At 40.5% G+C, this 57,671-nt stretch carries 46 protein-coding genes, 1 other RNA gene and 1 pseudogene (2 of these 48 cut by a window edge); 14 read left to right on the forward strand and 34 right to left on the reverse strand.

The window, feature by feature from the left end:
- Positions 1 to 619, reverse strand: partial view of an OsmC domain/YcaO domain-containing protein gene (locus tag LMH66_RS11070; protein ID WP_229370081.1) — the 5' end (the start) only. It extends 1,565 nt beyond the left edge of the window; 619 of the gene's 2,184 nt are visible here — the first part of the coding sequence; it begins with the start codon at positions 617 to 619; the stop codon falls past the left edge of the window.
- Positions 620 to 771: 152 nt separating this feature from the next.
- Positions 772 to 984 (reverse strand): annotated as a pseudogene (locus LMH66_RS20570) (hypothetical protein).
- A gap of 277 nt (positions 985 to 1,261) precedes the next feature.
- Between LMH66_RS20570 and LMH66_RS11080 the strand changes: the two are divergent.
- The gene (locus LMH66_RS11080) at positions 1,262 to 2,086 is read left to right on the forward strand and encodes a M90 family metallopeptidase (RefSeq protein WP_229370082.1); all 825 of its coding nucleotides are present in this window, start codon (positions 1,262 to 1,264) and stop codon (positions 2,084 to 2,086) included.
- 46 nt (positions 2,087 to 2,132) lie between these two features.
- Complete coding sequence (locus LMH66_RS11085) at positions 2,133 to 2,609, forward strand: nuclear transport factor 2 family protein (RefSeq protein ID WP_229370084.1); 477 nt, start codon at positions 2,133 to 2,135, stop codon at positions 2,607 to 2,609.
- A 207-nt stretch (positions 2,610 to 2,816) separates the two neighbouring features.
- Here LMH66_RS11085 and LMH66_RS11090 read toward each other — a convergent pair whose 3' ends face one another.
- The 7 genes from LMH66_RS11090 to LMH66_RS11120 all read right to left on the reverse strand — a co-directional run bounded on the left by LMH66_RS11090 (position 2,817) and on the right by LMH66_RS11120 (position 13,079).
- Positions 2,817 to 3,725: an alpha/beta hydrolase gene (locus LMH66_RS11090; protein ID WP_229370085.1), complete on the reverse strand. Its 909-nt coding sequence runs from the start codon at positions 3,723 to 3,725 to the stop codon at positions 2,817 to 2,819.
- A gap of 176 nt (positions 3,726 to 3,901) precedes the next feature.
- Complete coding sequence (locus LMH66_RS11095) at positions 3,902 to 5,377, reverse strand: HDOD domain-containing protein (protein WP_420709418.1); 1,476 nt, start codon at positions 5,375 to 5,377, stop codon at positions 3,902 to 3,904.
- Positions 5,378 to 5,654: 277 nt separating this feature from the next.
- Entirely contained in the window at positions 5,655 to 6,980 is a 1,326-nt protein-coding gene (gene aceA, locus LMH66_RS11100; RefSeq protein WP_102528875.1) for an isocitrate lyase, read from the reverse strand.
- A gap of 120 nt (positions 6,981 to 7,100) precedes the next feature.
- Positions 7,101 to 8,756 (reverse strand): malate synthase A, encoded by a 1,656-nt coding sequence (gene aceB / locus LMH66_RS11105; RefSeq protein ID WP_229370088.1) that lies wholly within the window; start codon positions 8,754 to 8,756, stop codon positions 7,101 to 7,103.
- Between the two features lie 1,514 nt (positions 8,757 to 10,270).
- Complete coding sequence (locus LMH66_RS11110) at positions 10,271 to 11,989, reverse strand: GGDEF domain-containing protein (RefSeq protein WP_229370089.1); 1,719 nt, start codon at positions 11,987 to 11,989, stop codon at positions 10,271 to 10,273.
- 9 nt (positions 11,990 to 11,998) lie between these two features.
- On the reverse strand, positions 11,999 to 12,205 hold the full coding sequence (locus LMH66_RS11115; RefSeq protein WP_153913335.1) for a hypothetical protein: 207 nt from the start codon (positions 12,203 to 12,205) through the stop codon (positions 11,999 to 12,001).
- Positions 12,206 to 12,233: 28 nt separating this feature from the next.
- Positions 12,234 to 13,079, reverse strand: a complete 846-nt coding sequence (locus LMH66_RS11120) for an SAM-dependent methyltransferase (protein ID WP_229370090.1) — start codon at positions 13,077 to 13,079, stop codon at positions 12,234 to 12,236.
- 345 nt (positions 13,080 to 13,424) lie between these two features.
- Between LMH66_RS11120 and LMH66_RS11125 the strand changes: the two genes are divergently transcribed.
- Positions 13,425 to 13,958, forward strand: coding sequence for an outer membrane protein assembly factor BamE (locus LMH66_RS11125; RefSeq protein WP_229370091.1), 534 nt, complete (start codon positions 13,425 to 13,427; stop codon positions 13,956 to 13,958).
- 115 nt (positions 13,959 to 14,073) lie between these two features.
- Here LMH66_RS11125 and LMH66_RS11130 read toward each other — a convergent pair whose 3' ends face one another.
- Complete coding sequence (locus tag LMH66_RS11130; RefSeq protein WP_229370092.1) at positions 14,074 to 14,406, reverse strand: RnfH family protein; 333 nt, start codon at positions 14,404 to 14,406, stop codon at positions 14,074 to 14,076.
- Positions 14,396 to 14,833 carry a type II toxin-antitoxin system RatA family toxin gene (locus tag LMH66_RS11135; protein WP_102526513.1) on the reverse strand — a complete coding sequence of 146 codons (438 nt, stop codon included), beginning with the start codon at positions 14,831 to 14,833 and terminating at the stop codon, positions 14,396 to 14,398. The genes LMH66_RS11130 and LMH66_RS11135 overlap by 11 nt, the downstream gene beginning before the upstream one ends.
- Before the next feature lie 201 nt (positions 14,834 to 15,034).
- Between LMH66_RS11135 and smpB the strand changes: the two genes are divergently transcribed.
- The 4 genes from smpB (at position 15,035) to LMH66_RS11155 (ending at position 16,874) form a co-directional block, all read left to right on the forward strand.
- Complete coding sequence (gene smpB, locus LMH66_RS11140) at positions 15,035 to 15,532, forward strand: SsrA-binding protein SmpB (RefSeq protein ID WP_102526487.1); 498 nt, start codon at positions 15,035 to 15,037, stop codon at positions 15,530 to 15,532.
- A 72-nt stretch (positions 15,533 to 15,604) separates the two neighbouring features.
- Positions 15,605 to 15,959: a transfer-messenger RNA gene (gene ssrA / locus LMH66_RS11145) on the forward strand.
- 213 nt (positions 15,960 to 16,172) lie between these two features.
- Positions 16,173 to 16,352, forward strand: coding sequence for an integrase (locus LMH66_RS11150; protein ID WP_229370093.1), 180 nt, complete (start codon positions 16,173 to 16,175; stop codon positions 16,350 to 16,352).
- Positions 16,353 to 16,874 carry a hypothetical protein gene (locus LMH66_RS11155; protein WP_229370094.1) on the forward strand — a complete coding sequence of 174 codons (522 nt, stop codon included), beginning with the start codon at positions 16,353 to 16,355 and terminating at the stop codon, positions 16,872 to 16,874. It abuts the gene before it with no gap.
- Positions 16,875 to 17,113: 239 nt separating this feature from the next.
- Here the strand turns inward: LMH66_RS11155 and LMH66_RS11160 are convergent, their stop codons facing one another.
- Positions 17,114 to 17,455 carry a zinc ribbon domain-containing protein YjdM gene (locus LMH66_RS11160; RefSeq protein ID WP_102526514.1) on the reverse strand — a complete coding sequence of 114 codons (342 nt, stop codon included), beginning with the start codon at positions 17,453 to 17,455 and terminating at the stop codon, positions 17,114 to 17,116.
- Between the two features lie 374 nt (positions 17,456 to 17,829).
- Here LMH66_RS11160 and LMH66_RS11165 point away from each other — a divergent pair, with 374 nt between their 5' ends.
- Both LMH66_RS11165 and LMH66_RS11170 read left to right on the forward strand, forming a co-directional pair.
- Positions 17,830 to 18,378, forward strand: a complete 549-nt coding sequence (locus LMH66_RS11165; protein WP_229370095.1) for a glycogen-binding domain-containing protein — start codon at positions 17,830 to 17,832, stop codon at positions 18,376 to 18,378.
- 2 nt (positions 18,379 to 18,380) lie between these two features.
- A complete protein-coding gene (locus LMH66_RS11170) occupies positions 18,381 to 20,531 on the forward strand; it encodes an EAL domain-containing protein (RefSeq protein WP_229370096.1) in 2,151 nt (716 codons plus the stop codon).
- 170 nt (positions 20,532 to 20,701) lie between these two features.
- On the opposite strand, the gene LMH66_RS11175 is transcribed toward LMH66_RS11170, so the two are convergent.
- Both LMH66_RS11175 and LMH66_RS11180 read right to left on the reverse strand, forming a co-directional pair.
- On the reverse strand, positions 20,702 to 21,751 hold the full coding sequence (locus LMH66_RS11175; RefSeq protein ID WP_229370098.1) for an alkene reductase: 1,050 nt from the start codon (positions 21,749 to 21,751) through the stop codon (positions 20,702 to 20,704).
- 156 nt (positions 21,752 to 21,907) lie between these two features.
- The gene (locus tag LMH66_RS11180; RefSeq protein ID WP_102526490.1) at positions 21,908 to 22,165 is read right to left on the reverse strand and encodes a TIGR02922 family protein; all 258 of its coding nucleotides are present in this window, start codon (positions 22,163 to 22,165) and stop codon (positions 21,908 to 21,910) included.
- A gap of 263 nt (positions 22,166 to 22,428) precedes the next feature.
- Between LMH66_RS11180 and LMH66_RS11185 the strand changes: the two genes are divergently transcribed.
- Positions 22,429 to 23,151, forward strand: coding sequence for a YebC/PmpR family DNA-binding transcriptional regulator (locus LMH66_RS11185; RefSeq protein ID WP_102526491.1), 723 nt, complete (start codon positions 22,429 to 22,431; stop codon positions 23,149 to 23,151).
- 74 nt (positions 23,152 to 23,225) lie between these two features.
- Here the strand turns inward: LMH66_RS11185 and hpf are convergent, their stop codons facing one another.
- The 3 genes from hpf to LMH66_RS11200 form a co-directional block, all read right to left on the reverse strand.
- On the reverse strand, positions 23,226 to 23,582 hold the full coding sequence (gene hpf / locus LMH66_RS11190) for a ribosome hibernation-promoting factor, HPF/YfiA family (RefSeq protein ID WP_102526492.1): 357 nt from the start codon (positions 23,580 to 23,582) through the stop codon (positions 23,226 to 23,228).
- Positions 23,583 to 24,102: 520 nt separating this feature from the next.
- A complete protein-coding gene (pulA, locus tag LMH66_RS11195; RefSeq protein WP_229370100.1) occupies positions 24,103 to 28,431 on the reverse strand; it encodes a pullulanase-type alpha-1,6-glucosidase in 4,329 nt (1,442 codons plus the stop codon).
- A 78-nt stretch (positions 28,432 to 28,509) separates the two neighbouring features.
- Entirely contained in the window at positions 28,510 to 31,500 is a 2,991-nt protein-coding gene (locus LMH66_RS11200; protein WP_229370102.1) for a TonB-dependent receptor, read from the reverse strand.
- A gap of 401 nt (positions 31,501 to 31,901) precedes the next feature.
- Here LMH66_RS11200 and LMH66_RS11205 point away from each other — a divergent pair, with 401 nt between their 5' ends.
- Positions 31,902 to 32,345, forward strand: coding sequence for an OsmC family protein (locus LMH66_RS11205; protein WP_229370104.1), 444 nt, complete (start codon positions 31,902 to 31,904; stop codon positions 32,343 to 32,345).
- A gap of 181 nt (positions 32,346 to 32,526) precedes the next feature.
- Here the strand turns inward: LMH66_RS11205 and LMH66_RS11210 are convergent, their stop codons facing one another.
- The 6 genes from LMH66_RS11210 to LMH66_RS11235 form a co-directional block, all read right to left on the reverse strand.
- Positions 32,527 to 32,838 carry a hypothetical protein gene (locus LMH66_RS11210; protein ID WP_102526496.1) on the reverse strand — a complete coding sequence of 104 codons (312 nt, stop codon included), beginning with the start codon at positions 32,836 to 32,838 and terminating at the stop codon, positions 32,527 to 32,529.
- 183 nt (positions 32,839 to 33,021) lie between these two features.
- Positions 33,022 to 36,297 carry a S41 family peptidase gene (locus LMH66_RS11215; RefSeq protein ID WP_229370106.1) on the reverse strand — a complete coding sequence of 1,092 codons (3,276 nt, stop codon included), beginning with the start codon at positions 36,295 to 36,297 and terminating at the stop codon, positions 33,022 to 33,024.
- A gap of 264 nt (positions 36,298 to 36,561) precedes the next feature.
- Entirely contained in the window at positions 36,562 to 37,428 is an 867-nt protein-coding gene (locus LMH66_RS11220) for a hypothetical protein (protein WP_229370107.1), read from the reverse strand.
- Positions 37,421 to 38,008, reverse strand: a complete 588-nt coding sequence (locus tag LMH66_RS11225) for a sigma-70 family RNA polymerase sigma factor (protein ID WP_229370126.1) — start codon at positions 38,006 to 38,008, stop codon at positions 37,421 to 37,423. Before LMH66_RS11225 ends, LMH66_RS11220 begins: the two co-directional genes overlap by 8 nt.
- A 143-nt stretch (positions 38,009 to 38,151) precedes the next feature.
- On the reverse strand, positions 38,152 to 39,411 hold the full coding sequence (locus LMH66_RS11230; RefSeq protein WP_229370109.1) for a YfbK domain-containing protein: 1,260 nt from the start codon (positions 39,409 to 39,411) through the stop codon (positions 38,152 to 38,154).
- 96 nt (positions 39,412 to 39,507) lie between these two features.
- Positions 39,508 to 40,257, reverse strand: coding sequence for a transporter substrate-binding domain-containing protein (locus LMH66_RS11235; RefSeq protein WP_229370110.1), 750 nt, complete (start codon positions 40,255 to 40,257; stop codon positions 39,508 to 39,510).
- A gap of 333 nt (positions 40,258 to 40,590) precedes the next feature.
- Here LMH66_RS11235 and purE point away from each other — a divergent pair, with 333 nt between their 5' ends.
- Entirely contained in the window at positions 40,591 to 41,082 is a 492-nt protein-coding gene (gene purE, locus LMH66_RS11240) for a 5-(carboxyamino)imidazole ribonucleotide mutase (RefSeq protein WP_102526501.1), read from the forward strand.
- On the forward strand, positions 41,082 to 42,203 hold the full coding sequence (gene purK / locus LMH66_RS11245) for a 5-(carboxyamino)imidazole ribonucleotide synthase (RefSeq protein ID WP_102526502.1): 1,122 nt from the start codon (positions 41,082 to 41,084) through the stop codon (positions 42,201 to 42,203). The genes purE and purK overlap by 1 nt, the downstream gene beginning before the upstream one ends.
- A gap of 68 nt (positions 42,204 to 42,271) precedes the next feature.
- On the opposite strand, the gene LMH66_RS11250 is transcribed toward purK, so the two are convergent.
- The 6 genes from LMH66_RS11250 to LMH66_RS11275 form a co-directional block, all read right to left on the reverse strand.
- Positions 42,272 to 43,450: a methyl-accepting chemotaxis protein gene (locus LMH66_RS11250; protein ID WP_229370112.1), complete on the reverse strand. Its 1,179-nt coding sequence runs from the start codon at positions 43,448 to 43,450 to the stop codon at positions 42,272 to 42,274.
- A gap of 224 nt (positions 43,451 to 43,674) precedes the next feature.
- A complete protein-coding gene (locus tag LMH66_RS11255; RefSeq protein WP_102526504.1) occupies positions 43,675 to 44,292 on the reverse strand; it encodes a hypothetical protein in 618 nt (205 codons plus the stop codon).
- Between the two features lie 223 nt (positions 44,293 to 44,515).
- Entirely contained in the window at positions 44,516 to 44,944 is a 429-nt protein-coding gene (locus LMH66_RS11260) for a hypothetical protein (protein ID WP_229370113.1), read from the reverse strand.
- Positions 44,941 to 46,533, reverse strand: coding sequence for a glutamate--cysteine ligase (gene gshA / locus LMH66_RS11265; protein ID WP_229370116.1), 1,593 nt, complete (start codon positions 46,531 to 46,533; stop codon positions 44,941 to 44,943). Before gshA ends, LMH66_RS11260 begins: the two co-directional genes overlap by 4 nt.
- A 251-nt stretch (positions 46,534 to 46,784) precedes the next feature.
- Entirely contained in the window at positions 46,785 to 49,616 is a 2,832-nt protein-coding gene (locus tag LMH66_RS11270) for a M16 family metallopeptidase (protein ID WP_229370120.1), read from the reverse strand.
- A gap of 187 nt (positions 49,617 to 49,803) precedes the next feature.
- Positions 49,804 to 50,226 (reverse strand): YqaA family protein, encoded by a 423-nt coding sequence (locus tag LMH66_RS11275; protein ID WP_102526508.1) that lies wholly within the window; start codon positions 50,224 to 50,226, stop codon positions 49,804 to 49,806.
- Positions 50,227 to 50,589: 363 nt separating this feature from the next.
- Here LMH66_RS11275 and LMH66_RS11280 point away from each other — a divergent pair, with 363 nt between their 5' ends.
- Positions 50,590 to 51,837 (forward strand): dicarboxylate/amino acid:cation symporter, encoded by a 1,248-nt coding sequence (locus tag LMH66_RS11280; protein WP_102526509.1) that lies wholly within the window; start codon positions 50,590 to 50,592, stop codon positions 51,835 to 51,837.
- A 131-nt stretch (positions 51,838 to 51,968) separates the two neighbouring features.
- Here the strand turns inward: LMH66_RS11280 and LMH66_RS11285 are convergent, their stop codons facing one another.
- The 5 genes from LMH66_RS11285 to LMH66_RS11305 all read right to left on the reverse strand — a co-directional run.
- On the reverse strand, positions 51,969 to 53,216 hold the full coding sequence (locus tag LMH66_RS11285) for an alginate export family protein (protein ID WP_102526510.1): 1,248 nt from the start codon (positions 53,214 to 53,216) through the stop codon (positions 51,969 to 51,971).
- Between the two features lie 44 nt (positions 53,217 to 53,260).
- Positions 53,261 to 54,103, reverse strand: coding sequence for an ABC transporter ATP-binding protein (locus LMH66_RS11290; protein ID WP_102526511.1), 843 nt, complete (start codon positions 54,101 to 54,103; stop codon positions 53,261 to 53,263).
- Positions 54,104 to 54,119: 16 nt separating this feature from the next.
- Positions 54,120 to 55,040 (reverse strand): ABC transporter permease, encoded by a 921-nt coding sequence (locus LMH66_RS11295; protein WP_229370128.1) that lies wholly within the window; start codon positions 55,038 to 55,040, stop codon positions 54,120 to 54,122.
- Between the two features lie 140 nt (positions 55,041 to 55,180).
- Complete coding sequence (locus tag LMH66_RS11300) at positions 55,181 to 56,479, reverse strand: CmpA/NrtA family ABC transporter substrate-binding protein (protein WP_229370130.1); 1,299 nt, start codon at positions 56,477 to 56,479, stop codon at positions 55,181 to 55,183.
- A 909-nt stretch (positions 56,480 to 57,388) separates the two neighbouring features.
- Positions 57,389 to 57,671 carry the end of a sodium ion-translocating decarboxylase subunit beta gene (locus tag LMH66_RS11305; protein WP_229370123.1) on the reverse strand. 848 nt of this gene lie beyond the right edge of the window, so the window shows 283 of its 1,131 coding nt (coding positions 849-1,131); its start codon lies off the right edge, out of view; it ends in the stop codon at positions 57,389 to 57,391.

Consider the following 57,671-nt stretch of genomic DNA (forward strand, 5'->3'; position numbering starts at 1 on the left):
TACCATTGGTGAAACACATTGGTGATGCAGCATCACGGATATGTAATGACCACACGTTTGGCACTATGTTACGCCAAGATGAGATTTCAATTTTCATCCCAAGGTCGGCTAGCATGCCTGTCATGTTTTTAATGGTTTCTTCTAGGGGTAAATCTTTACCTAGAATGAAGGTGCTTTCATCACCGTCAGGTTGACCCATTAGCATTGCATTGGCATCTGCATCGAGGTTTTCAACGGTTTCAACTTTAAATTCTGGACTGGTTTGTACAACTTTCTTCACTGTACAACGATCAATTGAGCGTAAGATCCCGGTGCGATCTTTTTCAGAAATATCATCAGGCAGTTCAACCTGAATTTGAAAGATCTGGTTATAACGATCTTCAGGGTCGACAATATTATTTTGCGACAAGCGAATATTGTCAGTAGAAATATCACGCGCCTTACAATACACCTTGATAAAGTACGCCGCACACAGCGCAGATGATGCAAGGAAATAATCAAACGGACTTGGCGCAGTGCCATCACCTTTATAGCGAATAGGCTGATCGGCCGTGACCGTAAAATCGTCAAACTTGGCTTCAAGCCTTAAGTTATCGAGAAAGTTAACTTTGATTTCCATTGAATACACCCACAACTGACTAGCAAAATATAGTTAAAACAGCGCTAACGATCGCGCTTATCTATCGAATTAGGGTGAATTATCGGTGTTTTTAGCGCATTAGTCTTGGGTTAATTAAAATAAAAACCCAACAAAGGAAAATATTGACCTTCTTAGATACTATTTAGCTTAGGGTCTGTTGATCTTTCAAGGTTGTTTTTGCAGCGAGTTGTTGGCTGTTTATACAAGGCAGAGACTTTGTAGTGTAGTTATTCTACATAATAAGTCGATAACGCAGTAAAAATGGCCAACAAACGCTGCCCAAAGGGTTCGACTAAAAGCGTTTTACTCTTTGTTGGATGAATTTTGCTTAGATGACTAGGCATCAACTCATCCGTCTCGATTAAAACGCTTTTATTTCGAACAAAACTTAACCAGCAAAGATCAACAGGCCCTAAGCATTAACCCAATAATTAATTTGAGTAACGCACTAAAAAAATAAAAATCCCTCCCCCCTCTTTGCTGGCATCAACTTTTGTTGATTGCCAGTTTTTTTATGACTAATTTACACTAGCTTTATTAGCTATATCTAAACTTACCCTTGAAAATCATACTTAGTCGCCCAATAACCTATTTAAGCTTATTACTTATTAACGAGGGCATATGTTTGCACTATTGGCTTTGATCATTGTTTCAATTATTGCCATTGGCCTTATTGTGTCCAAGCCAATGCGAACTCAGCGTCATAGAGAAAAAATCACGCTGCAACCATTTCCTAAAGCGTGGCGAAACATACTTAAGCGTCGATTCCCTTATTTCAAAGCGATGCCAACCGATCTTCAACTGCAACTTAAAAAACACATTCAAGTGTTTATTGCAGAAAAGGAATTTGTTGGCTGTGACGGCTTTGAGATTACAGATGAAGTCAAAGTCACCATTGCGGCTCAGGCATGCTTACTACTACTCAATCGTAAAACGAACTTTTACCCAAAACTGAAACAGATTTTAGTATATCCATATGCCTTTATTGTCGAGAAAAGAGGCACTGACTTTGCTGGAGTTGAATCTAATCAACGAAATGTTTTACTCGGTGAATCATGGGGGAATGGGAAAATTATATTATCCTGGAAGAGCACTCTTGATGGTGCCGCAGATCCATTTGATGGTCAAAATGTCGTGATTCATGAATTCGCACATCAACTCGATCAAGAAAATGGCCAAGCGAACGGTGCGCCACCTTTGCGAGACATTACAAATTATTCAACCTGGTCGAAGGTGTTAGGTCAGGAGTTTGAAAACCTACAACACTGTGCAAAACAACAAGTTCCCTCATTGTTTAGCTATTATGGCGCGACTAACCCTGCTGAGTTTTTTGCCGTTATTAGCGAGACCTTCTTTGAAAAACCCCATGAATTTTACCAACGACACAATTTGCTTTATAAAGAGTTAAGCCAATTTTATCAGCTTGACCCCATCAACTGGCACTAGTGCCATACTGAGTTAATTTAGTATAAAAATACAACAAGGAATTTCCATGCATAAAGCGCTTCTTACCTTTCTATTAACCAGCAGTTTATGGCTAATGTCATCACTTCCAGCAGAAGCCAATGACACGATTTCAGTTGAGTCGAGACAGCAAGCCGATACTTTATTAGATAAACTCCATCAAGATGCCAGTAATGCTAATTGGGATAGCTACTTTTCACTTTATGATGAGAAAGCCGTTTTTCTTGGCACCGATGCGACTGAGCGGTGGGATATGAGCCAGTTTGCAGGTTATGCAAGACCCACTGATGGATGGCACTATGAGGTCAAATCTCGCCAGTTATTACAATTTGACAATACCATCGTATTTGATGAGTTACTGCATAGTGCAAGTTACGGTTTATGCCGCGGTACAGGTGCATTGCAACTCACTGAAAATGGTTGGAAGATTGTGCAATACCACTTAAGCATTGCTATCCCTAATGAGAATGCTAAGGCCGTAGCCAAGCTTATAGGAGCAAGATAATAGGAGTAGATTAATAGTTGCTGGTTCATAAGCCCAGAATACTATTTGTGATGATGGCCATGGCATTAACCCGTTGGCCATCAATATTGGCAGTTTTTTTTGTTAATAGCTTTAGTTTATAGCTTTAGTTTATAGCTTTAGTTTATAGCTTTAGTTTATAGCTTTAGTTTATAGCTTTAGTTAATAGCCTTAGTTTATAGCTTGGGCTTATTCTGCACTATAAAACTGCTTAGCAATGATACGTACTATCTCGTTTTTTAACCATTCAGGCCCATAATCATTCATATCGTTGTGTCTGGCTTTTTCAATCGTGACTACAGAAATATTTGCAGCATCTTCATCAGCGCCAGGAAGCACACCTTCATCTGCAGGATAATCACTTGCTCGTATAGATAACACTTCAATATCAGGACTTCTTGGCAGAGCCACTCTGCGATGATCTAACGTAATAATACGAGCAATATATTGCACCTGTTTATTTGTGCTTTTGTTTGCCCCTGCACCATTTAGCTTTGATTTGTTGCTAACAACACCGTAGTCAGCTAACCAAGCTGAAATATCGCCGCCATTAGAGTGACCCACCAGGGTGATTTGATTAAAGTCATAGTTTGCATAATGATGAGCTTCAGCATAAAGCTCATCACCGCTAAAGTACTCGTGAATGAAATCCAAAGTATTTGCGCCGCGCTGCCAATTTTCAGATCGTGTTTCCATAAATGGCTGAATACCTGACAACGAAGGATCTGACGGTAGCTCATGACGAACCGCAATAACTAGCGTGCCATGTTGCTGAAAGAAATGGCTAATGAATTGATAATCAGTATGCAACAATCCATACCCAGAACTTAGAATAACCACAGGGCATGGTTTATCTGGCGTACAAGCGAACTTAGATGAAGGATGATATAACTCAACAGGAATTAATCTATTTCGAGCAGTATCCATAATCTCAAGTGCTTGAGAAGCTTGTGGTGAATTAAGTGTTAATTCAGACGCTGAAGCTGTGAGGCGAAATGAGATAATAAGGCTGCACAATAAGCTGCAGCACATTAGAAAACGGTAAAGAGTCGAACGACGACAAAAGGAATTAAAGCCATTATTTGAAAGCATTTTCATGTTTAAAAGTAATCTCATTTGTAAAACTAAGTTCGTGTGTAAAATCAAGCTCATGTGTAAAACTAAGCTCATGTTTAAGCAGTTTCACAACAGTAATCCTCATCAAAGTAACGACCACTGTAGGTAAAATGCGTAAAACACAAGCCTGTTGATATGTGAGTTTAAGTGAATATTTGTTATTTTACCGTAAGCCCAAAGCAAAGATTGGCCAATTGAGTTAAATGACAAAAGCTATCAAAATCTTGTTGAGTAAGCTGCCTTGCAGAAAATTGTTTGTCCGCATAAAACAAACCAATCGTTTTATCATTAACGACAATGGGCGCAACCACAAAACCATGTTTAAACTGGCTTAAGTCAAAATCTGAACCAATAAAAGCATCCATATCAGCAGGTGCTCTTTCATCAAACTCGTGCAACCACTTCGCCTTTTTACTGTTTATGCTTTGCAAAAATGGATTACTGTCACCTGACATTTCAATTAAAAGTTTTTGCTTGAATTTATCCGCATCATCACCAAAAGCAATCCGTGGTGATAGTTGTTTTCGATTAGGAGACAGTAACATCACTGCGCAGCGATCAACTCCTACACCGTCTAAAACCCCTTCTAAAGTTGTTTGCACAACTTGATTAAAATCGGCTTTGTGAATCGCAAACTCTGTCAGCTCACGTAATTTTTTCAGCTGAAGAACCAAATTAGCTTCTCTAAACTGCTGCAAAGGTTCAGGCTTATCTAATGTCGATATTATTTCTGCTGTATCAGGCAAGTGTTGAACAAGTTCAATGGCACCATAATCTTCAGCTAAACGTATCGTTGCTTCAGCACAGCGACTCAGCCGCGCTTTACATTGCTCTAAACTGATATTTTGAATTTCAGCAGCGGCAGTTAATAATTCATTTAGCTTTTCAGCATTTACATGGGGCTGATTCAAAGCATCTGTAATTTCGTTAGCTAAAAATATACTGCGAATTTCAGGCATTCTTTCATCAGGGTGTGACAAAGATGTGGTGAGCACATCCCCTAAGCCCCAAGCTCTAGCAATGCTTTGCGTTAACTGCGAGAACGAGGTACCAAGTTTTTCCCTGACGATAACTTTCTGCTGCTTGGGCGAGTCACACGCTAATAAAGCTTGATCTAAATGATCAACAAAATCACCGCCAATACTCCAAAAAGCACTTTCCCCGATTCGATATAATAAAGAGGCGATAAACACCTCTTCACGCAAGGCTTCATCATAATCTTTGAGCATCACTCTCGAAATCATTGCCGATTGAAATGAGTGCGCCATCAATTTGATTAAACGCTGATAAACAGATTCGGAAAGGTTATGATTTTCTAAAAGACTCGTTAGCAGTTTTGCGGTAATGCAGATATTACGAATGGTATCAAAGCCAAGCACGACTGCTGCACGGCTAACAGTAGTCACATGGCTAGTACCTTTATTATAAATAGCACTATTGGCAACCCGTAAAATACGCGTGGTTAAGGCATTATCGTGCATAACACTTCGACCAAGAGACGCTAATGAAGACACATCATCCTTAGCAAGTTTCTCTAAGTCTCTAATAGTGGAACATAAAGCAGGCATTTCTTGATCACTAATACGTTTAGTCCAGTAATCGACACCTTTTGTTATGGGTAGTGAGGTTTTCAAGTACAGACTCATCAATTATGACAGTATTTTTACTATAACCTTTTAATAACAATAAACTCATTATTTTTTGCAAAAAAAAACGGCTCCGAAGAGCCGCAACACAAGCGAATGGTTGAAAACTTACTGGGTAGGAAGTTAAAAATCCTCGCATTAAGAACCACTGCTAGCTTTCGCTAATATTCCGAATACTGGATAAAAACCCGATGAAACCTGTAGGTGAGTAACACCGGGGTAAATCAGCTGCAAAGCAGCTAAACTGTTACAAAGTTAATAACGATTAAAACTGTTCTTCTTCAGTAGAGCCTGTTAACGCTGTCACTGATGACTTACCGCCTTGAATACAAGTAGTGACTTGGTCAAAGTAACCAGTACCCACTTCTTGCTGATGCGATACGAATGTGTAGCCTTTTTCAGCTGCTGCAAATTCAACTTCTTGTACTTTTTCAACATAGTGCTTCATACCTTCACCACGTGCATAGTCATAAGCTAAATCGAACATGTTGTACCACATGTTATGAATGCCCGCTAACGTAATGAACTGGTACTTGTAGCCCATGTTCGAAAGTTCTTGTTGGAACTTCGCAATCGTTGCATCGTCCAAGTTCTTCTTCCAGTTAAATGAAGGTGAACAGTTATAAGCGAGTAATTGGTCTGGGTACTGTGCATGAATTGCATCAGCAAATTTCTTTGCTTCTTCAAGACATGGTTTAGCCGTTTCACACCAAATCAAATCAGCATAAGGTGCGTAAGCTAGACCGCGAGAAATAGCTTGGTCTATACCCGCATTAACACGGTAAAAGCCTTCTTCAGTTCGCTCACCAGTAACAAAGTCACGGTCATAAGCATCGCAGTCAGATGTCATTAAATCAGCTGCGTTAGCATCGGTACGTGCAATTACCAGTGTTTCAACACCGCTTACATCAGCCGCTAAACGTGCAGCAACTAACTTTTGAACCGCTTCTTGTGTAGGGACTAATACTTTACCGCCCATGTGACCACATTTTTTAACTGACGCTAACTGATCTTCAAAGTGAACACCCGCAGCACCGGCATCGATCATTGATTTCATTAGCTCAAATGCATTCAGTACGCCACCAAAACCAGCTTCTGCATCAGCAACAATCGGTAAGAAATAATCTGTGTAATTTTCATCACCTGGATTCACTTCTTTGCCCCACTGAATTTGGTCAGCACGACGGAATGAATTATTAATACGTCCCACTACAGCAGGTACTGAGTTTGCAGGGTATAAAGACTGATCTGGGTACATAGTGCCCGCTAAGTTAGCATCAGCTGCTACCTGCCAACCTGAAAGATAAATCGCTTCAATACCCGCTTTAGCTTGTTGTACAGCTTGACCACCTGTTAATGCGCCTAAAGAGTTCACATAACCTTTCTTTGCGCCGCCATTAATTAGGCTCCAAAGTTTTTCAGCACCACGCTGTGCGATGGTATTCTCAGGCACAACCGAACCACGTAACTTGACGACTTCTTCTGCAGTAAACGGACGCTTAACACCTTTCCAACGTGGGTTTTCAGCCCAATCCTTCTTAATCGCATCAATCTGTTCTTGACGAGTTAGTTGCTTATTAGTGTTAGACATAGTGTTACTCCTTCCTGTGTAATTCGTTTTGTTATGCTATTTAATGTCGGTATTCACACCCCAATGTGTCATACCATTTCTATCTATTAAGCTTGTTACAGCTTGTTGAACTCTTTAAAACTAAGCAGTTAGTAGCTCGTAACCTGGTAAAGTTAAGAAATCAACCAGCTCATCTGAAGTGGTAATTTCATCAAATAAACCCGCCGCTTGATTAAACTTACCTTGGTTAAATCTTTCGCTGCCAAGCTCTTGCTCTACTGTGCCAAGCTCTTCGCTGAGCATGCTTTTGAACAATGCTTTTGTGACTAATTTTCCATTTGATAATGATTTTTCGTGTTGAATCCATTGCCAAATAGAAGTACGTGAAATTTCTGCTGTTGCTGCATCTTCCATTAAGCCGTAAATCGGCACACAGCCATTACCTTGGATCCATGCTTCAATGTATTGCAGCGCGATTCGAATATTTAAGCGCATCCCAGCTTCTGTTCGCTCACCAGCACAAGGTGCTAGTAGCTCATCAGCTAAAATGGGTGCATCAACATCACGAGTAATATGTAATTGGTTAGTACCAGTACCTATGTAGTCGTTAAAGATGGTCATTGCAGTATCAGCAAGACCTGGATGTGCAACCCAAGTGCCATCATGACCATTGCGAGCCTCTAGCTCCTTATCGCCTTTAACCTTTTGTAAGATGATTTCATTTTCTTCAGCTGTTTTAGCCGGAATTAATGCCGCCATGCCGCCCATCGCTAATGCGCCACGTTTATGACAAGTCTTAATCAGTAAGCGTGAATAGGCACTTAAGAAAGGCGTATCCATGGTCACAGCTTGTCTATCGGGTAAAACACGATCGGCATGTTTATTAAGTGTTTTGATATAACTAAAGATGTAATCCCAACGTCCACAGTTCAAAGCCACAATATTTGAACGAAGTTCGTAGAGGATTTCGTCCATCTCGAATACCGCAGGCAATGTTTCAATCAAACAAGTACATTTGATGGTGCCAGGCTTTAAACAAAAACGTTCTTCAACAAAAGCGAATACTTTTGCCCACCAGCGAGCCTCAACATGGCTTTCAAGTTTTGGGATATAGAAATAAGGGCCACTACCTTTAGCTAATAACTGGTGGTAGTTGTGATAAAAGTACATTGCGAAATCAAATAATCCACCAGGGATAGCTTCGCCTTTAAATTCAACATGTTTCTCTTTTAAATGCAGACCACGAACGCGGCAAATTAATACAGCTGGATCTTCATCTAAGGTGTAATGCTTACCCGTGTTTTCTGCTGTAAAACTGATATCGCCTCGAACAGCATCACGTAGGTTAATTTGACCTTGAACCACCTTTTCCCAACTAGGTGCTAATGAATCTTCAAAATCTGCCATAAATACTTTCACGTTGGCGTTCAGGGCATTAATAATCATTTTACGATCTACAGGACCGGTAATTTCCACTCTACGGTCAGTGAGATCTTCTGGCATGCCACGAATGCTCCACTCACCATCACGAATAGCGCGAGTTTCTGGCAAAAAATCTGGAAGCTCACCATTATCAATGCGTTGCTGCTTTTGTTTACGCTTACTCAGCAGCTCAGGTACTTCTTCATTAAGCTCTTCACACAGCGCAGCAAGTAAAGAAAGCGCGCCATCATTAAAGATTGTTTCTTGGCCAGGGACCTTTGGACCAATTAACGCAAGTTCTGCGCTTGTTGGTAATTCAGTATCAGCACTTGGCTGCGATTTAGCATATTTAGCCACTAATTGTTCTGCTGTCATATTAAGCCCCTTGAGCATAAGTCAGTTTTAAAAAGAGAGAAGCCTGCACATTAAGCATGACTTTATAGATGAAAGCGGGTTGCGCTCTATTTCTCTATCTCCAAAACAAACCTGCCAAAATTTAACCACCAAATGTTTGTTTCGTACTAAAACCTAACCAGAAACGTTTGCATTTGCAACAGCTTGAAATGACCTAAAAACAATCAAAAACATGAAGATAAATTGGTATTACCAAGCCACACAAACACCCAAGCATATGTTTTAACTAAATTTTTAAATAAAACAAACTTTTAACATAACCTTAATGGTAAATTGTCTTACAACTTAACCAGACGTCACGAAAGGTAATTTAAAAGGTAATATAAAAACATAGTGTAAATTTTAATTTACTTAAATTTTATGTATTTATACCAAAGTAGAATCAAGCTTTTGTTTTGAACTAACCTAAAGGTAAAGCAACCTAAATGATTAAAAACAATGACATAGATAAAGCTCCTTCAAAAGTGGATTCAAACAAGCGTTTTAAGTTGACGTTTACGTTAACGAAATTACAATAGTAGAATAATTACTCTAGAGCTTGACCGATGTTGCCCGATCAACATCACAGAATTTCTTGGTTTCAATGAAAATAAATCGATTTTTTTTATTAAAAAGTAAAAAAACTGTCATTTTTCGATTTTTGAGCTGAAAAACCATCAAAAACACCGCAGTGACTAGAAGGATTAACTGCACGCTTCAACCATATATTCCCCCTCAACTTATGACTTAGGATCATATGAGTCTAATTCAGAGGGCGTATGATTTACTAAAGCGTTAATTGAAGAGTTGATTGAAGTGTTAGTTGAAGACTTAGTGCAGGGGGTAGCAAACATAATGGGAATAATCAGACGTTAATAGCTAGCCTGCATATGGATGAACTATCACAGCTAGTGGTTGTAACCGAGCTTTCATGATCAACAATGAGTAAATTAATGGTCAAATAAATAGTTAAATGAATAGTAAAAGAAACAGCCAAATGATGATTCACAGCTCTTGTTTTGAATGCTTACAACAGCAAGCCCCCAAGCGAAAGCATTGAAAGGCAATACTCTGAATACTTGTGTCTTAGATTGAGTGACTGATTGATCAGGTGTGTGATTGAGTGATTGAGTGAGTGAGTGAGTACGAACCATAGTCCTCTGACAGGCACAAAGCACAAAACTCACAGCTCACAGCTCACAGCTCACAGCTCACAGCTCACAGCTCACAATACTAACCAAAAGAATCAATACACAAGAATCTATACGCAAGAACCAAAAGTCTGGAATCCAGAAATAGGCAGCAACAAGAAAGTATTAAGGTAAGTAATGCAGTAACAGCCAACGCCGCCACAATAAAAACGATAGATAGCAGTGCTATTTATGAATAACTCGCATTAAGAATAGAAAATAATTGAAACAGCTATGGGTTGTTTGGATTTGTTTTGATATGAGAACTAAGCACGACACTGATATTTAAAAAGAGACATGCCTTACTTAAGACTTAACTACTCGATTTCGACCTTCAGATTTCGCTTTATAGAGCGCGTTATCTGCACGATTTAATATAGGGTCTAGGCTTAAGTCATCGTTAATTAAATCACTCACCCCAAAACTACCTGTAATCGTAAATTGATGACCAGAGTAACGAGTATTGATATTAGCAAATGCTGTACACAAGCTTTGCGCGCATTCATATGCAAAATCAATATCAGTGAACGGCATAAAGATCGCAAATTCTTCGCCACCTAAACGGCAAACAATGTCACTGGCACGTTTATGTTCAGTAATCGTATCAGCCACCTTTTTTAACGCCCAGTCACCAGTAGCATGGCCGTAACTATCATTAATTTTTTTAAACCAATCTAAATCAATAACAATGACACTAATACTGCCTTGCTGAGCTTGCACTTGAATAAATTCATTCTCAGCTTTTTCGATGCCTGCGCCTCGATTATATAAACCTGTCAACGCATCTATTTGCGCTTGTTTACGGAATTGATTTCGCTGCATCCAAGCTGCTGACAACATCAAACTCAAAAAAGCCACCGTGCCGACTAATACCGTTGAGAACATAAAAGAAGAGCTTTTTTCGTTATTCAACATACTACGCTGCTTAGCAATCATCTCATGATCTTGTACGAGTTGGTTCAGTTCACGAGTTTTCTCTGCAGAATCGAACTTAACCATTTGGTAGGCATTTTCTTTTACTTTTTTCTCATTGATTATCTGCATATCTAAGGCATGAGCTAGAACCTGATATTGATAAGCTTCTTTATATCTACCTTGTCGATTAGCAAGCATTGATAATATTTCACTTACTTTTCTCTTAGGTAACATATAAATAGAATCATTGGGTAGCGCATTGACCAATTCAGCATAATGGGTAGCGGTTTCGAATTCTTTAATATGATAGTGGACTATCGCTAATAGTGCGTTTGTCCTTGATAGTTCGTAGCTGAAATTGAATCTTTGATAAACATTTAAAGCAGTTTCCAACTGCTCTTTAGCCTTACTATATTCACTCATTTCCAGGTTGATTTCAGCTAACCCTTTTAGAGCCATAGCCCCAACAAGAGAAAACTCGTGAGTTTGACAATAAGCGTATGCTTCGTCAAAAGTGGAGGTAGCTTCTTGGTAGAGTCTCAAATTCAAATTGCTGTAGCCTAGTCCTACAAGCCCATAGCAATGGCTTTTAGGTGACTGTTGTTTATTCAAGTCCAATAGTTTCTCAGAAATTCGTTTACTTTCTTTATATGCATCCATGTCCAGGTATACATTTAAAATACGTAAATATGACTCTAGTTTTAATTCTAGATCTTGGTAGGTTTCTACTCGTTCAAGGTTCTTTCTTAATTCAATAAATGCAGAAGTGTAATTTTTTAGGCCTATATATGAAGTGACCTTATACATATAAGACTGGGTTAATAATATTCTATCTGTTGCCACTTTTTGTACATCATCTAGGCGAATAAGTGCAGTCTCAAAATTGCCTATCATTATTTGTCTTTGGGCATCGATCATCCATAACCTAGCAAGCTGGTCATTATTTAAAATTGAGCTTTTATCATGTAAGGCACTAAAAAGCACCTCCCCTTCATCAGGGGAAGTTTTCATCGTTTTTTCTAATTGCGATAACTCTATATCAATTTGCTGGTCAGTATTGGCAAAAGCAAAAGGACTTAGAAAAAACAAAATCAATAATAAAAATTTCAAGCCATTAGCCTAAGAGTGATGAACAAACAATATTTTAGATTTATCAACATCCCCAATTAATGCACAAACTTTACCTTCATCGCATGACATTACAGCTTCTTGTTCCTCTTTACTCAAGCCGTAATCCTGCATGACTTTTTCAGGCGAGCTTTCATAGGCTTGTTTTAATTTTGCATCCGAGCTTAAATCCGTTAAAAAAGAGCTAAGTTTTGACATAGTAATTTCCATTTTAGTGTTGAAAGGTTTATCCAATATCGCAAGCTTCAATCCCAAGGCGCTTTAATATGTCGAAATTTAAAGCTAATTGCTCCGAGGGAGGTATTAATAATGTACTAATGGTGCTGAGTTCAACATGAGGCAACTGCTCAAGGTTGAAACGTTCAATTCTAGGTTTTAAATGAGGTAAGGTAGCAGCTTCGTAAATGACTACCTCATGCTCACGCGGATACCACTGTGATAGATGCTCAACTAAGATCTCTAACCGCTCTGATGTTGTCGAAAATTCAGTTAACGTATGTTCGCCAGCTAACGATATTTGCCACAGGAGTAGATGGGTCTTAGGGTTAGGAATATGCTGATACAGCATAAATTGAGTGGCTTCGTAGCTTTGATGTCCGGAAGTGCCAGGATCTATACCTAAATCAGCCCATAGGCACGATTCTGCTGAAACTCCTGGCAGCATTTCAGCTTGATAACCTTCTAATCTCGCCTGCTTAATCGATAAATGCGACACACAAGCAAAAACGCCAGGATGACCATACAAAGCAACAACCACGTTTAAGCCAAGACGTACTTGTTCGAGTATTGCATCGACCATTTGCGAGTAAGTATCACGGCGATTTTTTACTTCACCTTTTTGGGCATAATAAGGCTGAAGTGAGTGATGATTAGCATTTAAACTGACTAGCCAACGTTCAGTAAACCCATCAGGAACCAGCGAAAAAATGATATCTGCATTTTCAATGTAGCTTTTACTTAATACACTGATCTGCCCAGCTAGTTGCAAACCGGTACCTACAAATGTCACCTTACCTGCTGATTTTTGAGGTGCCAGTGATTGTTGATTTTTTTTAGTTTCTTTTGATGACATCGTTAATCATTATTCTTTTTGTCAAATTAGAGCGAATATTAAGCACGTATCGGGCTATGCAGGTTTATGAATTAACTTAATTAATCAATTTTTCTGTCTCTGCTAAAACCTATTATTCAAACTTATATAATTACTCTTGGATTTACCATATTTTTCTACATTTATGTAACAATTAAGCGCGATTACCTGAGTAATTAGTCAAGTTTACTAAGTTGTGAGGAACTAACTGACAGCTATCCACTCTATTATTCACACAGTTATAGCATCCAACAGTTAATAGCCACTTGTCAGCATAGGGAAGCCTTGGGTATGATGGCGTCAGATTTTTAGGAAATAGCGCAGACAATGATAAACAAAAAACAAAGTCTTACCCTTTTAGGCGCAGTTGCGCTATCAGTATCTTTAAGTGCCTGTAGTGTTTTTGATTGGTTAATCTATAAGCCTGATGTACCGCAAGGTAACTACATGGAGTTACAACAAGTAGAAAAGCTACGTGTTGAAATGACTAAAGAGCAAGCCGAATACATATTAGGTCGCCCAGTACTGCGTGACAGTTTCGCTGATAATATTTGGTATTACGTTTATCACTTTAAAAGTGGTCGTAATGCCAGCGTGACTCACAAAGAGCTTATTTTATACTTCGACGGTGATTTACTCACCAAAGTTGAAGGCGATTACAAATTAAGTGATGACTTTGATACACCACTTAATGAAGGTGCACTGCCAACCGTATCTGCGCCTGTGGTTGCTCCGTTGCTACCTGAGCAAGAGCCTAACGCCATTCGCCGTGATGCTAAGCCACTGGTTGAAGAAGAACGTATTTCAAAGGAAAATGACGTTCCTAAAGGCGGTAATCAAAATCGGCCAAAAGGCGAGTAACCAAATTATACTCACAAAAAAGCGGACAGCATTAGCTGTCCGCTTTTTTTATACGTAAAACTCGTTACACATAGCATTACGCATCAATATCACATGGATAGCTTAAGTTTATAAATTAAAGCTTAGCACCAGTAATTTTGTTGCTGCGCCCTTCCTCTTTCGCTTTTTCAGCTCGCTTACGGCGTACATCTTTAGGGTCCGCAATGAGTGGCCTATATATCTCAATACGCTGACCTTGTTGTAGCACTTCATCATGCTTGGCTTGGCGGCTGAATACTCCAAGTTTGACCTTTTCAAGATCAATTTCAGGGAAAAAACTGACAATATTACTCTGCTTAACAGCCTCAATAAAAGTGGTGCCAGGCATCACACTAATGGTGATAATTTTTTGTTGCGTAGGGAGCGCATAAATCACATCCACAGAGAATGTTTCAACGTCATTTGTCATTGTAAATTACCTTGGCTCTATCGGTAAAAGCCGTCACCATCGAATTCATTAACTCTTTAAATACACGGCCAAATGCCATGTCCGCAAGCGGGTTTGAAAACTCAAAATTTAAGTCAAACTCAACTTTGCAAGCATCTTCCGTCAACTCAGTAAAACGCCAAATGCCATCTAAGTTTTTAAATGGGCCATTTTCAAGAGCAAGAGACACGGATTTTCCAGGCACAACCTGATTGCGGGTCGTAAACGTTTTACGAATACCCGCTTTAGATACATCAACCGATGCGACCATTGTCTTACCATCAAACTCAAGGACTTTACCGCCCACACAGCCAGGTAAAAACTCATGGTACGACTCAACGTCATTTACCAGATCATACATTTGCATTGCACTGAAGCGTACAAGCACATTTTTTGAAATTTTTGGCATGAATAACAACACTATCGATAACAATCTGCCAATTTTAACACGCTTGAAGTAAAACGCATCCATTACGATTAAGGAATAAACTCGCATCTTTAAGTGGTTTGGGTATAATCCCTTGATTAGTTTATTCTCTCCCCCATATCTGCAGTATGTGAAAACGAGCAGATCTTTTAAATGGGATAACAGCGGGCAGTACACGCGATTATGGTAAAAAAGAATTCGAAAAAATCAAAGAATCCACCCGCTACGATTACACGTAATAAGCGCGCGACCTTTGAATTTAAAATTGAAGAAAAAGTAGAAGCAGGACTTGAGCTACAAGGCTGGGAAGTTAAATCCTTGCGTATGGGTAAAGTGACCTTAGCTGATTGCTATGTTTTCATCAAAAACGGTGAAGCATTCATGCATGGTTGTACTGTTCAGCCCCTCAACACAGCGACGACCCATGTAGTATGCGATCCGGTTCGTACTAAAAAGCTACTAATGAAGCGCAGCGAAATTGATAAACTTGAAGGCTTAATTGAGCGTCAAGGTTATACCTTAGTGCCGCTATCTCTATACTGGCGCAAAAGCGCTTGGGTAAAAGTAGAGATTGGTCTAGGTAAAGGTAAAAAAGACCATGACAAGCGTCAAGACACTAAAGAAAGAGAATGGAAAGTCGAACAGTCGCGCGTAATGAAAAAGAGCAGACTGGACGGATAATATACAAACGATTGTGTTTTAGTGGAATACGCTAGGTATTTTAGCGTTTACCCGATACAATCAACAAACTTTGGGGGCGATTCTGGATTCGACAGGATTCACGAAACCCTGGGAGCATGTCGAGGGGCGGTTGGCCTCGTAAAAAGCCGCACTGTTATAGTTGCTAACGACTCTAACTACTCTCTAGCAGCTTAGGCTAGCTAGCCATCTTACCCACGTCTCTCAAATGGGCAGGGATTCAAGATGGTCATATTACATTTGATAGCGAGGGAACTCCGTCCGAGGGTGAACCGCGAAATAGTATCGGACTCGCCAATTGCAATCCTGTCTTTCGGAGTGTACTTGGTTAATCAAAAGAGAGACTAAACATGTAGCGCCTTGGATGTAGGCTTTCTGGACGCGGGTTCAAATCCCGCCGCCTCCACCAAATACTAAAAAGACCACCTAGCAATAGGTGGTCTTTTTTTGTCTACAACTTGTAATCGTTTATTATCCGTATCAATAACCTAGTACGCACACGTCATGTTTTGCTCTAAAGCACATTCTATAATACCCTGTTAACTAGTGCTTTTTATAACAAACAAGGATAGTTTAATGAATAATAATGCCAAAAAGCAATATACCCAGCTAAGAACTTTCCATGTATGAACAACCCCATAAACCAAGTCACTCATCTATGATGAACAGCGGTATTATTTTAGTATTAAGACAAATACTAGGCCACACCGACATCAAAGACACAATGCGCTACGCCCACTTCGCACCCGATCACCTAGATAATGCGATAACTAAAAACCCGATTACAGGATTGCTAAAATAGATGAAAGATAACGCTGATAATTATGTACTAACAATAGTTAGTTGGACTATGTTCATGTATTTACTTTCCCAACCAGAAATAAATGCTGAGAAAGAGCATCTCTATCTCATACCTACTTTATTTTTTGTTTGTATATCAAGTGGAACATTTAGTTTTTTAAACATGAATTCTCAAATTTTTAAGTTAATATCCAGTCCTCTATGTAAACATAAAACATGGCTAAAGCTACTTTTTATAATAGAGCCTGCATTGTTTTTTATTTTATTCATGTGTATTAGTAAAATCATTGAATTAAAAACTGATGAGACGGCTGCAATCTTATCCGTGTTTATTGGCACTGTTGGAGGTATGGTTGTTATAATGTTCGACGGCATATTGAAGAGAATCACGCAACAAAATCAAATAACAAGTGACGACAGCAAGGCGGAAAAAGTTACAACCTATAGCAACAACCAGCCACCAACAAACACTCAAGCTCCTGAAAAACAGCAAAAACCTATACACCTCGACACCACAAAATAAATGTAGGCTTTCTGGACGCAAGTTCAAATCCCGCCTCCACCAAATACTTAAAAGGGCTTAACCGCAAGGTTAAGCCCTTTTTCTTTGCCTTAAATAAAACATTTACGTCTCAAATTATTCAAAACACTTCAATTGATTCACATTTGGCGGCGGGAGCTGAACCAAGGCCCATAATTTTCACATAAAAAAACACCTGCTTGTTGGCAGGTGTTTCGAATCTAAATTGGCAATAATGCTAATTAGTTTTGTTTTCTAACAAACTTAGATTTAAGCATCATTTGACCGTGGCCATCAACTTTACAATCGATGTCGTGGTCTGCATCTACAAAGCGTTTGATAACCGCTTTAGTGCCAACTTTAAGAACGAGCGAAGAACCTTTAACTTTAAGATCTTTAATCAAGGTCACTTTATCTTCTTCAGCCAGTAAGTTACCAACAGCATCTTTTAAAATGATTGCATCTGGATCGATGATTTCTTCATTCGGGTTCCATTCATGAGCACATTCAGGGCAAACTAATTGTGAACCGTCTTCGTATACATATACAGATTCACATTTTGGACATGGTGGGATAGCGCTCATGGTAATTTCTCTCAATTGATATAAGTTTTCAGGCTGATTAGCCTAAGTCATTCCACTAATAAGCAGAAATAGATGTTTTACATTATACGTAATTTATTGGATCTCAGCCAGTAACAGCACATTACTCGAGTCACAGTTATAACACTGAGATCCTAGATTACAACAAGACTGCACCATTGAGTTTTGCACCTACAAGATAGTAATTCCCCTTACACCTCTGAACAGTACAATTTTTCGCTCACTTGCTGTTGACCCTAGGTCATATTCAGCTCATATTGATACATAATTGTTAATATTTACATCAACTTCTACAACATTTTTCGGTTTGTTATTTGGGAGCAGAATATCTTGTTATTATTAGTAAGGCCTAGCCTTTGAGTTTAATTGCTCACTATCTCCATAAATGGAAAATTAGGCTGGGTATCTTTTTTGTGCTTATCTGTATATGGCCTATTCAAACTTGGGTCATTTCGTTAATGTCCCATGATGCACTCACGCCGTATGAAATTAATCTCACTCTACCCTTATCAGACGAGCTAAATCAGCAATACGGTTTATCCGCTTCAAGTCACATAGAAAGCGTGTTTGTCAGTGGCAGTTTCTCCGATTGGCACCCTGACGATGCCTATTATCAAATGCGAGCTAATGGCGACAATCAATGGCAATTCACATTACCCCTTCATCATGGCGACATAGAATACAAACTGGTTTTACAGGTTAAAGGTGAACAAGATCCTATTTGGATTTTAGACCCTTATAACCCGAATACATCAGTTAACCCATGGGGAAACAAGAACTCGTTAATAGAAGTTGCCGATTGGCCAAAAATTGCGTTAATAACTCAATTGCTGACTTTTGCACTGATTGGCTCTTTCTATTATTTTGCTTACTTGAGCCCTTACTCTATTGGTTGCTGCATTTAAAAATGCCATTGCATCGCAAGCTAATGCTAACCAATGTGTTGATCCTTGTGTGTGCTCAAGTGATTTTTTTCAGTTACCAATTACATCAAAATAGACAGTTAATTAAGCTGAGTGTCAGTGACACCTTACACAATATGCACTTGCTTTTAGCCAGTAACCAGGTTGATTTCACTGATTTAACCAGCCAAAAAACGCAGATAGATAAAACCATTAGTCATTTCTTTAACCAAGCGACAACTCGCATTGATAAAAAGCAAACCAGTCTATTTCAAATTACCTTGTCAGACTTTGCGGTTCTCGATAACGATGGCCAACTGATTTCTTTACATCATAGACAACAAAATGAATCGATTCAGCTTGATAGAGCCACAAAACTGGGATTTAACTCTACCTCAGATTATTTTGTCAAAGGCATGTGGTCCAAGTTAATTCCACTAGCAAAACAAGATGCACTCAATGGCCAGTTAATTACCGCTAAAAGACCGCCAGCCATTCGACATGTCGAAACCAATAAAACGCGCCAAGGAGAATGGGTACTGGGCTTTAGCCAGGTCATGCAGCCTATTATTGAGCGTGGCCAACTGATGGGGTTTTACGGTGGATCTATTCAAGTGAAGCTTTATGGTGCAGAACTATTAAATACACTTATCTTTCAATTAATGCTGCTGTCTGGCGTATTGGCGTTAGCGAGTTGGTTATTAATGAGTGTAGGTAAAATCGTTACGGCGGATATTTTAACTTTGACCAATTGGACCCAAAAAGTGGTCAAAGGTGACTTAACCCAAAAACTAAAACTGAATAGCCAAGATGAAATTCAGCAACTCGGCGATAATTTTGAAATCATGCGCCAGTCTTTAGCTGAAAGCTTTCATCAAATTGAACAGCAAAACAGTAACCTATTTAAAGAGGCTTATTTTAATAATCTCACTGGGTTACCTAATCGCAAAAAACTCTATGCTGATTTAAGCAAGCATCAAGCAAGTTCTTTGTTGGTATTCAACATTAACAACTTTGGTGAGATAAATGATTTTTATGGCATAACCACTGGCGATACTATCATTCAAAAGGTCGCGAATGGCTTGGAGCTGTCTTGCGCCCCTCACAGCCTTTATAAAACAGGGGCTGATGAGTTTGTAGTACTCATGGCTTGTGACTGCAGTAATCAGCAACTGCAACAATTAGCAGAACACATCATTGACCATATCAGTCATCAAGCGATGACAATTGATGGTAATGAGCTCTATGTCACCTTAAGCGCAGGTGGAGCACATTGCGTTAACGACCAATATTCTCAATTACATCAACAAGCAGATTTAGCGCGGCGTATTGGTCGTCGTCAGTTCCAGCGATATCGATTATTTACGCCAGATATGTCAAACCCAAAAGCCTTTGAAGCGAACATGCATCAAAACCGAATGTTGGTATCAGCTGTTCAGCATGATTGGGTGACGCCGTATGTGCAGTTAATAAACCCATTGTCAGCCGATGCACAGCCTAAATTTGAGTGTTTGATGCGAATCTGTCTTGACGATGGCACAGTGCTGACACCGGCGATGTTTATGCAAACGGCAGTACGTTCAAGACTTTATCCTCGGATGATGAAAACCATGTTAGAAAAGTCATTCTCTCTCTTTAGTCAGTTACCTTATGAGTTTTCGGTGAATATTTCACTGGAGGATATTGCTGATAGTGAGCGAGTTGCCGAGCTATTTGAGCTGCTTAAGGCAAACCCGGAGACCTCAACCAGACTGACCTTTGAATTGCTCGAAAGTGAAGAAATCACCAACTATGATTTAGTCCATGACTTTATTGTGAAGGTAAAACCTTTCGGCTGTAAAATTGCCATTGATGACTTTGGTGCAGGCTACTCTAACTTTGTCCATTTAATGAGTCTTGATATCGATGTCATCAAAATTGACGGTTCATTAATCCGCAATCTTGATATCGACACCAAAGCGCAACACTTAGTTGAAACTGTGACCCATTTTGCCAAAAAAATGAACATTAAGACGGTAGCCGAATTTGTAGACTCAGAACAAGTACTCTCGCAAGTAAAACACTATCAAATTGATTATGCCCAAGGCTTTTTACTTGGAAAACCTGAAGCCTCGATTGAAGCCGCCTTATCTATCCAAAGAGACAATAGTGCTTAACCCTTATTAATAAACATTAAGTACTAATTAACTGCAGCACTAATTAAGTGGAGCTGTTATGCCCACTTTAAAGCGACATAAAAATGCTGCGAAGTGACGCAGCATTGTGTTTAAGCTAGGGTTATTAATTGCGCTAGCTCAAGCAAGCTAAAGCAAACTCCTGCTTGTGGTTACACTAACTCAGCAAGCATGGCATCGTCATAAGCGGTGAGTTCAAGTCCATCGCGCACTCTAGCGACATAATCAGGGTTGGCGATAAAAGCTCTACCGATTGCTAATAAATCAAATTGATTATTCGCAATCGCCTTACTACCTGTTTCGGCGGTATAACTGCCCACGCCCACTAATGTTTGCTGATATTGCTGGCGTAAATAACGAGACGCCGTTCCACCTAAATAATCAAACTCCATCGCATCATCAAATATACCAAGATGTATAAATGCCAAGTGACGGGTTTCTAGCTGCTTTAACAGTGTATCGAAAACCGCTCTATCACCTTGATTAGGTTCCATATTGAAATATGCACCAGGTGATAAGCGAATTGCCGTTCTATCACTGCCGATAGCTGCAATAATTGCATCGACTACTTCAACTGCAAAGCGCGCCATATTTTCAGGTGTTTCACCGTATTCGTCTGTGCGGTTATTACATGAGTAATGCAAAAATTGATCGATTAAGTAACCATTGGCACCGTGGATTTCTACCCCATCAAAACCCGCTTCGATCGCGTTACTTGCTGCAGTTGCGTAGTCACTGACTAGTTGCGCAATATCTGCTTGAGTGGCGGCTTTAGGCTGTTGATAGGTTAATTCTCGATTTCTAGGTATCGTGCCTTCAATGCCAATATTCGATGCTGAAATCACTTCGCCATTTTGCTCACCAAAAAAGAACGGATGAGCGACACGCCCTGTATGCCATAACTGCGCGAAAATCTTGCCGCCTTTGTCATGTACAGCCTTAGTGACGACTTTCCAGCCTTCAATTTGCGCTTGCGTATAAAGGCCTGGGGTATTCACATAACCTTGACCATCGGGGCGGATAATGGTCGCTTCGCTAATGATTAATCCTGCATCGGCTCGGCGAGCATAATATGCTGCCATGGTAGCGGTAGGCACTAAGTTATCATCAGCCATACAACGAGTCAGTGGCGCCATAATTATTTTATTATTCAGGGTTAACGTGTCATTGAGCTTATACGGGGTGAACAAGGTGGCGGTCATAAAATACTTCCTTGATAAAAACGGTTTAACAAACTGAATACGCAAATCAATTTTACTATTCGGCCAGTTAACATTCGAACATGAAAAAGCGACTCACTAGTAGTCGCTTAAAAATACGCTTTGTATGTACGTTGTAAATAGAAATTTAGTTCTGAATTAGACTAAATTTTTCTGAGCGTAGACACGTTCACCTAATGAGTTGAGGATTTTACATTCACCATCAAGTACAGCAATAATCGACTTTCCTGCTCTAAAATCATTAGGCAGCATTACCCTGCCCGTTTCGCTTACATCTAAGCCTGTCAACACGGTATTTTTCATTAATAACCCCACAGGAGCCTCATAAAATAATACTGTCACCGTCGCTTTATTTTCGTTATCAGTGGTGGCCGGTTCTTGAATCACTTTTGTCATATTTTTACTCTCTTACCGATGCTAACTACATGCTTACGATATGGTTTTTATATCACTTGTTTCAGTCTAGACGATTATTGTTGCTAATACCTCATTCAAGCAATCAATATCTTACACAAATTTAACACCATCTATGGTAAATTAATCCTAATAATCCTATATCGGCTGATCTGCATCAACTGCAACGCCCATATAGACTAAACAGCTGCGATTATTTTTGTTAGAATCAGCGGCAATTTTTCGAAATTCAAAACGAGATCAAGATGGGAAGAGCATACCAAAACCGCAAAGAATCTATGGCAAAAACTGCCGGCCAAAAAACGCGTATCTATTCGCGCTACGGTAAAGAAATATACGTTTGTGCTAAAAATGGTGGTTTTGATCCTGATGGTAACCTTGCGTTACGCAGCCTAATTACCCGTGCAAAGAAGGATCAAGTCCCTACTCACGTTATTGAACGCGCAATTGAAAAAGCCAGAGGCGGTGGCGGTGAAGATTATGATACTGCTCGCTATGAAGGTTTCGGCCCTGGTGGTTGTTCAGTTATCGTTGACTGTTTAACCGATAACGTAAAGCGTACATTCACTGAAGTTCGTCAAGCATTCGTTAAAAACGATGCAAAATTAGGCGGACCAGGCACAGTTGCTCATAGTTTTGATCATCAAGCGGTATTTGTATTTGCTGGTGACGATGATGAAGCGATTCTTGAATTATTAATGATGGCTGATGTTGATGTAACTGACGTTGAGTTAGAAGATGGCATGATCAGCGTATTCGCGCCTATTACTGAATTCAGCAAAGCACGCATTGCTTTGACCGAAGAAATTGCTGACATCAACTTTGAAGTTGAACATATTACTTTTGTACCTCAAGCCATGACTGAACTGACTGGTGAAGATGTTGAGACCTTCGACAAATTCATTAACGCGTTAGAAGATTGTGATGATGTACAAAATGTTTACCATAATGCAGAAATTAACGATTAATCCGTGAGTTTCTTGCAATAAAAAACGCAGTCATTTGACTGCGTTTTTTTGTATCTAACTCATATTAGCTTGATTTACTTAAGATCCATTTCTTGGACTCGTTCATAAGCAATTTCAGGCGCTGTGACTTCTGGTTTGGCGTGTAAATCAGCTTTTAGCTGACCTTTTCGATGCTTTAATGCTGCATCAAGTTTTTTACCTGCACTTGAAAGCGCAGGGTACATAACAGGGTCTGAGGCTTTTGCAGCTATACGACTTCCTTCATAATTTGTCGTGATTTCAACTTCAAATTCGCCGTGTTCTTTTGAGATGATAATATCGAGCGATATTAACGTAGGGAAATGGCTGGCAATTTTAGTGAACTTTGCGCTAACGTCTTCTTTTACAGTATCTGTAACATCAACATGGTGACCTGAAAGATTTATTTTCATAGATAACTTATCCTTTAATAATATAGCTTGGCTATATACTTCACTTTCTAGCAGATATTTGTGCTTACATAAGTAGATTTTGGGGCGTATGTCCTAGATCACAAGGGTAATCGCATTAATCATTGTTAACTTAATAAACAACCTGCTTCCATTTTCATACTTATGTCATTTATTTAGTTTACAGCTTTAGTATAGACATAAAACCACAACAAAATCTGCAACTTTTGTCGTCTTTACGCTGAATTTGTATTTATTGTCATTTTTCAAACAATTAAGTGTACTTTTTGATTGTTTTTCATTCTATTAGCCGTGATAAAGTTTGTGATAGATTGTTCATGTACGGTTTATCCGCCAATACAGATGCAATAATGCTCAGGGTTAAAGCTGTAAGCATTGATAGCATTAACCACAAATACTGAATAAAACGACTATTACTCTCTCAATAAAAAGCCCAGCTAAAGCTGGGCTATAAAAGTGAAGCCTATAATAACTAGGCTAATATATACTCTTCATTACTGGTTTAATTCACAGAAGTAACGCTCAATACTGGCGAGCTTGAACTTGGCCCAGTAACCGTAAAGCGATAAGTCCCCGCTGTTGCCACGTCAAACTGCATGTTTGCGCCTTTTGAAGCCAACGTTTTCATATCGCCTTCAACAACAGCTTCTTCACCTGCTATCGCGCCCAAATCAATAGTAGACCAATCTCCGGTAGCAATCTTAAACTCTGCATTACCCGCTTCTAAAGCGATATCAACAGTGTAAACAGATGAACCTTGATAGCTCAGGGCATCAACTTCGCCCCAACCATTCATTCCGCCACGAATATACACAGTATTAGTGCCAAACATTTCTGTTTTATTGACAGTTAGCATTGGCTCTAAACGATTACTCATATCAAAAGTAAAAGTGTACATTTCTTCAGTTTCAAAGTTGAGACTCATATTCGTCCCAGCAACCGCTAACGCTTTGGCAGCATCTAAGGTCACTGCACCATTATCATCTAAACTGCCATAATCAACTGTAGACCAATCACTTGAGGCAACTTTAAATTCATGGTTTGCAGCTGATACCAATATTTCTGCTTGGTAAATACTGCCGCCCATGTAAACCAATTCATTGGTTTCGCCCCAGCCATTCATGCCGCCACGAACATAAACACTCGTGCCGACGAAAGGCTCTTCGTTGTATACGGTGAGTACAGGGTTATCTTTATCTGCTGCATTAAGTGAGAACACATAAGTGGCATCTGTTGCTGCTGTAAAGCTTAAGTTAGCTCCGCTTGGGGCAAGTTGCTCTGCAACATCTTCCTCAACACCAGCTTCAGCATCAGATACGCCGCCAAAATCAACGGTGCTCCAATCTGCTGAGGCAATTTTAAAGTCATAGCCACCAGCGGCTAAAGTAATTGCAACGCGATATTCACCACTACCAATATAAGTAAAGCTATCCACTTCACCCCAGCCGTTCATGCCACCACGAACAAACACTTCTGTGCTGCCATATGGCACAACATCTGGCGCACCCGCTGTAGCATTAGCACTTAAACCTGTACCTTGTGTATCACCCTGATTTTTAACAAATACAGCGGTGGTATAAGCAGGGACAGTAAACGTACCTTCTTCAGTACCCACGCTAAAGTTTGCACTTTGCACTGTGGTGTCAATCGACATAGATAAACTTGGATGCAAACTAAACCCAGATGCTGTCGGCACTGTATGAGACTGCTCATTTTCACTGCCGTTGATCATCACGACCATGGCATCAACTGAAGGATCTATATCAGTTAAATCAGCACCATCATCAATACTCATCACAATCACGCCCTGAGTCTGATTTTTGCCAATATTATGGAAACCAACACGGTCAATAATGTCTTGCTCAGTCGTTAAACGCAGTAATGGGCTCGTTTTACGTATTGATAAAAACTCATTAAAGACGTTAGAAGCAAACTCAATTTCAGACATAGAAGGGGCTGAATTAGGATTCCCCGCAAGCGCAATAATTTGCTCCATTTTCTCAGCATTATCTTGCTCTAACGGTAAGCCTACATTCCAGTTATTACTGCCTTTAGTAAAGTCGACCCAGTTAAACCAATCGCCGGAATCATAAGTATTTCGGTCTAATGATTTTGAGCGCAACATGTCACCACCCATTTGTAGAAATGGAATACCTTGGCTCATTAATGGAATCGTAGCGGCAATATTTTGCACTCGTACGCGGCTATCTAACGATAAACCAATATCATTTGAATACTGTAAAATATCCCAAAGCGTTTCGTTATCATGCTTTGATACATAGTTAATACTGTCTGCAGGATCTAAGGTGTAACCTGTTGGCTGTGAGTTCCAGCTAAAGCTACTCCCGGTGGCAGTATTACCGTTAAAGTCTTTTAGTACGTAGTTTTGTAAGTTACCTGCCATTGATAAGCGCAGAGTATCTTGGTCACGCAGATAATCGTCTTTTTGCTCTATTGCAAATAAAGCCCCCCCTCGAACGGCCTCACGAATACGGTCATTGTAGGTACCGACTTCGCTGCCTGCCATATTTGCTTGAGTGGCTTGTTCGAACAATCGATTATCGGCGACTTCACCAAAGTTCCAACCTTCACCGTAGAAGTAGTTATCAGCATCCACCGCTTGAACGGCATCACGGGCGGCTAAAATACTGCTTTTAGGCATATGTCCCATGACATCAAAACGGAAACCATCAAAGCCATATTGTTCAGCTAAAATCACCATGGAATCAGAGACAAACTTATCCATCATTCGATGTTCTGTTGCCGTATTATCACAACAGGTTGAAGACTCAATGTTGCCAGTAATTTCGTTATAACGGTGGTAATAACCTGGCACGACTTTATCAAGCACTGAGTTATCCCAAAGCCCAGATGAACTGGTATGGTTATACACCACATCTAACACGACTCTTAGCCCTAACTCATGTAAAGCTAAGTTCATTTCACGCAGTTCTTTTACACGAGCAATGCCATCGGCATCGCTAGCATAACTGCCTTCAGGTGCAATAAAGTGCTGAGGGTCATAACCCCAGTTAAAGCTGTCATAACCGCGCATAGCTTCAACTAATGCTTGAGCATCATTTGAGCCTGGTAATGCTCCTTCTAGGATTGATTGAATTGTGGCTGATTTATCTTGGGTAACACAGGCATCTGCATTATCTTCAATCTTGTCACACAAGGTGCCTAAAGTGTCTGTTATATCAACTCGCTCTGCCGGATCTTCATTAACAGTAGCGATATCATTGACAGGCAATAAATGAAAATGAGTCACGCCGCTCTCAGCGAGCTTACGCAGATGATCAACAGGTGCACTACCCTCTTCAGTAAAGGCTAAATATTTGCCACGATTCGCTTCTGAAGTGCTTTCATTACGCGCACTAAAGTCACGAACATGACCTTCGTAAATCACGATATCTTCAGGATTGGCAACCGTCATAACTTCGTGGTCATCCCAACCTTCTGGCTTTAAATCATCGTCACTTAAATTAATAAATTGACTATAGCGGCCATTGGTTGACACATTCAGAGAATAAGGGTCCGTTGATTCAAGTGTTTCAATAGCTTTAGTTACAGGATGGAAAACGGTGAGTTCGTAACGGTAATACATTCTGTCTAAGCTCATATCACCACTGAATGACCAAATACCTGTTTCAGCATTTAAGGTCATCGACTCAGTGCTGGTTAAGTTTTTAGCTGCATCATAAACGTTCAAATTCACCGTCTGAGCTGTTGGTGCCCAGACTTTCGCCATGATGTTACTGCCATCATAGATTATGCCTAAGTCAGCTTCATCAGCATCATTCTCACCAGCGGTGTAAAGTGCATCAAGTACTTTAGCTGCTTGAACATGGGTTGCTGCGACAGGTTTGTTGTCGCCATCATAAGCCACCATGATTAACTGGTTTTTAGCGACCATTTTAGCTTCATCAGCACTAAAGTTTGCTTCATAAGCTGGCCAATTCGCTAAATGCGGTACTAGGGCTTTTTGGGCATCAGTGAGTTCACTGCTCATCACTTCAACTTGTGTGCCACTGATATTGCCTGCGATATCGCTCTCAATACCTGCGGTTGCAGAATGATGAATGACAAACTTTGCAATTCCGTCCGCAGACTGATTCCATACAAAAGTATTTTGATCTAACCAATGGGCACTTGCCCCCTCAATAGAGAAACCGACATCCAATATAGGGAAGTTATAGACATCAGGAGTGCCATCAATTGTAAAATTAGCGCGATCAAATTGCGCCTCTATTGCAGTAGAATCTTCATAAGCCTTGAGGTTAACCGACAAATCACCTGCAGATAACGCCTTGGTATCACCATCATGGATAATAAATTGGGCACACTCTGAGTACCCTTCTTTAAGATTAAGGATCCAATAAGCACCGTAGTTTTCATCAACACCATCAAACAGGTGGCCATTACTCCATTCTGTGGAGTCAAACGGTGGGGCATAGCTATTACAGGCATCGTTATTCCAAGTATGGAGCCTGTATGCCGAATAATTCGGATTCGTTTCGGTGTTATTATTATCCTTCAAGCGGTTGTAATATAGAACAGCTTGATTTTCACCAGCTAAAACCACAGGTAAAGGTAAACTGTCGTTATAACCAACAATACAAGCTTCATTTTTGGCATCAGGGAAAGTCGGTGCTTTACACACTTTTGCTGGCGGAGCCACACATTCAGTGCCTGTAGAGTTGGGAATGTTTGGCGAACTACAAGTCAATAATACCTCACCTGGTTCTGATGATTCACTACCACAGCCTGTCAATGCTGTGATACTAGCTGCAACCGCAGTCAATTTTATTATTTTAGAAATACTCATCATGAGTGGGCTCTCCCCATTGAATATGTTTTTATCAAACGTGATACTTGGTGTTTATTCTCTCGATTTTCTTTCAAGTGATTACATTGCATAAGTGAACCCCAAATAATATTCACGCCCAAAATATTGAATCGTTCCTGTTTTTTGCTGGGTGCCAAAATAACTTTTGGTGGGTTCATCGGTTAAATTGTTTACTTGAAATAACACACCTAACCCATCAGTGACTTGATAAGACGCTTGATAGTCAATGACTGTCTCACCATCAAAGTTGACCACTTGCTCATTAATCGCCACTTGTTCTGACACAAACTCATCGCGATAACGCGCACTCACTCGGGTTTCAAAGCCTTCATAGGAATAGAACAGTGTTGCATTAGCAACGTTATTAGATAATCCAGGTAATGATTGAATCGTTGTATCACCACCTAAACTGGTGATAGATTCAACCTCTGATTCGGTATAGGAATAACTGGCATTAAAGCCTAAGCCTGACCAAGCATCAGGTAAGGTTGAAAATACTTGGGTATAAGCTAATTCCAGGCCGCGGATGTAACCACCGTTAGCATTATTTACTGCGGTGGTATAAGTGCCGTTATAGGTGGGTACACGGGAATTATTATCAAGCTCTTTGTATTCTGGGACATTAAAGCCATTCCCTGCAAAATCGAAATCAGTGATACCAATGGTATCAATGAATGAGTCAATATTTTTGTAGAATACTGCGGCAACTATCGCACCGTCATCAAGGTAGTATTCATAAGATAAATCATACTGATCGGCATAAAATGGTTTTAAGAAAGGATTGTTAGTACTGGAACCATTGATTTCGCCATCATCTGAAACCGTTGCACTAATATCGCCAGCAAGACGATTGATTGGCGGGCGAGACATCACTTTCGCGGCCGCAAAGCGCAATTGAGACTCATCATTTAATTTGAAATTAAGGTTTATCGATGGCAAATAATCTGTATAGCTAATACCTTGAACTGTGCGCGCATAGTGTTGATTGATAATGCCTATGTCGTCTGTAATGTTTTGCGCACCTAACTCAGGCTCCCCACCGACATTTTGCAACATGGTTGCTGATTGGTCAGTGTTAACCACACGCACGCCAAAGTTACCCGTTATAGGCAAGCTGCCTATTTCTAGATCGATATTAGCCATCACATAACCAGAAAAGACCTCTTCGTATACCTCCCCGCTTTGCAGCATGGTCCATGAGTAACCATTTTCATAACCTTTCGCGTCAATGACTCCAGCAGAATTACCCCAAGTTTGTACAGGTTGCGGTGTGCCATCAGGGAACCAGGCATTGAGCGCTTTATCTACATCAATCGCTAGATATGAAGGGAAGTAACCAAAGTCCCCTTCCCAGTCGACCACTGTGGCCATTTCATCAGTTAACCTAAGTGGTGGTTGCGATTCAGAAAAGGCATTATCAGCACCATATTCAAATACCGAGCGATCATTTGAGTAGGTACGATCAGAGTAGCGACCACCAAACTCTATACTTGAGATAAAATCATTATCAAGTTCATAGGTGAAATCTAAACGAAATGCAGTTAATTCATCCTCATTTACAAAGGGGTAAATACCGTATTTACTCACCATCACTTTATCTATATTTGAAAAGTCATCAGCCTGATTAAAACCCACATCAGGTAGATTTAAACCATTAAGTAGATAGTTGATTGCCACATCATTATCAAATATGGGTGAATCGATGGTGGCATCTTCTGCAACGTTAGACCATAGCAAACCATTACGGAAATCACTTTTAGCTGACGATAACGACACATCTAAATTTACATTTAAATTATCAGTGACTTGCCAATCAGCATTGATGCCAAAGCTGTTTACTTCATCAAAATCTTGATTGTCATCGTTGACGATTTCAACGCGAGTATTACTGTCTTTTGATTTACGCCCGAAATTACCACCAACCACTGCATTACCATCTAATACAGGGTTATGAATATTGGCATTTTCACCATCAAGTTTTACCCTAAAACCACGAGCAAAAGCTTCACTATCAAAACGAGAAATAAAAGCATCTGCCTTCAGGACAAAGTTTTCAACAGGTGCCCACTCAATAGCCCCCATGTAGCCATTTCGGGTTTCAACACCGCCTAAATGTTGTAACTCGAAGCCTTCACCTAGGTATTCTTTATGGACATTGCTCATGTCACCGTCATCGCCAACAGGCCCATTAGTATCATTCTCTAAGCCATCAACATCTAACGAGCCATTATAAGCAAAGCCTACAAATTGCGTCGCGACACTGGGTTGCTCAAGCCTTGCATATCCAACAGCCACCCCTAAGGTATCTTCTAAGAACTTACCTTGATACGAGAAGCTTAAGCGATGACCAAACTCTTCTGCGCCAAACACTTCGTCAGCGCGGTCGTTATACATGCCACGAACATTAGCTGTAAAGTTGTGTTGTTTTTCTTTGCTTAATGGGCTGACGGTAGTAAGTTCAACCGTACCCGCTACACCACCTTCGATGAGTGATGCTTTTGGCGATTTATAAACTGCAGCTGAACTGATTAACTCTGAAGGATATTGGTCAAACTCAATACTACGTGAACCACTTGTCGATACCTGCTCACGCCCATTTAAAGTTGAAAAGACAAAGCCTCCAGACATACCACGAATATTGATTTCTGCAGCTTGGCCACCTGTACGTACCGCTGAAATACCCGGTAGTCGCGTTAATGCATCAGCCATTGATACATCAGGCAGTGCACCTAAGTCATCTGCTGATAGTTGCTCAGAAACGGTATCCCCATAGCGTTTTGAGTTGAGAGAATCAATTAAGCTGCGACTATATCCAGTCACATTAATCCGTTCGATATCTGTGTCTTCTTCCACAGCCTCAGGGTTAGATTCTGCTAACACATTGGTAGGTGTCGTGCTTTCAGTCGCTTGGACTTCAACATCAGCTGTTGATGACTGGACTGATTGTGTTTTTACCTCATCGGCTGCCAAAGCCTGACTAGGAGTTAATATAAAACTGACTCCTGCCGCCGCTAGCGCTAGCGATAAAACACTAGGTTTACAATTGAACATTGAGTTTCCCCTCACCTTACTGACTTTATAGTCACCCAACATTCAGTTATACGACTCAGACTAATGGAATATCAGGCATTATTATTTGGTTATAGTAGTCATGGATAAGTATTCGCCTCAATTTATTGCATACGTATTCATAACATTTGATTAACAATTAAGGCTATTAAATAAAGGCTAAGAGGATGAAAAATCGGATAAAAACTATCCAAATAAATATTGCAAAGGAATTTTTACTCTAGGCTAGTCTTTAAATATCTAAGCTTTAGTAGATTTCATCAGTCACTTAGGTAAAATGCTTGTTCAGCGAAAAATATCTAGGCAAATGCTTTTACATCATTTGATGTTTTACTCAAAAAAGCTTATCTAAATATTTGAAATTGTTAATAAAGGATTTTTAGATGGGTTTTAAGTTAACGGTAAAGTGGCAAGCGGATCACTTTGAGCATACTGCACCAGAATTTAACCGAGACCACCAAATTGAGTTCGGTTCAGGCCAAGTGGTTAATGCTTCTTCAGCGCCAGAATACAAGGGTAATGAAGCTAAGGTAAATCCTGAAGAGAGTTTGTTGGCAGCATTATCCTCATGCCATATGTTAACTTTTTTAGCCATAGCTCATCTAAAACGGCTCACCGTTGAAACTTACACTGACAACGCCAAGGCCGAGTTAGGTAAAAATGAATCGGGAAAATTATCTGTGACTAAGATGTGTCTTAATCCACAAGTAATATTTGCTGATGGTGTAGAAGTGAGCCAAGAAGTCCTGCAAAAGATTCACGATAAAGCGCATGCCAATTGCTTTATTGCCAATAGTATTAACTCTGAAGTAGAGATTAATCTGTAACTAGTTTACCTGCGATAAACACTTGAAAAGCCACTCAATTGAGTGGCTTTTCAATATGGAAATGTAAGTCTAGTAATTAACCCATATCATAAGCTTAATTCGTAAACTTAGTTAGGAAAACAGGAAGTGAGCCTGTGTTTTGAACCTGTGTTTTGAGTAAGTGTCTGACTCAATGTTTAACTCAGTGTTTTGACTGAACCTTAGGGCTCATTTTTTGCTGTTCACTATAGCCCATAAACATCTTACGATATTCATTATTGACCATTGTCCACATAACAAGACCAAACAAAAAACCTGCCGCGGGATAGATCATTAGCGCTTGAGTAAATGAGTTGACTAATTGGGTGTTCATGACGAAATGGTCGATAACAAAGATAATAAAAGCCGTTGAAATTCCCCAGCCCAATACGCCGTGTAGAAAAACAAATCGCCACTTTCCGCCCGCAATCAACGACTCGAGTTTTACTTGTTTTGAATAACTAAAGTCACTCATATCCATCCTTAGATTTGAATTCGATTTCCATATTTTAGGGTTATATTCATCTTGCTCTGACGACAATAATGAATCAACCTTTTGGCTTACAGGCCAAACTTTAACGCTTAAACTACATAAAATAAAAGCCGCTGTCGACTACTTTTTCGACAGCGGCTTTTCATTAGAAATGCTGCAAAATATTTATTGCGGCAAGATATCTTTCGCAGCGCCAGTCTCAGGGATTGGTAGTGCTTTTAACGGTAAAATAGGCGTCTGCACCATTTCATCTTTTAGGTAACTAATAGCTTTATTGAGCTGAGCATCAACACCACTGAAGGTGGCATAAGGTAAGTTATCGACTTCAATATCTGGTGTCACCCCAAAACCTTCAACAATCCAACGTCCATCCATTGCATATTGTGGGTATTCAGCCACACGTGCCATGCCTTTATCTGTAAGACGGTTTCGACCTGAAAGCCACACACCTGCTCCCGCTGTTTGCTTACCAATCACAGGGGCAATACCTAAGGCTTTAATCCCTGCAGAAAAGGTTTCTCCATCGGAATACGTCATTTGATCAGCTAACACGACTAAATGCCCTCTGAAGGTCTGCTGCATATTGGTACTAGCAGACCCATGTGTTGGCTGCCAAAATGCCCACGCACGGCGCAGTAGTTTCTCAATAATCCAACTATCAATATTGCCGCCTCGGTTACGACGAACATCGATGATTAAGCCTTCTTTATCATAGTTGGTATAAAATTCACGGGCGAAACTTTCAATGTCACCCGAGCCCATAGCATATAAGTGTAAGTAGCCCATTTTGCCATCGCTGGCTTCGGTCACTTTAGTGGCATTGTTATTGACCCAATCTAAATAACGTAATTTTGCGTCGGTGTTATTTTCATGAGGAACCACAATCGTGCTATGGCTGCGTTTACCGCGCTTTAACTCTAGTAATACTTGTTTTTTTGCTTGGTTTCTAAGCCCTTGGGTCACTTCTGCAATATTAGTGACTGGTTTGCCGTTAATCGCCAAAATAATATCACCTTCTTTAGCATCAACTTCGATACGTGCTAATGGTGATGCTTGGCTTGGTAACTCAGGATCATTTTGATAAATATGGCTTATTACTATGCCTTTTGAAGTTTGCGTTAATCGCGCGCCTAAACTTGCTCCTGTTGCAGTGTCATTTTTAGCAATGTCGCCACCCCTGACTTGTGAGTGCAAAGCGTCAAGTTCACCCATCATTTGTTTGAAAATGTCATTTAGTTCATTTCTGTCAGTCAGCCTTGCTAGCAAAGGTTGGTACTTTTTCTTTATTTCAGTCCAATCTTTACCACGCATATTTTTGTCATAAAATGAATCTCGGTGCATTAACCAGGCATCTTCAAAGATTTGTTGCCACTCTTGCATTGGCGATATGGCTAATTGCCACTGAGCCGTGTCTACTTTGGTGTTTTTAAGCTCAGCAGGTAGTTTATCGCCCGCTGTAACTATGTGTAATTCACTCGGATTAGACTGCTTAGTAATCAGCAGTTTTTCACCATTAGCAGACACCTGGTAATCAGCGATATCAGCAGCAAACTCGCTAACGTCTGCAGATAAGTGATCAAACTTAACTAATTTCAAACTGGTTTTGTTTGCATGAGTGTCTAACAAGTAGAACTTATCTTTTAACACTGTCAATTTGTCATAATTACCTGCAGTGATAGGCACTTGCCATAGTCGCTGTTTAATCCCTTTCCAATCCACTTTAGCCTTTTTAGTGGTGTTCTCTTCATCATCAGAAGTAGCAGCTAATTGCGCTGCATTAAGCTCGGTTGGTTTAACAAATGGAAACAGGGCTTTTTCATTTAATGCGATAGCAAAAACTTGTGTCCGTTTATCAAAAATCGGCCCCATATTTCTATCACCCCAAGGCGAACCCGGTGTGGCATCAAAGTGACGATTTGATAAAAAATATAACCACTGCCCATCAGGACTGAAACTTGGCGAGTACGACTCATACTTATCACTGGTTAGTGATGTAGACTTTTCTTCAGATAAAGAATAAAGCACGATTTGCGGTCGCTGCTTACCGATTTCAGCTTTCGTTACCGCAATAAGTTGGCTGTTAGCAGACCAAACGATATTAGGGTATTCACCTAATCCTTCGCCGTTAGTAATGATTTTTTGATTGTTACCTTTTTTCAAATCTAGCAACCAAACATTGCCATCATAATCATCGTGAGCAATATAGCGGCCATCTGGAGATAAATGTAAGCTAGTGCGAAGGCTACTGCCATCTTTGGTTAACTGCTTAGCCCCTTTGGTGCCATCAGCTGGGAATTTCCATATTTCTTGCTGACCTGATGCATCACTGATGCCGTATACCCACTTGCCATCAACGCTTAATACGCCGTCTCGAATGCGAGATTCAGCAGGACTTTGAATCTGCACTAATCGGCTGCCATCATGGCTGGCAACTGCAACATGGCTTCTTGCTGTTATAACCGCTTTGTCACCTTTCGCGGCAAACTCGACAGAGGTCGCGAATTCCATCGGATCGTTTATCCAATGTTCACGGCGATGAGGGAAATCAGAAGTCAAACTGACATTAATGATTGATGAGTTTTGATTAGCAATATCAAACACTTTTAAATCTGCACCGTGTTGGAAAATAACTCGGCCTTGATTTAGGGTCGCATCACGTACCTGCCATTCATTGAACTTGGTGTGCTGCTTAATATCACTGCCATTAAGCTGCATTGACCAGATGTTGTCATTTCCTGATTGGTCACTGACAAAATACAATCTTTGTTGCCACAGCATAGGTTGTCTTACTGAACCTTGATGCGCCGTTGTTAGTTTTTGCGCTTCATTTTCGCTGCCAAGCTCGAAGCGCCAAATCTCGCCCAGTGCTCCACCTCGGTAAACTTTGGCATTGTCGCCGCTGGCCTGTAAGCCAAACTGGGTGAAGTATACGTACTTACCCTGTTCATCTATCGAACCTTCAATCGCATCTGCAAGCGGTAAATCCGTTACAGCCAATGAGTTAGGATTAACGGTTTTCAGTACCCAATAATTCGCTGGGCCATGGGCATTGTCTGTTGAGTAAAGCACTTCTCCTGAAGCAGTCCAGCCTTGTAATCTGACACGGCTGTTTTCAAAACTTACCCGTTTGGCTACTCCTCCGCCAATTGGCATAACATAGACTTCTGTCGCCCCGTCATAATTCGCGGTATAGGCTAGCCATTGTCCATCTTTAGATATTGTCGCGTCTAACTCTTCAGCCGCTTGAGTGGTGATGCGTTTAGCGTTTGTTTGATTTAACTGACTGGTCCACAAGTCGCCTTCTGCGGTAAAGACCACGGTTTGGTCATGTAAGGCAGGGGCTCGGTAATAACCTTGATTGTTTGTATCGAGCGCAAAAGTTGAAGTACTGCATAAACCTAATGCCAGTAAACATGCAGTAACTGAGTGGCGAAGTTTCATAGTCAGAAAAATCCTTGTAAATATTATTATTTTCAAGGACTCAAATTAGCAAATAAATGGTTAATAAGCAGCAGTAAAGTGGAGGAAAACATCATTTAAATGATAGGAAATTGTAACCAAATTAATGTTTAATGCGACAGAAGATGTTCTGTTGAATAAAATTCTTATATATCAATATCTAAAGCAATATTCGCGACTAATGGTTCATAAGCAGCCCAGCGTTATCAATCTTGATAACACTGGGCTATGGAATGCATCACTGTTTTACTGGGATGTTAATTGCTGTTTTAGTTTTTTGAAAGCATCATATTGCGGGTGCTGTGGATTAACAATATTCGGGAATCGTTGTTCGATAGTGAGCATATAACGTTCCGCTTGAACATAATCTTCTGATTCGACCAATTCACTGAGCTGCATGACTGCCTTTTCTGCTGAATCAACATGCATTCTAGGGGCTGTTCGATCAAGTTCAGTGCGATTTCGCTCAATGTCAGTACGCTCAAGTCTAGGTTCGGTAGACGATGAAGATGTAAGTGCTTCGCCTACACTAACCCCTTCTGCAGACTCCATTTTCATTTGACCACGAACGCCTGTCTTATTGGTTTGCGGGATTTGTGCATCAAACCCTTGTACACGAGCCTGTGGCATAGGGGTATTTTTGCTCTCATTCATATAAGCTGCTTCTGACGATGTTACTCCGGTTGCGTCCATAACTGGCGCTTTTACAGTTGCCGGTTCTGCTGTTTGAACAGGTGCAGCCATTTGAACAGGATCTGCTACATCAGACATAACAGGAACACTATCATCAAGTTCCGACACTGCATGTTGTTTGAGTTCTGGGTTAAGTAACATCACTGAAGCAATAAGCATCACAGAAGCTGCACTTGATATGGGCAAGCGATGCTTTTTCCAAAAACTTAATTGGACAAGATTACTTTTCTCGGCAGTATTCACATTATTTTTTAATGAAGATGCCTGAGTCGCTTTCGCTTGTAATAAAATAGCGGCATCAATTGCGGCTGAAGGCCGTTCAAGGGCTTGCTGCTTATAGAGTGCTGAGATTTCTTGCTGTAAGGCAATAAACTCTTCATCACTCATTGCATCTTTATCTGTCTGATGACGATCAGTCATGTGTTACCCCTTGCCATTTAGCGGCAACGCATTGCTTAATGCTTTGATAGGCATATCGAATACGGCTTTTAGTGGCTTCTAAAGTGACATCAGCAATATCACTAATTGCGGCTGCGGTTAACCCTAATTCTATATTAAGTAAAAAAGCCTCTTTTTGAACTGCAGGTAAACTGGCTACACAGGACTTAAGTAATTTGGCTTTTTGTTCATCTTCAAGCTGCTCATCAGGACGGCCATGAGCTTGCTCATTATTAATACTGGCATCAAAGTTATCCATAGTCTCGTCTCCCATATCAGCAGCTTCATCAAGCGGTTTTACCGCTCTAACATGATCGATTAATAAATTATGGGCGATGCGATATAACCAAGTAGTGAACTTGGCTGTAACTTGATAATTACCCGCTGCTTTTATCACTTTGCCCCAGGTATCTTGATACAAGTCTTCAGCCAATGATTTCTGGCTCAACTGGCGAACAAAATAGCGATATAACGGGCCTTTATGCTTAGAATATAACTGCTCAAATGCCGCAGTATCACCTTGCTGATAATTCAACATGAGTTGCTCATCTGATATTCCCATTGCACTATCAGAGCTTTGCTTATTCGAGTCTGGCTTATTCGAATCGCTGTTATTTGAATCTAAGTCTTTCACTCAGGCTACCTGGCTTATTTGCTGTTTTAATTGCATTAAACCAGTTTGCCCAGACCAGCAGTTATTGTCTACTAAATATGATTATTTACCGGCAAAGGCTTAGGAACAGGTTCAAGCACTGGCTTTACAGGCAATATCAATTTTTGTTTTCCCTCAGGTAGCTCACCGGCATGTTTAGATTTTATTGGATACGGCATTGGATAAGGCTCCCGCTCATGTGGTGGTACCACCTGTTTTTTACTGCGCGCATCCCTCAATTTACTGTCTGAGGCAATAACGGCTACAGACTTGGCTAGCGCAATGAACTCTGTGCGTTCACCATCGAAATCTTCACCTTTTGAACCTTCAGCAATTTCAATCAGTTGTTGGTAATCGAAGTCATGCACATAATTATTCATGTTAATTAACTGCCCTAAGCCTGCGACTGCTGCTGCGAATCTAAATTCGTTACTCGTGTGTTCAAAAAACTTCTGCTGCTGATGAATATCAATAGGCTGCGGCTTGATTAATTGTTGCCCTGATGTCGAGCGTGCATCGGACAAGGATAACGTGGCTAACTCATTGGCACTGTATTTGTTAATGATTGAATCATTGTTCGAGTGATTGATAGAGCTATTGGGCTGATTTTCAATAGATTCATTAAATCTAAGCTCATAAAGCGCCACATACTGGCGACGATAACTGAGCTTCATTGTTCTTGGGTGCGATGAGGTTTGATGCGCATTTTCAAAGCCGATCATACGGTATTCTGACACGAGTCTTGGGTTAAAGTTAACCGTCGCTTGTAACCAATTAAAGCCAAGTGCCGCTTTATCACTGGCCTCTTTAGTTAACTCAATACTGATTAACAATAATTCTGTATCACGGTTATAAGGGGATGGTGCAAGTTCTGTTGCCAACACATAGTTATTGGATAAGAGCACGACATCATTAACATTGTGGGAAAATTGATAATCAAAGCGATTAATCAACTGATGACTCGCCACTTGATTGCGTTCTGGTAAGCTATTTTTATTCACCGCTTGGGTTAATAATTCATAGTCATCACGGTTTGACATAAAACTAAATCGTGACACCGGGGTTTCGCCTGTCACCATATTTCCGCCATGACCGCTGAGGGTTAAGTTACCTTGGTAAAAGCCTGGTTTAACCGGTGGGTAAGAAGGCTTCTTAGGTAATGAAATAGGGTCAGTACTAACGGCTTGTACTTTTTCACTTTTAGCGATTTGCTGAATTTCTTCAGCGTTGATGCACATTGAAGTCGCTAACATCGCGGTTAAAGTCGCGAGGTAACATTGATGTTTGAACCCATTTCGATTTTGCTTTGTCATATTAAGCCTCATTACCAAAACGTTGATTGATACCAACCTTATTAGTAATAACGTAACAAAAATCAAAAAGGGTTATTTATTTTAATCTTTTTCAGTTCACCTGAGATTAAAGAGTAATTCCAGTTCTGGGATTAAAATGGCTTTCTCAGCCTCACCAAAATAATCATCATGCATTCTAATAAACGCTTCTTGAAAGCTTTGCTGCGCCATAATGCGATCAATTTCAGCGGTTATCTTATCGCCTTTATCACCTTTAGAGCAGGCAATATAGCCATAAATAGGCTGTTCAACGTGGCGAATAGGTATCGAAATATAATCAAGAGATTTGTTGTATTCACGTAAATAAGCATCCACCACTTCACTATATTCAATCACCCCAAGTACCCTTTCAGCCTTGAGCATCTCAATTAACTTATTAGAGGAGCTAACACCACCACGAACATAAAATTCATGAGGTCTTTTAGTTATTTGTTGATCAATGTACTCGCCATAGGCTCTGTCTTTAACTACACCTATCTGCGCCTGTGTGTTTGCGGGCATATTGGCTAAATCTAATTGCTGTGCAAAAATCTGCTGATTTTTAGCGAGCACGATTAATCTCAATGGTGGGTAAATAGTGATGGGGTAATGTGAAAAGCTTGCAACTTCAAGTCGTTCGGGGGTTTTAATCTTATTAAACATGCAACTATTTTGCTGTTTAGACAGCTCTAACCAACCACGAGTCATACTGACTTGCTGCTGTTCAAACGACAGCTGGTTATCACTAAATTCAGTGAGTAAAGAAAGCACTTCCATTTCTTCATTACCAGCAATAGACACAATCGTCTCATCTACTTCCGTCAACATAACAGCCTGTACAGTTGCGTAAGAAGGTTGATTTATAATAATAAAAAACAATGTAATGTAAAAAACTAGTCCCTTAGTCTTTAACCTTTGGAATGCCATAGATTGCCTCCGAGTTTAAAGCCTATGTGGTTAACATTAGAGGAGAGTTTTAGCATTCGCAATCAGAAACTGAGTTTCAGCCGCAGAAAACACTGAAAAGCAGCCAAAATAAAGCCAACATGATATTATCTAGCCCCTTTTTTATAGCGAGCTTTCAGCAAGTTATAAACCCTGTGCCCTATACAGGATAAAAGTAAAAATAACCTAATAATATAAGTGTGTTAAGGAGTTATCATGCAAGCCCTTGTTGCCGTAGTAATGGGATCTAAGAGTGATTGGCCGACCATGGAAGCCGCCGCAGAAATTATGGATAAGCTTCAGGTGCCATATCATGTTGAAGTTGTCTCAGCGCATCGCACTCCTGACAAACTAATGGATTTTGCAAGTACCGCTGCAGATAAAGGCTATAAGGTCATTATTGGTGGTGCCGGTGGTGCAGCACATTTACCAGGTATGATAGCGTCAAAAACTCGCTTACCTGTGCTAGGTGTCCCAGTGCAAAGTAAAGCGCTTTCAGGTATGGACAGCTTGCTTTCAATAGTACAAATGCCTAAAGGTATTGCTGTTGGTACGTTAGCTATTGGCACAGCTGGTGCGTTCAATGCAGGTTTATTAGCAAGCCAAATCTTGGCAGTTACCGATGCTGAACTTGCAGCTCGTTTAGATGCATTCCGCGAAGATCAAACTAACACGATTCTTGATAATCCAGATCCGAGGGAAGCTTAATGTCTAAGCAGGACTCTCAGTCAAACACGCAAACACCAGCAAAACAACACAATGTTTGGGTATTAGGCGATGGCCAATTAGGCGCGATGTTATCTCATGCAGGCCAGCCACTAGCGATTAATGTTCGCCCAGTGGATATCATGACGCCATCAGATGAGCGTTTACCGCTACAGGGTACTGATATCATTACTGCTGAACGTGAACAATGGCCTGAATCAAGCTTGAGTTTACAATTAAGCGAACACCCGCATTTTATTAATGGCCATGTATTTGGCCGTTTAGCAGATCGCTTTACTCAAAAAAGCCTATTAGATGAGTTATCAGTGCCGACTTCCCCTTGGGAATTGGTCGATGACAACACTCAAACTGAGGCATTACATCAGCAATACGGTGATCGGGTTTTATTAAAGCGCCGCACTGGTGGTTATGATGGCAAAGGTCAACATTGGCTAAAACAAGCTGAAGCGACTGACATTCCTGCTGACTGGCGTAACGAAGCCATTGCAGAGCAAGCGATCAACTTTGATGAAGAAGTATCGATTGTTGGTGTGAGAACCCAAACTGGCGAATGTGTTTTTTACCCACTTACACTTAACTTGCATCAAGACGGCATTTTAATGGCCTCTATTGCACCGTTAACTCGTCTCGACCATCTTCAACCACAAGCTGAAGCAATGCTAACCAGTGTTATGGACGAGCTTGAATATGTGGGTGTGATGGCGATGGAGTGTTTCAGAGTCGGTGATAAACTGCTCGTTAACGAACTTGCTCCTCGCGTTCATAATTCTGGGCATTGGACTCAATCAGGTTGCCACATTAACCAATTTGAATTACACCTTCGTGCACTGTGTGGATTACCTATCCATAAGCCACAAGTTAACTTCCAGTGTGTCATGGTTAACTTAATTGGTGTCGATAAAGATGACCGCTGGTTAAGCCTGCCTAATGCAGAGTTATTTTGGTATAACAAAGAAGTGCGAGTTGGCCGCAAGGTAGGACATCTTAATCTTTCAGCACACAGTAACGATATGGTTAATGACAGTATTGGCCAACTGCAGCAATGGATGCCACAGCAATATCAGGCGCCATTAGCATGGATTTTAGACGAGTTTAGTCGCTAGAATTGACTTAATATTTTGCATAAAAAAAGGAGCCTAGGGCTCCTTTTTTTATGAATCCGTCAAACCGACTAGATGCACACTCTTGTGAGAACTTGCTCCAAGTTTTCTGAGCTGGCTTTTTGCTGCTGCGCTCTATTTGAAATGGCCTCAAGGTTTAATTGCACTTCATGGCTTAAGCGAGAGATTTCAATTGCACGGGTATTAATACTTCCTGTTGAAGTTTGCTGGCCTTGAATACTGTAAGTCATGTTACCGGCAACCGTATCTAGCTGCTGAAATGCCCTTCCAATATCAGCAAATGCCTGAGTCACACGCTGACATTGCATTAAACTTTCTTGGGTAACCCGTTGGCTTTCACCAATAGCATTTACAGCATTACCGGCTTTAGCCTGCAACTCGAGTACAATAGATTGGATCTCAACGGTCGACTCTTGAGTACGATGCGCCAATGCTCGAACCTCGTCGGCAACCACAGCAAAACCACGCCCTTGCTCGCCAGCCCGTGCAGCCTCAATGGCCGCATTAAGTGCTAACAAATTAGTTTGCTCTGCAATGCTTTTAATCACTTCTAGTACATTACCGATTTTTTGGCTATCACTGTTCAGTAGATCTAAATCAGAGACCATACTTTCAATACCGTTAGCAAATGTGGTCATTGAGTTTTGATTATTTTGCGCATCATCTGAACCTTGCGCTAATAGCTCTGTAACTTGAACTGAGGTGGACTTAAGTTCATCAGCATTATTCGACAGCTCATCGGCTGTGAGCATGATTTCAGTGAGTGATGCGGTAATTTGCTCGTTCTCATCGGTGCTTTTGTTGACCGAAGACTCAGCAGCCCCCATTTGCGAAGCAAGCTCATAAGAGCCTTCTTTTACGTCGTTGGCATCACTGCGAATATTATCAATTACCGACTTTAAGTCTTCAATGAACTCACTGAGACTATTAGTAATATGAGCAATTTGATCATCACCATGATCTTTAATTGGTTTATCGGGCGCCGTTTCGGTACTGATAACCAAACTAAGATAATGGCTTAAGTCATTTAATCGTTTTTGTATTTGCTGTTTAAATAAATACACACCGAGGATTAATTGCGCTAACCCTAAACTGATTAATAGACAAACAAGATAAGTTTTTGAGACTTGTGCGGGTGAAAACAGAGATACAACAATGGCCAGCAGCACTAACGAAATTAATGGTAAAAGTAATTTCGTCTGCAATTTATTATCATTATGGTTTTGCATATAGAGTTCCGAAAACAATTTTTATGATACGAATCTAACAGTTCTTATTATGGTTTTTAGGGTTCATCTTTGAGTTAATAGGGTGCTCAACAGCACTAAATTAACACAATATCTACATTTATTATCGGAAGATAGTCAGGAAAGTTTAGTGTTATTCTGAATAGAATCATAAATTAATGACATAAAAAAGCCCCGACAATGCGGGGCAAGTTGTTAAGCTCAGCTTAACCGAAAAACAAACGCCATAACCATGAAGAATCTAAATCCTCTTTACAGGTTCGGTATTGTTGAGCATAGGTTTTAGAACGGGCGTCAACACGATCAGCCACAGGCCCTAACCAAGCTTTAGCCTTATAAGTGCCACGTTTATAACCGCCCCAACCTTCGTGGTAATTCAAATATTGATTCTTGGCATCCCATTTTGAAACGCCATTAATTTTATGGGTTTTGTAAATAAACCACCCCATAAAGTCCATCGCGTCATCAAAGTTACTGCGACTCGACCAAGAGTTCCCAGTTTCACGCACGTAATCATCCCAAGTCATGGTTTTAGCTTGAGCATAACCATAGGCATCACTGGCTCTGCCTGTTGGGATAAAACCTAAAAAGTATTCCATTGGCGGCGCGGCATTATGCTTAAACGAACTTTCTTGATACATCATGGCTAACGGGACATGCACAGGTACTCCCCATTTATCACGGGTATTGACTGCGGCTTTATACCAAGAGCGATTCTCTTGGAATATAGAACATAAATTATCAGGTTCTTTAGGCGGTGGTGTAGCGCAGCCTGCAAGTTGCAGAAGAATAACGGTGCTAAAAGCACGGAAAAACCACTTCATAAAAGCCCTTAAATCAACGGAATACAAACTCAATCATAGGGCTAGATTTTCACATCTATGAAGTACAGATGCAATCGGGTTTACCAGAAAATTAGCCATAAGCCTTACTTGAGCATAAGGCGACGCGGTTACAGTTCAAATGAATGGTTTAGAACGGTTTAGAACGGTGTACGAATAGAAAGTGTACGAATAGAAAGTGTACGAATAGAAAATGCGCGCAAACTTACTCCATTGGATTGGCAAACGCACACTCATAAGATTCTTTTTTCCAGACAACTGGTTGCCAATAATCTGTATTTAATCCGTTGTAAACTTTATCTAGTTTAAATTCAGCGACTAAGTGATAACGCTGCTCTCGTTCAACCTCAACCAGGATAGTTTTAGTTTGTCGAGCAGCTAATTTAACTTTCAGTTCCGGCGATTCAATTAACTCAGCAACAGTAAACTGATGTTCACCCGCTGGTAATTTATAATATGGACGTGAAATAACTGGTTTACCGTTAAGGTGGGTTACCACGACACGATATAAACTGTCTGTGACTGGTGGCGTAATATAACTCGCCACTGAACCACAAATCAGTTCATCTTCAGTAGACGTTGCGCAGCCTTGCAGCAACACAACCGAAATAGCTAGTAACGCAATGTTTCTCATTGATTCACTGCTGTTGCAGGTTCAGCTAAATCAGCAAAGTAGTCAGCCAAAAACTCATCAAATCCTACAGAAGGTTGTGTTTCAACGTCTTTTTGTTGCTGTAGAGATGCAGCAGCTTCTGCTTCATACTCTGCCATAGTCGATTCTGACAATGGGTAATTAGATAAATACTCATGATATTGCTGAGATAATTGTTTCACCCAAACGCCATGGTCAATACCTTGATTAACCACATCGTCAATTACACGACCAGAGATTGTTTTGCTTGGATCGTTAATCGTCGCATGCCACTGCGTTAACGCATCTTGGTATTGTGTGCCTTCACCATCAAGTAATTTAGCAATTCTTGTCATGGGCTCAAAAATATCATTTAACCACTCATTCAAGGCAACTTGTTGACCATTACGGCTCAATGCTAAGCCTGGTTTACGACCTTCAAGCACAACCGCCTTAAGGTTTGCAGCAATTTCAGCTTCAGCCGATGCATCGGTTTTTTCTGAAGACAACAACAAGCAATACAGCAAGAATAAATCGAGGAACTTGACCTGACTAGCATCAATCCCGATTGGGCTATACGGGTTAACATCAAGTGCACGCACTTCAATATATTCAACCCCAGCTCTAGCCAAAGCCTCTGAAGGTTTTTCGCCAGACTTAGCCACACGTTTAGCACGAATAGGCGAGTAAAATTCATTCTCGATTTGCAATACATTGCTGTTAAGTTGGCGATATTCGCCATCCACTTTGACACCAATTTTGGCAAAGCTTTCTGAAGGCATTCTGATGGCTTCACCGACACCATTTAAATACTCAGGTAGTGAGTTGTAGCTAATATTAAGCTGTTCTTGTTCTTGGTTGGTGTAACCTAAATCACTCATACGCAATGACGTTGCATACGGTAGGTATAAGGTGCCTTTACCCGTTGTTTTAAAGTCGAACTCAGTAGACTGACCTTTAATGAAAGAACTACAAAGCGCAGGTGATGAACCAAAGAAGTAAGGCAACACCCAAACCAGGCGGCGATAATTACGGATCATGCCAAAGTAAGACTCTGAGATAAAATCTTGACGCGTTAAGCTTTTATCACTGTTCTCATACAAGCTATCCCATAACTTTTCTGATACTGAAAAGTTAAAATGTACCCCTGCAATAATCTGCATCAGTGGGCCATATCTATGGGTTAAACCTTTACGGTATAAGGTTTTCATTTTACCGTTATTTGAGCAGCCATAACGTGCAATCGGAATATCTTTTTCATCCCCCACATAACACGGCATACTCACAGGCCATAGCGACTGGCCATTCATGTTTTTTACGCTATAGGCATGAGTTTGAGTCAAGCCTTCTAATAAGGTATCAATATTGGTATTAACAGGAGTAATAAACTCAAGCAATGACTCACTGTAATCAGTGGTAATACGAGAATGGGTTAATGCAGAACCTAGCTTTTCTGGGTGGCCATCTTTTGCTAATTGACCTGAGTCATCGATACGTAATGCTTCACGTTCAATACCACGTAGCATGCCAAGTAAAGATTCACGGCCTTCGCCGTTAGAAAGAAGATCGATTGTTTCATTGAATGAATTCAATTTGCTGTTCTCTTATTGTTGCTCGTATTAGCCGTTCACATCCACGACGTTCAAACTGCTAGACCCGATATTAGACGAGATAATTTCCCAAACTGTATAAATAAATACAATTAATGAAATTAATCACATTTTAGCGCCTAATAAAGAAAAAACGGTAACATTTTTATTGTCACCGTTATTAGTTTTTATTCATTGTATCAGACCCTATATAGGCTATATAGGGTCTATAACTTCAAAAGCAATAGCTAAACTTATTTAATCACCTTAATAGGATAGCCCAATGCTTCAAGCTTTGGTGAAATAGCTTGTTTATCACCCACAATGACAATAATCATCTCAGATAATTTAAGCTGTTCAGCCGCAAGCTTATTTAGCTCTTTCGCTGTGATGTTTTCAACAATGTCAGCTTGCTGTTCAGTAAAGTCATCGGCCAGTTTGTAACGCTGAATAATGCGCATAAACCCTGCTTTTTGATATGGCGTTTCATAATCTAACGCTTTACCTTGAGAAATCGAACTGCGCATAAAGGCCAACTCTTCTTCCGTCATACCGTCTTTTTGGAACTGCTTTATTTCATTAATAAATTCAGTTACTGACTCCGCTGTCACATCACTTCTCACACTTGCAGAAGCTTCAAAACGTCCAGTTAAGTCATTACCATTAAAGCCAGTACGCGCGCCGTAGGTATAACCTTTATCTTCACGAAGATTTAAGTTAATCCGACTATTAAACGCACCGCCCAATGGATAATTCATTAAGAATGCTTTGAAGTAATTACCAGTAGCATCATAAGGTAAAGCACGTTTACCCATTTTAATCACTGATTGGGCAGCATCTGGTTTATCAATGATATAAATGGTGCCACCAGCAAGCTTAGGCAATCGTGGTAATGCCATAGGCTCATTAGCTTGACCTTGCCATTGCTCAAATACTGCTAATGAAGGCATGATTTCTTGCTGATTTAAATCAGACACCACGACCATCTGTGCATTGCCAGCTTTATACTGCTGCTGATAAAACTGCTTCACATCATCAAGCGTTAATCCTGATACAGTCTCAAGAGTACCACCAGCATTAGCACTTAAATGGCTATCATCGCCATAAAGTAAGCTTGAAAAACCACGGCTAGCAAGAAAGTTAGGATCTGACTCTTGATGCTGTAGACCTTGAATTTCCTGTTGCTTTAAGCGCTCAAAATCCGCCTCAGCAAAAGCTGGACTAAATAACTTTTCTTGTAAAATAGCTAATGTCGGCGTTAGGTTCTCTGTCAAACTCGACACTTGAATATAGCTTTGCGTGGCTGATGCACCGAACGAAATACGACTACCTAGCATTTCTAGTGCGCCCGCTAACTCTTCTGTTGTGCGCTTTTCAGTTGACTCGTTTAGCATTGACGCGGTTATTGAAGCTAAGCCTGCTTTATCCATTTCAGGAAGTCGATTTCCTCCTTCAAGATAAATTAATAACTCAACGGTTGGGGTTTCATTACTTTCAGTCCCCATGACTTCAATACCATTAGCTAATGATGCAGTCCAAAGCTGAGGTACTTTAAGTACAGGGGCGTCACCAACTTTCGGCATGACTGTGCGATCAAAGCTTGAGGTAATTTGACGGACATTTTCAGTGCCCGTTACCGCTTCCTCAGCAATAGGTAGCATAGTCGGCGTAAAGTTATCCGGTTTTGCAATAAGCTGTTTTGCACCTTCTGGGACAACGCTCATCACCACCATCGGTTTATCTTTAATATATTTGTTGAAAACGCGCATGACGTCTTCTTTCGTGACACTGGCGTATCGCTCAAGATCACTTGCGACCATATTCGGGTTATCGAAAAAGGTTTGATTATAAGCCAGTGTTGATACCTTACCTTTGACACTTTGCATGCCATAGATAGTGTCTGACTCAAATTGTACTTTTACTTTTTGTAAATCATCGTCAGTCACCCCGCGTTGCTCAAATTCAGCAATAGAGTCAGTAATCTTTTGCTCAAGGTCAGCAAGGTTAGCACCACTAGCCGGGTTAGCTAATGCAAATAAGGTTAAACGACAAGATAACTCTTGGCACGGGTGCCCTACCGAGGCTTGCACCGCAAAACCATCTTTTACTAGGTTTTTATAGAGTAATGAGGTTTTACCCCCACCTAATATGTTTGCTAATAAATCTAATGCGGCTTCATCTTGATGACGAGCGTATACCGTTGGGAATCCCATGTAGACAAGTGGCAAATGCACTTTATCTTCCATTGAGATATAACGAGTTTTATCTAGGCTCACTGGTGTCTTCGGATCAGCATTCACTTCAGGGCCACGTGCTAATTCACCAAAGTACTTATTCACCATGGCAAGGGTTTGCACTTCATCAAAGTCACCGCCAATGGTTAATGTTGCATTGTTAGGGCCATACCAACGTTTGAAAAAGTTTCTAACATCATCAACCGTGGCACGTTCTAAATCTTCAGGCCAGCCAATTACTGGCCAAGAATAAGGGTGCCCTGCTGGGAACATTGCTTGATTGAAACGCTCATTCAAACGGCCATATGGCTGGTTATCAATACGCTGAGCTCGTTCATTTTTAACTGTCTCACGCTGTACTTCAAACTTCTCGCTAGTCAACGCTGGCAACAAAAAGCCCATTCGGTCTGACTCTAGCCACAACATTTTTTCTAGCTGATTACTTGGCACCGTTTCAAAGTAGTTGGTTCGGTCGGTATTAGTGGTGCCGTTTAAGGTGCCACCTGCTTCGGTGATCACTTTAAAGTGTTGTTCATCGCCCACATTTTGCGAACCTTGAAACATCATGTGCTCAAATAAATGTGCAAAGCCACTGCGGCCAGCCACTTCGCGAGCTGAGCCCACATGATAGGTCACATCAACATGAACTAAAGGATCTGAGCTGTCTTGATGCAGAATGACCGTTAAGCCGTTTTCAAGTTGGTACTTTTTATAAGGGATGCCTATCGCATCTGATGCTTGAACGGTTTCAAGTAAGGTCACCCCGTCGGGTAATGATGAAGAGGTGGTTGCTTCATGAGCGCAGCCACTAATAGCGATTGAAATTGCCGCTGCTAAGATCCATTTTTTCACTCTATTCTCCTTGAATAAATATAAGGTCAGTGAGATGTGCTAATGTCATCTCTGACAGCAGGGAATACATAGGGTTTCAGTAAATCTCACCTTATTGATTCAATTGCTGAAAAAAGCCTCACTGACATTATTTATAAAATACGATTCGTATAAAATACTTTGGTGTAAAACGCCTATTACTATCGTTTTACCACGCCCACATAAAGGCCGCTACTATTAAAGAGTATCGAATTGTTTTGCCAATCAAAATCATGATTGTAGAAGGGACTATGGGTAGCTTTAACCAACCTGCAATTAAACACAAAATATCACCAATCAAAGGTAGCCAAGACAAGAGTAATGCCCAGTAGCCATATTTTTCAATTAAATTTAATCCATGTTGGTATTTTTTAGAGGCAAAGTCCTCTGGCGTCTTAGCAAATCGACCTAAATAGCCTAAATAGTAACTTGTAATCGCTCCTAACGAATTACCTACGCTGGCAACCACCAGCAAAGATACCCAAGTTTCAGGCGCATCTGTTAGCAACGCCACAAGTAAAACTTCTGAACCTCCAGGTAACAAAGTTGCCGCTAAAAACGCCCCACTAAACATTAACCATAACGCAGTCATTTACTTTACCTAATGATATCTATAGAGTTTTAAACACTTTCAACTATACAGACGACAAAGTTAGCAAGTTGTTGAATTTTAAAGTGCATTTAACATATTGTGTTTTTGGCATAAGTTATATCAAAAACGGTTTGTTCCACCTTGGAACACTCAATACAATTCGAAAATTGTTCAGATAAAGACTGTAGTTAAGCAATATTAAAATAAGCTGAACATGATATGGCTTATCGACGTATTCTTGCTCGTAACAAACAAATCAACAATGACTATCAATGGCCTTTATGTGTGATTGTGTTAGGTTATTGAAATAATAATCCCCTTGCCTACTTTAAAGAGCAAGTATAATAAATAGTTGGAATTGAAATGATTTTTCAAACCTTGAAACGTATTCCTTTTTGGCAGAAAGTGCTAGCGGGTTTCGCATTTGGTATTTTAGCAGGTATCGCACTTGGCGATAGCGCCATAATGTTAAAGCCCCTAGGCGACTTATTCATTAGTGCCATTAAAATGCTGGTCGCACCGTTAGTATTTTGTGCCATCGTAGTTAGCATTACTTCTTTAGGCTCACAAGCAAACCTTAAGCGGCTCAGCCTCAAAACCTTAGGCATGTTTATGCTGACAGGTACGGCCGCATCATTTATTGGCCTAGCCATTGGTAGCTCATTCGACATGGGTGGCAGCATTGAGCTAGCAACAAGTGAAGTGCGTGACCGAGATATTCCGGGCTTCGCTCAAGTATTACTGAACATGATCCCCGAGAACCCTTTTGCATCACTAGCAGAAGGTAAAGTACTCCAGATTATTGTCTTTGCCGCGTTAGTCGGTATAGCGATTAATACCGTTGGCGAAAAAGCAGCGCCTTTAAAAAACACCATTTCAGCGGGTGCTGAAGTGATGTTTGAATTAACTCGTATGGTGTTAAAACTGACTCCAATTGGTGTATTTGGCTTAATGGCGTGGGTTGTTGGCGAATATGGATTATCAACTCTACTTCCGCTTGGTAAGTTCATCTTAGCCATTTACGTTGCCGCATTAATTCACATTATTTTCGTTTACGGCGGTTTAATTAAGTTTGTAGCTCGCTTAAGCCCTGTGCAGTTTTTCCGTAAAGCAATGCCTGCCCAACTAGTGGCTTTCAGCACCGCATCAAGCTTTGGCACATTGCCTGCCAGTAATAAATGTACTGAATCAATGGGTGTATCAAAACGTTATAGCGCATTTGTATTGCCACTAGGCGCCACCATGAACATGGACGGTTGTGGCGGTATTTACCCAGCAATTGCGGCTATCTTTATTGCTCAAATCTACGGTATTCCGTTAGACATGACTGACTATATGTTAATTGCGGTTACAGCGACGGTAGCATCAGTAGGTACTGCTGGCGTGCCGGGAAGTGCAATGGTGATGTTAACCGTAACACTAGGTGTTGTGGGTTTACCGCTTGAAGGGATTGCCTTTATTGCCGCTATCGACCGCGTCATTGATATGATCCGTACTGCAACCAATGTCACTGGCGATATGATGACAGCTGTTGTTATTGGTAAAAGTGAAGGTCAGTTTGATGAAGAGCAATTTTACTCAAATGAGAAAGTAGTTGAACAAGCAGCTTAAGCTTTAGCATTAGCATTAGTTCAGCTTGATATAGCGCGATAAAATCAAAAATGGCAGATGAAATCATCTGCCATTTTTATTGCCTGCTTTACGACAATTTTGTCATTAAAACGTAGCGTTTTAAATAAACATTAGAACTTGGCATTAAACCACACCCAGCCTTTATCGGTATCAACTTTACCCGCAGCCACATCACCTGCAGAGTAAGCCGCATACTTAACACCAACAGTATAGTGATCATAGAATGGTACACTAAACACCGCGTTAATTTCTGAGCCTAAATCATCGACAACCGCACTCGATTCATCTGCATCAAACTCATGATAAGCCACAGCCCATTTACCACCGATTACGTTACCGCCAATCGACGCATACAAGTCAGCTAAACCTTGTTTAGGTGTGGTTAAGAATTGGTCCGTCCAACCATTAAAGCCGTGCAGTGTTGCCAATGGAGTCGAGAAACCATAGTCGCCGCCATCAGATCCTAACAGCTCATAACCTATTTTGAATGTGACCATTGAAAGTCCAATGCCACCTTCAACGCTCATATAATCAGCAGAATAAGATTGGCCTGCAGTGTCTGAGTCTTGCGTCGCGTACTCTGCAGAATAAAGTACTTTAATATCACCAATATCGGTTTTTCCCGCGAAACGGACACCGTAGGTATCCAGACCATTTTCAATATTGGTATCTTCTTCCAGAAGGTAACCATAAGCACTTAATGTACCGAAGCCCGTTTTTAATTGAGCATTAATTAAATTATCTTTTGAATCGATATCTTTCTCTTCAGCAAAGATACGATTACGTTGAGTAATGTAACCGTAATCAATTTTAAAAACGTCGTTGAATTTATATTCAAGCATAAGCCCGTCAAAGGTCTGCCTATCTTGACGCCAGCCTACATGACCAACAAAACGTTGGTTATCAAAGGTAATCACTTGGCGGCCACCTTTAGCAGTGAAACCTTCGTAATTGTATTTTAAAAAGAATTGGTCAAGCTCTGTGGTTTCTGGATCGGCAATCACCGAATAATCAGGGTTCTTACCGAGAGTGTTGTTGTAATCATCAACCCCAGCCACGACGCGTGAATCTTCAAACTCTACTAACGAACTAAAACCATAGTAATCAGCTGTGGCATAAGTAAGTCGAGTACGTAGCGTAAAAGCATCTGCATCTTTTAGTGCGTTATCTTGCTCAACCATTTCATAACGAAGGTTAAGGTCTACCTTGACCTTTCCCTCGGTAACCGCTTCTGCAATCGTTGTTGCTTCTGCTGCATGTACTTGGCCCATCAATGCCAATGAAGCAGGTGCAAGTAAAGTCAAAGCAGACTTGGCTAACTTTTTATTGATTAAGCTTGCAAGTTGGTTCTTTCTCATCATATTTCCCTTATTGTATTTAAAGCTTATCCATCAGAATAATCTTAGCCAACATTAGCAGTTTCATCATTACTAATTGATGAATTGCTAATATTTATATTCTCAACTTTGCGTTGTTTTTCGTATAAGAACTTCAGTACCTCAGCTCTTAAATGGTTATAATCTTTATCCTCTGCGAGTGCTAAACGCTCTCTAGGACGAGGTAAATTTACGTCTAAAATTTCGCCTACTGTTGCCGCAGGGCCATTGGTCATCATGACAATTTTGTCTGACAGCAACACCGCTTCATCAACGTCATGGGTGATCATAATGACCGTGTTATTGAGCTCATTCTGAATCTCCATCAACGAGTCTTGCATATGGGCTCTGGTTAACGCATCAAGTGCCCCAAAAGGCTCATCCATCAGCAGCACCTCAGGCTCCATTGCCAGTGCTCTAGCAATACCAACACGTTGTTTCATACCACCTGATATTTCGCTGGGTAACTTATGCATCGCATGGTCCATATGAACCAGTTTCAAGTTGTATTCAATCCAATCTTTCATTTCTGCTTTGGATTTTTTATTCTTAAACACCTGCTTTACGGCTAACTCAACATTTTGATATGAGGTTAACCAAGGCAGCAATGAGTGGTTCTGAAACACAACGGCACGTTCTGGCCCTGGTTCTGCAACTTCTGTGCTATTTAAAATCACGCCACCTTTGGTTGCCTGGTATAAACCCGCGACAATGTTCAGTACCGTAGACTTACCGCAACCTGAGTGACCAATCAGTGACACGAACTCGCCTTTATTGATTTTAAGGTTCACTTCCTTAAGCGCTTTAAATGGCCCTTTAGGTGTAGGGAAATCCATATCAATGTTACTTATGTCTAAAAAAGTGCTCATTAGATTTTCCTCTCATTCATGACTTGGTTTTATCCCACGAGAACCAACGTTGTAACGCCAGCACTCCTCGGTCGAGTAAAAAACCAATTAGACCAATAACCACCACGGCAGCCATAATACGTGCCAAAGACTCTGAACTACCATTTTGAAACTCATCCCAAACGAACTTACCTAGCCCAGGGTTTTGTGCCAGCATTTCTGCCGCAATCAATACCATCCAAGCAACGCCAAGCGATAAGCGCATACCCGTAAAGATGAGTGGAATCGAAGCCGGTAACACAATTTTCTGTACATGGGTCAACGGAGATAAACGCAGTACACGACTCACGTTCACTAAATCAGAGTCAATATTGGCTACACCAAGAGAAGTATTAATCATCATTGGCCACAAACTACATAAAGTGACCGTGAGTAAAGAATTAATAAACGATTTAGACACCATAGGATCTGGCGATACATACAGCGCACTGACAACCATGGTCACCAAAGGTAACCAGGCTAATGGCGATACAGGCTTAAAAATTTGCACTATCGGATTCAGTGCTGCATTTAGCGTTGGACTCAAGCCCATCCAAATTCCCATTGGAATCGCAATAGCAGCAGCCAAGATAAAGCCTGACATCACTGTCACTAGACTTGTAAAAATCTGGTCAACAAAGGTTTCTTTACCTGTGTATGCTCTGACTTTCATAACATAGCTAGGGTCAACTTCTAATCGTGCAGCATTTCGCTTGTCTTGACGCTCATAAAAGGCCTCGGCTTTCACTCTTTCAGCATTATGCTCTTGATATAAAGCCCCAAACTGTTCTGCCACGGCAACAGGACCTGGGAATTTACCTAACGAGGTATTAATGCTATTTGCAGCAATTGACCAAATCACTAAAAAAACCGTGATGCCAATGACAGGCAGTAGCAATGCTTTACTGGCTTGAGCCATCCAAGAGACTAAAGAGGTCAATTTACTTTTATCGAGTATTAATCGATCGGTTAAGCGTGTAATGGTTGTCATAATGTGTTCCTTAACTCCGCGCTAAACGTAAGCAAGTTGATGACTCAACTTGCTTACGAATACATCATCTAGAGTTTGTCGCCCTGCTTTAAGCCAATAGCGAATTTGCTTAAATAATCATTAGGCGCACTACCGTCATAAACGATGTCATCAATGAAGTGCTGCTGTGGTTTTTTGAATCCCGTTTCCGTTGCAAAATCAGGGAAGTGCTTAGCTTCGATGGTCTTATCATCAATCAGAGACTGTGCAGCTTTAGCGTAGATATCAGGACGATAAACTTTTGCAGCAACATCTTTGTACCAAGCATCAGGCTTGTCATCTGAGATTTGTCCCCAACGGCGCATTTGAGTCAAATACCAAATCGCATCAGAGTAATATGGATAAGTTGCGTTGTAGCGGAAGAACACATTGAAATCAGGTACTGAACGCTTATCACCTTTTTCGTATTCAAAGGTACCTGTCATGCTATTGGCAATCACATCGTAATCGGCACCAACATAGTTTGACTGTGACAAAATCTTAACTGCAGCAGGACGGTTAGCATTGTTGTTATCATCTAACCATTTCGCCGCTTTGATCAGAGCACGGGTTAATCGAATTGTTGTGTTAGGGTATTTTTCTGCAAATTCAGCTGTTATACCAAAGACTTTCTCAGGGTTATTTTTCCAAATCTCGTAATCGGTAACCACTGGCACCCCAATACCTTTAAACACGGCTTGTTGGTTCCATGGCTCACCCACGCAGTAGCCATAAATCGTGCCCGCTTCAAGGGTTGAAGGCATCTGTGGTGGTGGCGTCACTGATAAAAATGCTTGGGCATCTAACTGACCTGAAGTATCACCTTTATGAGGCGCATAGTAACCAGGGTGGATACCACCTGCTGCTAACCAATAACGTAATTCGTAGTTATGAGTTGAGACAGGAAATACCATACCCATTTTAAATGGCTTACCCGCTTCAGTGTATTCCTCTACCACTGGTTTTAACGCATCAGCTTTAATAGGGTGAACGGGTTTCCCTTCACTATCTTTGGCAATATTGGGTTTCATCTTGCTCCAAATATCATTTGAAACCGTAATCGCATTACCATTTAAGTCCATCGAAAAAGGCGTGATGATGTGAGCTTTAGTGCCATAACCAATCGTGGCTGCTATTGGTTGCCCTGCCAACATATGTGCGCCATCTAATCGTCCATCGATAACACCATCTAATAGCACCTTCCAGTTAGCTTGTGCTTCGATGGTCACATATAAACCTTCTTCTTCGAAGTAACCATTTTCATAAGCAATCGCAATCGGTGCCATATCGGTTAATTTGATAAAACCGAACGTTAACTCTTCTTTTTCAGGAAAGCCGACCTCTGCCATAGCAGGAGCGACTGCCGTAAACGACACAGCCAATAGAGTATGTTTAAGTGCTTTTTTCCAATTCATCTTTCTATCCTTGTTAAATTTAAAAAAGTTAAGTCAAAAACTAAGTTTGAAATAGGGAAAACAAAAAAGGCGCCAACTACTCCCTAAGGAATAATTAAGCGCCTTTGCTTAAATTAATTTATCTCTTTCAAGGCTCACAACACAGACAATCGATTAAATAACCAACGACAAATGCGACTTATGAGCACTACTGAAAACTCGAATTGTTGATAAATACTATTCAGCAACCGTGCCAACCTTTTAAGGTTATGTTTTAAAACAAGTTTATAAATTAAGTACTGGTAGTACTCATAAAGGGTGATACCAATTCAGTGCAACATAAGTTCAATCGCACCTAAATGGGTACTTAAACAGCAAAGTATCCCCCTAAAGAGGTGCAACATTTTATTGAAACGAAAAAATCACTTTTGAATAAATGGCATGAGGTTGAATGAGACTTAGTTTGCTGAGATTAAATTTAATGAGACTAGGTTTAATGAGACTTAGCTTGTTGAGACTAGGTTTAATGAGACTTAGTTTGTTGAGAGTAGGTTTAATGAGACTTAGTTTGTTGGGAGTAGGTTTAATGAGACTTAGCTTGTTGAGATTAGATTTAATGAGACTTAGTTTGTTGAGACTAGGTTTAATGAGACTTAGTTTGTTGGGAGTAGGTTTAATGAGACTAGGCTTAATGAGACTTAGTTTGTTGAAACGAGGTGGAATAGATTTGAGCAGGATGGGATGGTCTAACACCTTAATGGCATGCATCAGTGCAATAACAATTTTAAGCCAATAAAAAAGCCACTGTTAGTCAGTGGCTTCATTCGATTACTCGCGTTTACTTGTCGCTACATTTGATAACGATTAGCCTAATACTGCAAGTAATACACCCGCAGCCACAGCGCTACCTAGAACACCAGCAACGTTAGGCCCCATAGCGTGCATCAGTAAGAAGTTTTGCTGATTAGCCTCAAGACCTACCTTGTTTACAACACGCGCTGCCATAGGAACCGCAGATACGCCCGCTGCACCAATTAATGGGTTTATCTTGCCGCCAGATAACTTAGACATCAATTTAGCCATCATCACACCTGCCGCAGTACCAATACTGAAAGCAACAGCGCCTAAGACTAAAATGCCTAAAGTT

The organism is Shewanella sp. 10N.7 (assembly GCF_020806285.1).
GTDB classification, from domain to species: Bacteria; Pseudomonadota; Gammaproteobacteria; order Enterobacterales; family Shewanellaceae; genus Shewanella; species Shewanella electrodiphila.

Bases quoted from the DNA above. Each gene is read 5' to 3' on its own strand.
- LMH66_RS11080 (WP_229370082.1), top strand. From the start codon at position 1,262: ATGTTTGCACTATTGGCTTTGATCATTGTTTCAATTATTGCCATTGGC.
- LMH66_RS11085 (WP_229370084.1), top strand. From the start codon at position 2,133: ATGCATAAAGCGCTTCTTACCTTTCTATTAACCAGCAGTTTATGGCTA.
- LMH66_RS11090 (WP_229370085.1), bottom strand. From the start codon at position 3,725: ATGAAAATGCTTTCAAATAATGGCTTTAATTCCTTTTGTCGTCGTTCG.
- aceA (WP_102528875.1), bottom strand. From the start codon at position 6,980: ATGTCTAACACTAATAAGCAACTAACTCGTCAAGAACAGATTGATGCG.
- aceB (WP_229370088.1), bottom strand. From the start codon at position 8,756: ATGACAGCAGAACAATTAGTGGCTAAATATGCTAAATCGCAGCCAAGT.
- LMH66_RS11115 (WP_153913335.1), bottom strand. From the start codon at position 12,205: ATGTCAAAACTTAGCTCTTTTTTAACGGATTTAAGCTCGGATGCAAAA.
- LMH66_RS11120 (WP_229370090.1), bottom strand. From the start codon at position 13,079: ATGTCATCAAAAGAAACTAAAAAAAATCAACAATCACTGGCACCTCAA.
- LMH66_RS11125 (WP_229370091.1), top strand. From the start codon at position 13,425: ATGATAAACAAAAAACAAAGTCTTACCCTTTTAGGCGCAGTTGCGCTA.
- LMH66_RS11130 (WP_229370092.1), bottom strand. From the start codon at position 14,406: ATGACAAATGACGTTGAAACATTCTCTGTGGATGTGATTTATGCGCTC.
- LMH66_RS11135 (WP_102526513.1), bottom strand. From the start codon at position 14,833: ATGCCAAAAATTTCAAAAAATGTGCTTGTACGCTTCAGTGCAATGCAA.
- smpB (WP_102526487.1), top strand. From the start codon at position 15,035: ATGGTAAAAAAGAATTCGAAAAAATCAAAGAATCCACCCGCTACGATT.
- LMH66_RS11150 (WP_229370093.1), top strand. From the start codon at position 16,173: ATGTATGAACAACCCCATAAACCAAGTCACTCATCTATGATGAACAGC.
- LMH66_RS11155 (WP_229370094.1), top strand. From the start codon at position 16,353: ATGAAAGATAACGCTGATAATTATGTACTAACAATAGTTAGTTGGACT.
- LMH66_RS11160 (WP_102526514.1), bottom strand. From the start codon at position 17,455: ATGAGCGCTATCCCACCATGTCCAAAATGTGAATCTGTATATGTATAC.
- LMH66_RS11170 (WP_229370096.1), top strand. From the start codon at position 18,381: ATGCCATTGCATCGCAAGCTAATGCTAACCAATGTGTTGATCCTTGTG.
- LMH66_RS11175 (WP_229370098.1), bottom strand. From the start codon at position 21,751: ATGACCGCCACCTTGTTCACCCCGTATAAGCTCAATGACACGTTAACC.
- LMH66_RS11180 (WP_102526490.1), bottom strand. From the start codon at position 22,165: ATGACAAAAGTGATTCAAGAACCGGCCACCACTGATAACGAAAATAAA.
- LMH66_RS11185 (WP_102526491.1), top strand. From the start codon at position 22,429: ATGGGAAGAGCATACCAAAACCGCAAAGAATCTATGGCAAAAACTGCC.
- hpf (WP_102526492.1), bottom strand. From the start codon at position 23,582: ATGAAAATAAATCTTTCAGGTCACCATGTTGATGTTACAGATACTGTA.
- pulA (WP_229370100.1), bottom strand. From the start codon at position 28,431: ATGATGAGTATTTCTAAAATAATAAAATTGACTGCGGTTGCAGCTAGT.
- LMH66_RS11200 (WP_229370102.1), bottom strand. From the start codon at position 31,500: ATGTTCAATTGTAAACCTAGTGTTTTATCGCTAGCGCTAGCGGCGGCA.
- LMH66_RS11205 (WP_229370104.1), top strand. From the start codon at position 31,902: ATGGGTTTTAAGTTAACGGTAAAGTGGCAAGCGGATCACTTTGAGCAT.
- LMH66_RS11210 (WP_102526496.1), bottom strand. From the start codon at position 32,838: ATGAGTGACTTTAGTTATTCAAAACAAGTAAAACTCGAGTCGTTGATT.
- LMH66_RS11215 (WP_229370106.1), bottom strand. From the start codon at position 36,297: ATGAAACTTCGCCACTCAGTTACTGCATGTTTACTGGCATTAGGTTTA.
- LMH66_RS11220 (WP_229370107.1), bottom strand. From the start codon at position 37,428: ATGACTGATCGTCATCAGACAGATAAAGATGCAATGAGTGATGAAGAG.
- LMH66_RS11225 (WP_229370126.1), bottom strand. From the start codon at position 38,008: ATGGGAATATCAGATGAGCAACTCATGTTGAATTATCAGCAAGGTGAT.
- LMH66_RS11230 (WP_229370109.1), bottom strand. From the start codon at position 39,411: ATGACAAAGCAAAATCGAAATGGGTTCAAACATCAATGTTACCTCGCG.
- LMH66_RS11235 (WP_229370110.1), bottom strand. From the start codon at position 40,257: ATGTTGACGGAAGTAGATGAGACGATTGTGTCTATTGCTGGTAATGAA.
- purE (WP_102526501.1), top strand. From the start codon at position 40,591: ATGCAAGCCCTTGTTGCCGTAGTAATGGGATCTAAGAGTGATTGGCCG.
- purK (WP_102526502.1), top strand. From the start codon at position 41,082: ATGTCTAAGCAGGACTCTCAGTCAAACACGCAAACACCAGCAAAACAA.
- LMH66_RS11250 (WP_229370112.1), bottom strand. From the start codon at position 43,450: ATGCAAAACCATAATGATAATAAATTGCAGACGAAATTACTTTTACCA.
- LMH66_RS11255 (WP_102526504.1), bottom strand. From the start codon at position 44,292: ATGAAGTGGTTTTTCCGTGCTTTTAGCACCGTTATTCTTCTGCAACTT.
- LMH66_RS11260 (WP_229370113.1), bottom strand. From the start codon at position 44,944: ATGAGAAACATTGCGTTACTAGCTATTTCGGTTGTGTTGCTGCAAGGC.
- LMH66_RS11275 (WP_102526508.1), bottom strand. From the start codon at position 50,226: ATGACTGCGTTATGGTTAATGTTTAGTGGGGCGTTTTTAGCGGCAACT.
- LMH66_RS11280 (WP_102526509.1), top strand. From the start codon at position 50,590: ATGATTTTTCAAACCTTGAAACGTATTCCTTTTTGGCAGAAAGTGCTA.
- LMH66_RS11285 (WP_102526510.1), bottom strand. From the start codon at position 53,216: ATGAGAAAGAACCAACTTGCAAGCTTAATCAATAAAAAGTTAGCCAAG.
- LMH66_RS11290 (WP_102526511.1), bottom strand. From the start codon at position 54,103: ATGAGCACTTTTTTAGACATAAGTAACATTGATATGGATTTCCCTACA.
- LMH66_RS11295 (WP_229370128.1), bottom strand. From the start codon at position 55,040: ATGGCTCAAGCCAGTAAAGCATTGCTACTGCCTGTCATTGGCATCACG.
- LMH66_RS11300 (WP_229370130.1), bottom strand. From the start codon at position 56,479: ATGGCAGAGGTCGGCTTTCCTGAAAAAGAAGAGTTAACGTTCGGTTTT.